The organism is Paragemmobacter kunshanensis (assembly GCF_011059185.1).
Classification (GTDB): Bacteria; Pseudomonadota; Alphaproteobacteria; order Rhodobacterales; family Rhodobacteraceae; genus Paragemmobacter; species Paragemmobacter kunshanensis.
In genome coordinates this window covers 1-54,401 of the sequence record NZ_JAALFE010000014.1, presented here as the reverse complement: position 1 = coordinate 54,401, position 54,401 = coordinate 1, and the positions used below count along the sequence as shown (strand labels likewise).

At 65.0% G+C, this 54,401-nt stretch carries 59 protein-coding genes and 1 tRNA gene (1 of these 60 running past the window's edge); 34 read left to right on the top strand and 26 right to left on the bottom strand.

The genetic code is table 11. The annotated features are described in order from the left end of the window. Positions 1–937, top strand: partial view of a dihydrolipoyl dehydrogenase gene (gene lpdA / locus G5V65_RS14415; RefSeq protein WP_165051367.1) — the 3' portion only. 458 nt of this gene lie to the left of the window's left edge; the window shows 937 of its 1,395 coding nt (coding positions 459–1,395); its start codon lies beyond the left edge, outside the window; it ends in the stop codon at positions 935–937. Between the two features lie 104 nt (positions 938–1,041). Further along, a complete protein-coding gene (locus tag G5V65_RS14410; protein ID WP_165051365.1) occupies positions 1,042–2,205 on the top strand; it encodes an MFS transporter in 1,164 nt (387 codons plus the stop codon). Here the strand turns inward: G5V65_RS14410 and G5V65_RS14405 are convergent. Next, complete coding sequence (locus G5V65_RS14405) at positions 2,190–2,525, bottom strand: rhodanese-like domain-containing protein (RefSeq protein WP_165051362.1); 336 nt, start codon at positions 2,523–2,525, stop codon at positions 2,190–2,192. The genes G5V65_RS14410 and G5V65_RS14405 overlap by 16 nt on opposite strands. Positions 2,526–2,723: 198 nt before the next feature. Between G5V65_RS14405 and uvrA the strand changes: the two genes are divergently transcribed. Beyond that, on the top strand, positions 2,724–5,582 hold the full coding sequence (uvrA, locus tag G5V65_RS14400; protein ID WP_165051513.1) for an excinuclease ABC subunit UvrA: 2,859 nt from the start codon (positions 2,724–2,726) through the stop codon (positions 5,580–5,582). A gap of 71 nt (positions 5,583–5,653) precedes the next feature. Here the strand turns inward: uvrA and G5V65_RS14395 are convergent, their stop codons facing one another. The 3 genes from G5V65_RS14395 to G5V65_RS14385 form a co-directional block, all read right to left on the bottom strand. Further along, positions 5,654–5,860, bottom strand: coding sequence for a YgaP family membrane protein (locus G5V65_RS14395; protein WP_165051360.1), 207 nt, complete (start codon positions 5,858–5,860; stop codon positions 5,654–5,656). Positions 5,861–5,959: 99 nt separating this feature from the next. After that, positions 5,960–6,598 carry a Crp/Fnr family transcriptional regulator gene (locus tag G5V65_RS14390; RefSeq protein ID WP_165051358.1) on the bottom strand — a complete coding sequence of 213 codons (639 nt, stop codon included), beginning with the start codon at positions 6,596–6,598 and terminating at the stop codon, positions 5,960–5,962. A gap of 117 nt (positions 6,599–6,715) precedes the next feature. Beyond that, a complete protein-coding gene (locus tag G5V65_RS14385) occupies positions 6,716–8,215 on the bottom strand; it encodes a CoA-acylating methylmalonate-semialdehyde dehydrogenase (protein ID WP_165051356.1) in 1,500 nt (499 codons plus the stop codon). A gap of 103 nt (positions 8,216–8,318) precedes the next feature. Here G5V65_RS14385 and G5V65_RS14380 point away from each other — a divergent pair, with 103 nt between their 5' ends. The 3 genes from G5V65_RS14380 (at position 8,319) to coaD (ending at position 10,273) form a co-directional block, all read left to right on the top strand. After that, on the top strand, positions 8,319–9,206 hold the full coding sequence (locus G5V65_RS14380) for a LysR substrate-binding domain-containing protein (RefSeq protein ID WP_165051353.1): 888 nt from the start codon (positions 8,319–8,321) through the stop codon (positions 9,204–9,206). A gap of 50 nt (positions 9,207–9,256) precedes the next feature. Further along, positions 9,257–9,691: a CBS domain-containing protein gene (locus G5V65_RS14375; protein WP_165051351.1), complete on the top strand. Its 435-nt coding sequence runs from the start codon at positions 9,257–9,259 to the stop codon at positions 9,689–9,691. Positions 9,692–9,781: 90 nt separating this feature from the next. Then, positions 9,782–10,273 carry a pantetheine-phosphate adenylyltransferase gene (coaD, locus tag G5V65_RS14370; protein ID WP_165051349.1) on the top strand — a complete coding sequence of 164 codons (492 nt, stop codon included), beginning with the start codon at positions 9,782–9,784 and terminating at the stop codon, positions 10,271–10,273. Positions 10,274–10,332: 59 nt separating this feature from the next. Here the strand turns inward: coaD and G5V65_RS14365 are convergent, their stop codons facing one another. The 5 genes from G5V65_RS14365 to gap (G5V65_RS14345) form a co-directional block, all read right to left on the bottom strand. Next, the gene (locus G5V65_RS14365; RefSeq protein ID WP_165051347.1) at positions 10,333–10,494 is read right to left on the bottom strand and encodes a hypothetical protein; all 162 of its coding nucleotides are present in this window, start codon (positions 10,492–10,494) and stop codon (positions 10,333–10,335) included. 125 nt (positions 10,495–10,619) lie between these two features. Next, complete coding sequence (locus G5V65_RS14360) at positions 10,620–13,178, bottom strand: cation:proton antiporter (protein WP_165051345.1); 2,559 nt, start codon at positions 13,176–13,178, stop codon at positions 10,620–10,622. Positions 13,179–13,271: 93 nt separating this feature from the next. After that, entirely contained in the window at positions 13,272–14,273 is a 1,002-nt protein-coding gene (gene gap, locus G5V65_RS14355) for a type I glyceraldehyde-3-phosphate dehydrogenase (RefSeq protein ID WP_165051342.1), read from the bottom strand. 96 nt (positions 14,274–14,369) lie between these two features. Continuing rightward, positions 14,370–14,513 (bottom strand): hypothetical protein, encoded by a 144-nt coding sequence (locus tag G5V65_RS14350; protein WP_165051340.1) that lies wholly within the window; start codon positions 14,511–14,513, stop codon positions 14,370–14,372. A gap of 10 nt (positions 14,514–14,523) precedes the next feature. Then, complete coding sequence (gene gap / locus G5V65_RS14345) at positions 14,524–15,528, bottom strand: type I glyceraldehyde-3-phosphate dehydrogenase (RefSeq protein WP_165051338.1); 1,005 nt, start codon at positions 15,526–15,528, stop codon at positions 14,524–14,526. 195 nt (positions 15,529–15,723) lie between these two features. On the opposite strand from gap (G5V65_RS14345), the gene G5V65_RS14340 reads away from it, so the two are divergent. Further along, on the top strand, positions 15,724–16,698 hold the full coding sequence (locus tag G5V65_RS14340; protein ID WP_165051336.1) for a DUF808 domain-containing protein: 975 nt from the start codon (positions 15,724–15,726) through the stop codon (positions 16,696–16,698). A gap of 53 nt (positions 16,699–16,751) precedes the next feature. Here G5V65_RS14340 and tkt read toward each other — a convergent pair whose 3' ends face one another. Next, positions 16,752–18,767, bottom strand: a complete 2,016-nt coding sequence (gene tkt, locus G5V65_RS14335) for a transketolase (protein ID WP_165051334.1) — start codon at positions 18,765–18,767, stop codon at positions 16,752–16,754. Between the two features lie 213 nt (positions 18,768–18,980). Here tkt and G5V65_RS14330 point away from each other — a divergent pair, with 213 nt between their 5' ends. The 5 genes from G5V65_RS14330 to G5V65_RS14310 all read left to right on the top strand — a co-directional run bounded on the left by G5V65_RS14330 (position 18,981) and on the right by G5V65_RS14310 (position 20,813). Continuing rightward, entirely contained in the window at positions 18,981–19,529 is a 549-nt protein-coding gene (locus G5V65_RS14330; RefSeq protein WP_165051332.1) for a hypothetical protein, read from the top strand. Then, entirely contained in the window at positions 19,522–19,890 is a 369-nt protein-coding gene (locus G5V65_RS14325) for a cell division protein ZapA (protein ID WP_165051330.1), read from the top strand. Before G5V65_RS14330 ends, G5V65_RS14325 begins: the two co-directional genes overlap by 8 nt. Further along, positions 19,868–20,221: an MliC family protein gene (locus G5V65_RS14320; RefSeq protein WP_165051328.1), complete on the top strand. Its 354-nt coding sequence runs from the start codon at positions 19,868–19,870 to the stop codon at positions 20,219–20,221. Before G5V65_RS14325 ends, G5V65_RS14320 begins: the two co-directional genes overlap by 23 nt. A 65-nt stretch (positions 20,222–20,286) precedes the next feature. Further along, entirely contained in the window at positions 20,287–20,514 is a 228-nt protein-coding gene (locus G5V65_RS14315) for a type II toxin-antitoxin system CcdA family antitoxin (protein ID WP_165051326.1), read from the top strand. Then, positions 20,514–20,813 (top strand): CcdB family protein, encoded by a 300-nt coding sequence (locus G5V65_RS14310; protein WP_165051324.1) that lies wholly within the window; start codon positions 20,514–20,516, stop codon positions 20,811–20,813. The genes G5V65_RS14315 and G5V65_RS14310 overlap by 1 nt, the downstream gene beginning before the upstream one ends. A 53-nt stretch (positions 20,814–20,866) precedes the next feature. On the opposite strand, the gene grxD is transcribed toward G5V65_RS14310, so the two are convergent. From grxD to purL, 5 genes are read right to left on the bottom strand one after another with little or no spacing between them, the layout of a single operon-like run. Next, a complete protein-coding gene (gene grxD / locus G5V65_RS14305; RefSeq protein ID WP_165051323.1) occupies positions 20,867–21,226 on the bottom strand; it encodes a Grx4 family monothiol glutaredoxin in 360 nt (119 codons plus the stop codon). 13 nt (positions 21,227–21,239) lie between these two features. Continuing rightward, on the bottom strand, positions 21,240–21,476 hold the full coding sequence (locus G5V65_RS14300; RefSeq protein ID WP_165051320.1) for a BolA/IbaG family iron-sulfur metabolism protein: 237 nt from the start codon (positions 21,474–21,476) through the stop codon (positions 21,240–21,242). Positions 21,477–21,512: 36 nt separating this feature from the next. Beyond that, positions 21,513–22,019 (bottom strand): GNAT family N-acetyltransferase, encoded by a 507-nt coding sequence (locus G5V65_RS14295; RefSeq protein WP_165051318.1) that lies wholly within the window; start codon positions 22,017–22,019, stop codon positions 21,513–21,515. Continuing rightward, a complete protein-coding gene (locus G5V65_RS14290; RefSeq protein WP_165051316.1) occupies positions 22,016–22,480 on the bottom strand; it encodes a GNAT family N-acetyltransferase in 465 nt (154 codons plus the stop codon). The genes G5V65_RS14295 and G5V65_RS14290 overlap by 4 nt, the downstream gene beginning before the upstream one ends. After that, a complete protein-coding gene (gene purL, locus G5V65_RS14285) occupies positions 22,480–24,633 on the bottom strand; it encodes a phosphoribosylformylglycinamidine synthase subunit PurL (protein WP_165051313.1) in 2,154 nt (717 codons plus the stop codon). Before purL ends, G5V65_RS14290 begins: the two co-directional genes overlap by 1 nt. A 180-nt stretch (positions 24,634–24,813) precedes the next feature. On the opposite strand from purL, the gene G5V65_RS14280 reads away from it, so the two are divergent. The 3 genes from G5V65_RS14280 to G5V65_RS14270 are packed head-to-tail and all read left to right on the top strand — an operon-like array spanning position 24,814 to position 26,821. After that, complete coding sequence (locus tag G5V65_RS14280) at positions 24,814–25,206, top strand: MAPEG family protein (protein WP_165051311.1); 393 nt, start codon at positions 24,814–24,816, stop codon at positions 25,204–25,206. 25 nt (positions 25,207–25,231) lie between these two features. Beyond that, entirely contained in the window at positions 25,232–25,594 is a 363-nt protein-coding gene (locus tag G5V65_RS14275) for a YciI family protein (protein ID WP_165051310.1), read from the top strand. Positions 25,595–25,597: 3 nt separating this feature from the next. After that, on the top strand, positions 25,598–26,821 hold the full coding sequence (locus G5V65_RS14270; RefSeq protein WP_165051308.1) for an RNA polymerase sigma factor: 1,224 nt from the start codon (positions 25,598–25,600) through the stop codon (positions 26,819–26,821). A 283-nt stretch (positions 26,822–27,104) separates the two neighbouring features. On the opposite strand, the gene G5V65_RS14265 is transcribed toward G5V65_RS14270, so the two are convergent. Further along, positions 27,105–27,998, bottom strand: a complete 894-nt coding sequence (locus tag G5V65_RS14265) for a LysR family transcriptional regulator (protein WP_165051305.1) — start codon at positions 27,996–27,998, stop codon at positions 27,105–27,107. A 216-nt stretch (positions 27,999–28,214) separates the two neighbouring features. Here G5V65_RS14265 and murI point away from each other — a divergent pair, with 216 nt between their 5' ends. The 11 genes from murI to G5V65_RS14210 all read left to right on the top strand — a co-directional run bounded on the left by murI (position 28,215) and on the right by G5V65_RS14210 (position 37,090). Beyond that, on the top strand, positions 28,215–29,027 hold the full coding sequence (gene murI / locus G5V65_RS14260) for a glutamate racemase (RefSeq protein WP_165051303.1): 813 nt from the start codon (positions 28,215–28,217) through the stop codon (positions 29,025–29,027). Positions 29,028–29,238: 211 nt separating this feature from the next. Further along, a complete protein-coding gene (gene argC / locus G5V65_RS14255) occupies positions 29,239–30,267 on the top strand; it encodes an N-acetyl-gamma-glutamyl-phosphate reductase (RefSeq protein ID WP_165051301.1) in 1,029 nt (342 codons plus the stop codon). Positions 30,268–30,285: 18 nt separating this feature from the next. Beyond that, positions 30,286–30,738, top strand: a complete 453-nt coding sequence (gene ccmE / locus G5V65_RS14250) for a cytochrome c maturation protein CcmE (RefSeq protein WP_206526810.1) — start codon at positions 30,286–30,288, stop codon at positions 30,736–30,738. A gap of 72 nt (positions 30,739–30,810) precedes the next feature. Further along, a complete protein-coding gene (locus tag G5V65_RS14245) occupies positions 30,811–31,161 on the top strand; it encodes a hypothetical protein (protein ID WP_165051296.1) in 351 nt (116 codons plus the stop codon). After that, the gene (locus tag G5V65_RS14240) at positions 31,158–31,559 is read left to right on the top strand and encodes a 3TM-type holin (RefSeq protein ID WP_165051294.1); all 402 of its coding nucleotides are present in this window, start codon (positions 31,158–31,160) and stop codon (positions 31,557–31,559) included. Before G5V65_RS14245 ends, G5V65_RS14240 begins: the two co-directional genes overlap by 4 nt. 94 nt (positions 31,560–31,653) lie before the next feature. Then, positions 31,654–33,399 carry an arginine--tRNA ligase gene (gene argS / locus G5V65_RS14235; RefSeq protein WP_165051291.1) on the top strand — a complete coding sequence of 582 codons (1,746 nt, stop codon included), beginning with the start codon at positions 31,654–31,656 and terminating at the stop codon, positions 33,397–33,399. Between the two features lie 75 nt (positions 33,400–33,474). Beyond that, entirely contained in the window at positions 33,475–34,425 is a 951-nt protein-coding gene (locus G5V65_RS14230) for an SPOR domain-containing protein (protein ID WP_165051288.1), read from the top strand. Then, positions 34,422–35,438: a glycoside hydrolase family 3 protein gene (locus G5V65_RS14225; RefSeq protein WP_165051286.1), complete on the top strand. Its 1,017-nt coding sequence runs from the start codon at positions 34,422–34,424 to the stop codon at positions 35,436–35,438. The genes G5V65_RS14230 and G5V65_RS14225 overlap by 4 nt, the downstream gene beginning before the upstream one ends. Then, the gene (locus G5V65_RS14220; RefSeq protein WP_165051283.1) at positions 35,431–36,219 is read left to right on the top strand and encodes a segregation and condensation protein A; all 789 of its coding nucleotides are present in this window, start codon (positions 35,431–35,433) and stop codon (positions 36,217–36,219) included. Before G5V65_RS14225 ends, G5V65_RS14220 begins: the two co-directional genes overlap by 8 nt. Further along, positions 36,216–36,863, top strand: a complete 648-nt coding sequence (gene scpB, locus G5V65_RS14215) for an SMC-Scp complex subunit ScpB (RefSeq protein WP_165051282.1) — start codon at positions 36,216–36,218, stop codon at positions 36,861–36,863. Before G5V65_RS14220 ends, scpB begins: the two co-directional genes overlap by 4 nt. A 14-nt stretch (positions 36,864–36,877) precedes the next feature. Further along, positions 36,878–37,090, top strand: a complete 213-nt coding sequence (locus tag G5V65_RS14210) for a hypothetical protein (RefSeq protein ID WP_165051281.1) — start codon at positions 36,878–36,880, stop codon at positions 37,088–37,090. Here G5V65_RS14210 and G5V65_RS14205 read toward each other — a convergent pair whose 3' ends face one another. From G5V65_RS14205 to G5V65_RS14170, 8 genes are all read right to left on the bottom strand, one after another. Further along, the gene (locus G5V65_RS14205; RefSeq protein ID WP_165051280.1) at positions 37,091–38,173 is read right to left on the bottom strand and encodes a 2'-deoxycytidine 5'-triphosphate deaminase; all 1,083 of its coding nucleotides are present in this window, start codon (positions 38,171–38,173) and stop codon (positions 37,091–37,093) included. It lies immediately after the preceding gene. 75 nt (positions 38,174–38,248) lie between these two features. Continuing rightward, positions 38,249–38,326 (bottom strand) — tRNA-Pro (locus G5V65_RS14200). 63 nt (positions 38,327–38,389) lie between these two features. Further along, positions 38,390–39,337, bottom strand: coding sequence for a MerR family transcriptional regulator (locus G5V65_RS14195; RefSeq protein ID WP_165051278.1), 948 nt, complete (start codon positions 39,335–39,337; stop codon positions 38,390–38,392). 15 nt (positions 39,338–39,352) lie between these two features. After that, entirely contained in the window at positions 39,353–39,655 is a 303-nt protein-coding gene (gene ihfA / locus G5V65_RS14190) for an integration host factor subunit alpha (RefSeq protein WP_165051277.1), read from the bottom strand. A 95-nt stretch (positions 39,656–39,750) separates the two neighbouring features. Further along, positions 39,751–40,722 (bottom strand): beta-ketoacyl-ACP synthase III, encoded by a 972-nt coding sequence (locus G5V65_RS14185; RefSeq protein ID WP_165051276.1) that lies wholly within the window; start codon positions 40,720–40,722, stop codon positions 39,751–39,753. After that, positions 40,719–41,852: a phosphate acyltransferase PlsX gene (gene plsX, locus G5V65_RS14180; RefSeq protein ID WP_165051275.1), complete on the bottom strand. Its 1,134-nt coding sequence runs from the start codon at positions 41,850–41,852 to the stop codon at positions 40,719–40,721. Before plsX ends, G5V65_RS14185 begins: the two co-directional genes overlap by 4 nt. A 24-nt stretch (positions 41,853–41,876) precedes the next feature. Continuing rightward, complete coding sequence (gene rpmF / locus G5V65_RS14175; protein WP_165051274.1) at positions 41,877–42,083, bottom strand: 50S ribosomal protein L32; 207 nt, start codon at positions 42,081–42,083, stop codon at positions 41,877–41,879. A 160-nt stretch (positions 42,084–42,243) separates the two neighbouring features. Next, positions 42,244–42,834, bottom strand: coding sequence for a YceD family protein (locus G5V65_RS14170; RefSeq protein WP_165051272.1), 591 nt, complete (start codon positions 42,832–42,834; stop codon positions 42,244–42,246). Between the two features lie 225 nt (positions 42,835–43,059). On the opposite strand from G5V65_RS14170, the gene G5V65_RS14165 reads away from it, so the two are divergent. Then, a complete protein-coding gene (locus tag G5V65_RS14165) occupies positions 43,060–43,542 on the top strand; it encodes an outer membrane protein assembly factor BamE (RefSeq protein ID WP_165051269.1) in 483 nt (160 codons plus the stop codon). A 55-nt stretch (positions 43,543–43,597) separates the two neighbouring features. Here the strand turns inward: G5V65_RS14165 and msrB are convergent, their stop codons facing one another. After that, entirely contained in the window at positions 43,598–43,990 is a 393-nt protein-coding gene (msrB, locus tag G5V65_RS14160) for a peptide-methionine (R)-S-oxide reductase MsrB (RefSeq protein ID WP_165051267.1), read from the bottom strand. 78 nt (positions 43,991–44,068) lie between these two features. Here msrB and G5V65_RS14155 point away from each other — a divergent pair, with 78 nt between their 5' ends. From G5V65_RS14155 to G5V65_RS14145, 3 genes are all read left to right on the top strand, one after another. Continuing rightward, a complete protein-coding gene (locus G5V65_RS14155; protein WP_343162850.1) occupies positions 44,069–44,842 on the top strand; it encodes a GNAT family N-acetyltransferase in 774 nt (257 codons plus the stop codon). Between the two features lie 42 nt (positions 44,843–44,884). Then, positions 44,885–46,693 (top strand): ABC-F family ATP-binding cassette domain-containing protein, encoded by a 1,809-nt coding sequence (locus G5V65_RS14150; RefSeq protein WP_165051263.1) that lies wholly within the window; start codon positions 44,885–44,887, stop codon positions 46,691–46,693. A 222-nt stretch (positions 46,694–46,915) separates the two neighbouring features. Continuing rightward, positions 46,916–47,512, top strand: a complete 597-nt coding sequence (locus G5V65_RS14145) for an outer membrane protein (protein WP_241250575.1) — start codon at positions 46,916–46,918, stop codon at positions 47,510–47,512. Positions 47,513–47,599: 87 nt separating this feature from the next. On the opposite strand, the gene G5V65_RS14140 is transcribed toward G5V65_RS14145, so the two are convergent. Then, positions 47,600–48,979, bottom strand: coding sequence for a pyridoxal phosphate-dependent decarboxylase family protein (locus G5V65_RS14140; RefSeq protein WP_165051261.1), 1,380 nt, complete (start codon positions 48,977–48,979; stop codon positions 47,600–47,602). A 448-nt stretch (positions 48,980–49,427) separates the two neighbouring features. On the opposite strand from G5V65_RS14140, the gene cysS reads away from it, so the two are divergent. From cysS to G5V65_RS14120, 4 genes are all read left to right on the top strand, one after another. Further along, complete coding sequence (gene cysS / locus G5V65_RS14135; RefSeq protein ID WP_165051259.1) at positions 49,428–50,852, top strand: cysteine--tRNA ligase; 1,425 nt, start codon at positions 49,428–49,430, stop codon at positions 50,850–50,852. 94 nt (positions 50,853–50,946) lie between these two features. After that, a complete protein-coding gene (gene cimA / locus G5V65_RS14130; protein ID WP_165051257.1) occupies positions 50,947–52,578 on the top strand; it encodes a citramalate synthase in 1,632 nt (543 codons plus the stop codon). After that, on the top strand, positions 52,530–53,300 hold the full coding sequence (locus tag G5V65_RS14125) for a class I SAM-dependent methyltransferase (protein ID WP_241250574.1): 771 nt from the start codon (positions 52,530–52,532) through the stop codon (positions 53,298–53,300). Before cimA ends, G5V65_RS14125 begins: the two co-directional genes overlap by 49 nt. Next, on the top strand, positions 53,297–54,082 hold the full coding sequence (locus tag G5V65_RS14120) for a squalene/phytoene synthase family protein (protein WP_165051255.1): 786 nt from the start codon (positions 53,297–53,299) through the stop codon (positions 54,080–54,082). Before G5V65_RS14125 ends, G5V65_RS14120 begins: the two co-directional genes overlap by 4 nt. Positions 54,083–54,401: the final 319 nt, after the last annotated feature.

Here is a 54,401-nt window from a genome sequence, read left to right as displayed (position 1 = left end):
GGCGGATGGCGATCTGGTCTGGACCTACAAGCACGCGCTGCAACCCAAGCGGATGCCGAAAAAGCTGCTGGTCATCGGATCGGGCGCCATCGGCATCGAATTCGCGTCCTTCTTCAACACGCTGGGCGCTGATACGACGGTGGTCGAGGTGATGGACCGCATCCTTCCCGTCGAGGACGCCGAAATCTCCGCCTTCGCGAAGAAGCAGTTCGTCAAGCAGGGGATGAAGATCCTTGAAAAGGCGGGGGTGAAGAAGCTGGACCGCAAGCCGGGCGTGGGCGTGACCGCGCATATCGAAATGGGCGGCAAGATCGAAACCCACGACTTCGACACGGTGATCTCTGCCGTGGGGATCGTCGGCAATGTCGAAAACCTCGGGCTGGAGGCGCTGGGGGTCAAGATCGACCGCACCCATGTGGTGACCGACGAATATTGCCGCACGGGCGTCGAAGGGCTTTACGCCATCGGTGACATCGCGGGCGCGCCGTGGCTGGCGCACAAGGCCAGCCATGAAGGGGTGATGGTCGCCGAACTGATCGCGGGCAAGCATCCGCACCCGATCAAGCCGAACTCCATCGCGGGCTGCACCTATTGCCATCCGCAGGTGGCCTCGGTCGGCCTGACGGAGGCCAAGGCGAAAGAGGCGGGTTATGACATCAAGGTCGGCCGCTTCCCCTTTATCGGCAATGGCAAGGCCATCGCGCTGGGTGAATCGGAAGGCATGATCAAGACCGTCTTCGATGCCAAGACCGGCGAACTCCTTGGCGCGCATATGGTAGGCGCCGAGGTGACGGAGCTGATCCAGGGCTATGTCGTCGGCCGCGCGCTGGAGACGACCGAGGAAGACCTGATGAACACCGTCTTCCCGCATCCGACCCTGTCCGAGATGATGCACGAAGCGGTGCTTGACGCCTACGGCCGCGCGCTGCACTTCTGACGCAGCGCCCGGTTCCGGGCCGGGGAGGGGGGCTGTCTGCCCCCCACGGGCCGCCTTGCGGCCCTCCCCCCGAGGATATTTGAGAACAGATGAAGGGGCAGGGGATGCGCGCTGTCGTGACGGTGATCGCCCTCTGGCTTGCAGGGCTTGGATCGGCTGCGCAATTCGGCAAGCTGTCCTTTGCCTTTGATCTGATGGCCGCGCGCTATCCCGAACAGGGGGCCGCGGGCATCGGGTTGATCGTCTCCATCGTCGGCATCGTGGGGCTGATCTTCGGAACGACCTCGGGCCTTCTTGTCGCCCGCATCGGCCCGCGCCGCGCCATCGTGGCGGCACTGGTGCTGGGGGCGGCGGTCTCGGCTCTGCAGACATTGCCGCTGCCTTATGCCCTGCTGATCCTGACCCGTGTCTTCGAAGGGGTCTCGCATCTGGCCATCGTCGTCGTCGGCCCGACCATGATCGCGGGCATCGCCCCGCCCCGCCATCAGGGCCTGGCCATGACCCTGTGGAGCAGTTTCTTCGGTGTCACCTATGCGCTTCTTGCCCTGATCGCCCCGCCGCTGCTGCAGGGCGGCAGTATTGCGGCGCTGTTTCTTGGCCATGCGGGCTGGATGGCGGTGCTGGCAGTGGTGCTGGTGGCGCTGCTGCCCCCTGATCCCGTCGCGCCGGCCTTGCCCTCAATCGGCGGATTGATCCGGCAGCATGGCATCATCTATGCCTCGCCCCGCATTGCCGCGCCGGCGATGGGCTTTGTCTTCTACACCGCGATCTACGTCGCCTTGCTGACGCTGCTGCCGCCGCTCCTGCCCGAAGACCAGAGGGCATTGGCCGCCGCCGGGATGCCGCTTGTCTCCATCGCCGTCTCGCTGACGCTGGGTGTCTGGGGGCTGCGCCATGTCAGCGCGGTGCAGATGGTGCAGGCGGGCTATGCCGTCGGGCTGCTTGCCACGCTGCTGCTCTGGTTGGCCTGGGGCCAGGGCATGGGGGCGCTTCTGGCGGCCTTTGCCCTTGCCGGGGCCATGGGCATCGTCCAGGGGGCCAGCTTCGCCTCGATCCCGCAACTGAACGACACCGCCGAAGACCGCGCCCGCGCCTCGGGGGCGGTGGCGCAACTGGGCAATGTCGGCACCACGACAGGCACGCCCGTCCTTGCGCTGATGATCGGCGCGATGGGGCCTGTGGGTTTGATCGTCTTTGTCCTGCCGCTCTGCGCTGCCGGGATTGCGCTGCACGCCCTGCAGGCGCGCCGCCGTCAGGCGTGGCGCTGAACCGGGCCGCCGCAGCCGCACCAATCGCCGAAGCCGCCGATATTCACGGCCTCATGCCCGAACTGCGTCAGCAGGGCCACCGCCCGACCCGCCCGCGCGCCCGCCGCGCAGAACACCGCGACCGGCTTTCCGGCGAGGCGCTTGTCATAGTCCGGTGCCCGCGGATCGGCTTTCAGCGGCAAGAGACCGAGCGGGATATGCACCGCCCCCTTCGCCGTGCCCGATTGGGACAGCTCGCCCGACTCGCGCACATCCAGAAGCACGATCTGGCCCTTTGCAGCCATGTCGATGGCCTGCGGAATGGAAGTGATGGGGGTCATGGCTGCGCCTTCTGACAGGATTCTCTGCCGGAATAGATATGCAAAAAAACGAATATGTAAAGAGGGAAACGCGCAGGCCTGATCGGGCGGGGCAGTGCGACGGGCAAACTGCTGGTGTTCACCTAATGTTCACATTTTTGGATTGGAGACTCGCGCGACATGGCCTATCTGTCGTCCATTCCTCTGGGGGATCGGGGCATGGCCGAACAGAAGTTCATCGAGGTGCGCGGCGCGCGCGAACACAATCTGAAAGGCGTGGATGTCGATATCCCGCGCGATCAGCTTGTGGTGATCACCGGGCTTTCGGGCTCTGGCAAGTCCTCGCTGGCTTTCGACACGATCTATGCCGAAGGGCAGCGCCGTTATGTCGAGTCGCTCTCGGCCTATGCGCGGCAGTTCCTCGACATGATGGGCAAGCCGGATGTCGATCATATCTCGGGCCTGTCCCCCGCCATCTCCATCGAACAGAAGACCACGTCGAAGAACCCCCGTTCCACCGTCGGCACGGTGACCGAGATCTACGATTACCTCCGCCTGCTTTTCGCCCGCGTCGGCACCCCCTACAGCCCCGCCACGGGCCTGCCCATCACCGCGATGCAGGTGCAGGACATGGTGGATGCCGTCATGGCCATGCCGGAAGGGACGCGCGCCTATCTGCTGGCCCCGATCGTCCGCGACCGGAAGGGGGAGTACAAGAAGGAATTCCTCGACCTGCGCAAGCAGGGTTTTCAGCGCGTCAAGGTGGATGGGCAGTTCTACGAACTGGAAGAACCCCCGACGCTCGACAAGAAATTCCGCCACGATATCGACGTGGTCGTCGACCGGATCGTCGTGCGCGAGGGGCTGGAGACGCGCCTTGCCGACAGCTTCCGCACTGCACTCGACCTTGCCGATGGCATTGCCATCCTCGAAACCGCGCCGGCCGAGGGCGAGCCGGAACGCATCACCTATTCGGAAAACTTCGCCTGCCCCGTGTCGGGCTTCACCATTCCCGAAATCGAACCGCGCCTCTTCTCCTTCAACGCGCCCTTCGGCGCCTGCCCGGCCTGTGATGGGCTGGGGGTGGAGTTGTTCTTCGATGAACGCCTCGTCGTGCCCGATCAGGGCCTGACGCTCATGCAGGGGGCGCTGGCCCCCTGGGCCAAATCGAAAAGCCCCTACTTCACGCAAACGATCCAGGCCCTTGCAAAGCATTACGAATTCGATGCCAAGAAAAAGTGGAAAGACCTGCCTGCCCATGTGCATCAGGTATTCCTTCACGGATCGGGGGATGAAGAGATCCGCTTCCGCTATGATGAAGGCGGCCGGATCTATGAGGTCAGCCGTGTCTTCGAAGGCGTCATCCCCAACATGGAACGCCGCTATCGCGAAACTGACAGCGCATGGGTGCGCGAGGAATTCGAACGCTACCAGAACAACCGCAACTGCGGCACCTGCCACGGATACCGCCTGCGGCCCGAGGCGCTGGCGGTCAAGATCGCGGGCCTGCATGTGGGCGAGGTTGTCCGCATGTCGATCAAGGAGGCCTTCGCCTGGATCGGCACGGTTCCCGACAGCCTGTCGAACCAGAAGAACGAAATCGCCCGTGCGATCCTGAAGGAAATCCGCGAACGCCTTGGATTCCTTGTAAATGTCGGCCTCGACTACCTGACGCTTTCGCGAAATGCCGGCACGCTGTCGGGCGGGGAATCTCAGCGCATCCGTCTGGCGTCTCAGATCGGGTCGGGACTGACGGGCGTCCTTTACGTGCTGGACGAACCCTCCATCGGCCTGCATCAGCGCGACAATGATCGCCTGCTGACGACGCTGAAGAACCTGCGCGATCAGGGCAATACCGTCCTCGTCGTGGAACATGACGAAGACGCGATCCGCGAGGCGGATTACGTCTTCGACATCGGCCCCGGCGCGGGCGTCCATGGCGGGCGCGTCGTCAGCCACGGCACGCCCGAACAGGTTGCCGCCGATCCGGTCAGCCTGACGGGGCAATACCTTTCGGGCCAGCGCGAAATCGCCGTGCCGAAGACCCGCCGCAAGGGCAGCGGCAAGAAACTGACGGTCGTCGGCGCGACGGGTAACAACCTGAAAGACGTCACCGTCGACTTCCCGCTTGGCAAATTCGTCTGCGTGACCGGCGTGTCGGGCGGGGGGAAATCCACGCTCACCATCGAAACGCTGTTCAAGACCGCTGCCATGCGCCTGAACGGCGCGCGGGAAACACCTGCACCCTGCGAGACGATCAAGGGCTTCGAACATCTCGACAAGGTCATCGACATCGACCAGCGCCCCATCGGGCGCACCCCGCGGTCCAACCCCGCCACCTATACCGGCGCCTTCACCCCGATCCGCGACTGGTTCGCGGGCCTGCCCGAGGCGAAGGCGCGCGGCTATCAACCCGGCCGCTTCTCCTTCAACGTGAAGGGCGGGCGGTGCGAGGCCTGCCAGGGCGACGGCGTCATCAAGATCGAGATGCACTTCCTGCCCGATGTCTATGTCACCTGCGAAACCTGCAAGGGTCATCGCTACAATCGCGAGACACTGGAAATCAAATTCAAGAACAAAAGCATAGCTGACGTTCTTGATATGACCTGTGAAGATGCGCAGGGCTTCTTTGCCGCCGTTCCGGCGATCCGCGAGAAGATGGACGCGCTCTGCCAGGTCGGCCTCGGCTATATCAAGGTCGGCCAGCAGGCCACCACCCTGTCAGGGGGCGAGGCGCAGCGCGTCAAACTCTCCAAGGAACTGTCGCGCCGGGCGACGGGGCGCACGCTCTATATCCTTGATGAACCGACAACCGGCTTGCATTTCGAGGATGTGCGCAAGCTTCTTGAAGTGCTGCATGAACTTGTCGAACAGGGAAACACGGTTGTCGTGATCGAACACAACCTTGATGTCATCAAGACCGCCGACTGGATCATCGACATCGGCCCCGAAGGTGGCGATGGCGGCGGGCAGATCGTTGCCGAAGGCACGCCCGAGGATGTGGCAAAGGTGGAACGCAGCCATACCGGGCGCTACCTGAAGGACATGCTGAAACCGCGTCGCGTGGCGGCGGAATGAAAGACGCCGCCCTGCCGGGCGGCGTTCAATTTTCTTCGAAGAAAATTGCAAATTCCTTCAAAGGAATTTGGTCAGACCTTCTTCATCGGGCAGGTCGACAGCCCGAGGATGGAATACAGCGGGCAAGACGACATCAGCCCCGTCGCCAGCGGCACGATGCCGATCAGATAGGCCCAGCGATAGGCGCCTTCGGTGTTCAGGAAGAACCCTGCGAGCAGCGCCAATCCGACAACGATCCGAAGCACACGGTCAATGCCACCGACATTCTTCTTCAACATGATGGTTCCCTTTCCTGTCTCTTGATCCCGGTTTCTCCGGTTCGTGGACCAAATATAGCGAATCATGCATGTCTTGTCTGTGATAAGGTCACGCGGCCCCTAGTGGCCGCGCGCCCGGCGCAGTGCGGCTTCGTCGCGCAGATGCACTTCGCCGCGTTCGGTGGCCACCCAGCCCGCCTTGGCAAAGCTGTCGAGCTTGCGCGACACCACCTCGCGCGCCGATCCGATCCGGGCGGCAATCTCGGACTGCGTGGCGCGCACGACGCCCCCTTCGGCCAGGTCCAGCAACGCCCCGGCCAGCCGCGCCTCCACCCGGCCGAAGGCGACTGATTCCAGAAGCCGTGTCAGATCCGCCATGCGCTGCCCGAAAGACCGCAGGACAAAGCCGCGAAAGGCCGGATCGCGATCCATCAGGCGCAGGAAAAGCGGCTTGGGGATCGTCACCACCTCGGCCTCGCTGACGGTGGCCGCCGTGCCGCTATAGGGCTCATCTCCCAGCAGGCCCAGCGTCGTCTGGATGCAGCTTTGCCCCTGTTCCACCGCGTAAAGCAGGATCTCGCGCCCCGATGGCCCCGTCAGATAGACCTCTACCCGCCCGGCCAGCACCAGAGGAAAGCCCTGCGCGCGATCCCCGGGGGCAAACAGATCCAATCCCTTCGGCAGGGATCGCCTCTGCAGCGCCGCCAGTTCCCCGCGCGTTTCCGGCATGATCGCGCCCAGTCCGGCCATCCAGTCCATCTTCCACCCCTTACCCGCTTTTCCGGCAGTCAACCGCGCCCGGCAGGCGCGATCAAGGGGCCAATGAAAACGGGCCGCGCGATGCGCGGCCCGGCTCCGTTTCGCCCGACGACAGGCTCAATCCATCGGCTTGAAGTTCAGGCTCGCGCCTTCCTTGATCCCCGACGGCCAGCGCGAGGTGATGGTCTTCGTCCGCGTGTAGAAGCGGAAGGCGTCCGGCCCGTGCTGGTTCAGGTCGCCGAAGGCCGATTTCTTCCAGCCGCCAAAGGTGTGATAGGCCAGCGGCACCGGGATCGGCACGTTGATCCCGATCATCCCCACATTGACCCGCGCCGCAAAATCGCGCGCCGTGTCGCCGTCGCGGGTGAAGATCGCGGTCCCGTTGCCATATTCATGGTCCATCGCGTAACCCAGCGCCTCTTCATAGGTCTTGGCGCGGACGGTCGACAGCACCGGCCCGAAGATCTCTTTCCGGTAGATGTCCATATCCGTCGTCACATGGTCAAACAGATGCGGGCCGACAAAGAAGCCGTCCTCGTATCCCTGCAGCTTGAAGTTGCGGCCATCGACCACCAGCTTCGCGCCCTGGGCCACGCCCGAGTCCACCAGCCGCAGGATGTTCGCCTGCGCCGCCGCCGTGACGACGGGGCCGTAATCCACATCATTGCCAGCGGTATAGGGGCCGACCTTCAGCTTCTCGATCCGGGGGATCAGCTTCTCGATCAACCGATCCGCCGTTTCATCCCCCACCGGCACCGCGACCGAGATCGCCATGCACCGCTCGCCCGCTGCGCCATAGCCTGCGCCCACCAGCGCATCGGCCGCCTGATCCATGTCGGCATCCGGCATGATGATCATGTGGTTCTTCGCGCCGCCAAAGCACTGCACGCGCTTGCCGTTCGAACAGCCGCGCCCATAGATGTATTCCGCGATCGGGGTGGATCCCACAAAGCCGATGCCGGAAATGATCGGGTTGTCCAGGATCGCGTCGACCGATTCCTTGTCGCCGTTGATCACCTGCAGCACGCCATCGGGCAGGCCCGCCTCCTGCATCAGTTCCGCCAGCATCAGGGGAACCGAGGGATCCCGCTCCGACGGCTTCAGGATGAAGGCATTCCCGCAGGCCAGGGCGGGGCCCATCTTCCACATCGGGATCATCGCCGGAAAGTTGAAGGGCGTGATCCCCGCCGCCACGCCGATGGGCTGGCGCATCGAATACATGTCGATCCCCGGACCCGCGCTGTCGGTGAATTCCCCCTTCAGCATATGCGGCGCACCGATGCAGAATTCGATCACTTCCAGACCGCGCTGGATATCGCCCTTGGCATCCGGGATCGTCTTGCCATGTTCCGAAGACAGCGCCTCGGCCAGCTTGTCCATGTCGCGGTTCAGCAGGCGGACGAATTCCATCATCACCCGTGCGCGGCGCTGCGGGTTGGTCGCGCCCCATTTCACCTGCGCCTTGGCGGCATCTGCCGTGGCGGCATCCAGTTCCGCCTTGGTCGCCAGCGCCACGCGCGCCTGCACCTCGCCCGTGGCCGGGTTGAAGACGTCGGCAAAGCGGCCCGACGTGCCCTTCACATGCTTGCCGTTGATCCAGTGACCGATCTCTTTCATGGGATCCTCCCTCAATGCGTTGCCATCACAATAGCCTTGCGGAAATGCTGGAAACAGGGGAAATGATTCAAACAGGCTTTGCAAAAATGCAGGACACCCGCGCGTGGACTGGGACGACCTTCGCATCTTCCTTGCCGTCGCCCGCAGCGAAAGCCTGTCGGGCGCGGGCAAGCGGCTGAAGATCGACGCCGCCACCGTGGGCCGCCGCATCGCACGTCTGGAAGATGCGATGGGCGCGCGGCTCTTTGCCAAATCGCCCCAGGGCTATGCCCTGACCGAGGAAGGCAATCGCCTGCTGCCCCATGCCGAACGCGCCGAATCCGCGCTGGACGGCGCGCGCGAGGCGCTTTCCGGCCCCGAGGGCCTGACCGGCCAGATCCGCATCGGTGCCCCCGATGGCTGCGCCAACTACCTGCTGCCGCAGGTGCTGGCCCGGATCTGCGATGCCAATCCGGGGCTTGAGGTGCAGATCGTGGCCCTGCCGCGTGTCTTCAACCTGTCCAAGCGCGAGGCCGATCTGGCCATCGCCGTCAGCCGCCCCACGGCGGGCCGCCTGACGGTGCAGAAGCTGACGGATTACCACCTCCACCTTGCGGCGCATCCCGATTACCTGTCCCGCGCCGCACCCATCGACAGCCCGGCCGACCTCGTTCATCACCGCCTGATCGGCTATATCCCCGACATGATCCATGACAAGGAACTGGACTACCTCGCCGAACTCGGCGCGCGCTCTGTCGCGCTGGCCTCCAATTCCGTCTCGGTCCAGCTGCATTGGCTGCGGGCCGGGGCTGGGGTGGGCGTGGTGCATGATTTCGCCCTGCCCACCGCGCCCGAACTGGTAAAGCTGATCCCGGGCCAGGTGGCCCTGACGCGCAGCTTCTGGCTGATCCGCCATGCCGATGACGGGCGCGTGGAACGGCTCAACCGTTTTGCCGATCTTCTGGCGCAGGGCCTGCGGGCCGAAGTGGCGCGCCTCGAATCCCTGACTTGACAGAATTTCCCCACGGGCCGACGCTTGGCCATCGGAAAGGGAGGTCCGCGATGCTTGTCCAGCAAATCCTAAAATCCAAATCGGATGATGGTGTGGTGACGGTAACCCCGGGAACGACCATTGCCGCCGCGGCCGAGATCCTGTCCTCGCGCCGGATCGGGGCGGTCATCGTCTCTCCCGATGGCAAGCGGGTTTCGGGCATCGTGTCGGAACGCGACGTGGTGCGGGAACTGGGCCGTCGCGGGCCGAATTGCATGGCCGACACCGTCGACAGCATCATGACCGCCAACATCGTCGGCTGCCGGCGCGACGAACAGGCGACCGAGGTTCTGCAGAAGATGACTGATGGCCGCTTCCGCCACATGCCCGTGATGGAGGGCACGCAGATGGTGGGGCTGATCTCCATCGGGGATGTGGTCAAGGCCCGTCTCACCGAACTCGCCATGGAGAAGGACGCGCTGGAAGGGATGATCAAGGGCTTCTGATCCGGCCCCGATTGCGTCGTTTTTGGGTCTTGCACTCATCCGCGCAATAATGTTGCGTGCATCCACGCCACCAGAGGGGGAAGCGGACCCATGCGCATCGGCCTTTATCCGGGCACCTTCGACCCGATCACGCTGGGGCATGTCGACATCATCCAGCGTGCCATGGCGCTTGTGGATCGGCTGGTCATCGGCGTGGCGATCAACCGCGACAAGGGCCCGCTCTTCACCCTGGAAGAGCGGGTGGCGATGGTCGAGGCGGAATGCGCCGCCATCACCGCCCGCACCGGGGGCGAGATCGTGGTGCATCCCTTCGAGAACCTGTTGATCGACTGCGCCCGCGACGTGGGCGCCACCGTCATCGTGCGCGGCCTGCGCGCGGTCGCGGATTTCGAATATGAATTCCAGATGGTCGGGATGAACCGCGCGCTCGATTCCTCGATCGAGACGGTCTTTCTCATGGCGGATGCCCGGCGTCAGGCCATTGCCTCGAAACTCGTCAAGGAAATCGCGCGGCTGGGTGGCGATGTCTCCAGCTTCGTCACCCCGCCGGTGCAGAAGGCCCTCGCGCGCCGCCTGGGCTGAAGAAACGCAAAAGGGGCCCGCAAAGGCCCCTGCGTTCCGTTCGCGGCCTGTCTCGTGGCTTACTTGCCGTAGATCGCGGCCCAGGCGATGCGATCGGCATCTTCCGGGAAGATCCCCAGATCAAGCGCCACATCGCGCGGCATGCGCGCGATCTCGTCGCGGGTCCGCCGATACAGGGCATGATTGGCGGCAGCGGTCTTCAGCGTTTCGAACAGTTTCATCTTGTCGTCCTTTCGGTCCTGCCAAGGGCTTTTCGGTTGTCCCTTCGACATGCCTGCAAGATGGGCGTGTTTGTTGGCGCTAACAACCGCCGGAAGAAGGATGCCGCCATGCACCTGATGCATGGCTAATCCGTCTGGCGCAAGCCTTCGCGCAGCCGCTCCATCAGGTGCCGTGCGGCCTTCGGGCCGGATGGCGCGGGTAGATCCACGATCACCCCGCGCTTTTCGGCACTGGCCTTCACCGCCGCCGCCAGATCCGGCACCTGCGCCATCAGCGCCACGAATTCCTGTTCCTGCAGCGTCAGCAGCATCGTATGGCTCAGCGCGCGCACCGTGGCCCGCCTTGGCCGCTTTTGCAGCACGGACAGATGACCGAACATCTCGCCCTGTCCCAACAGATGCCGCGTCCCCGCGATTTCCGCCTCGACCGCGCCCCGCGCCACGAACCAGACACGGTCGGGCAGGGCCTCCTTGCGCACCAGCACATCCCCGGGCGAGGCATAGACCGCCTTCATCCGCCGGGAAAGCTGCTTCAGCGATGCCTCGTCCAGCGCGGCGAACAGCACAAAGCCCCGCAGGATATCCACCCGCTGCACCGCCAGATCCAGCTTTGGCCGTGTCGCAAGCTTCGCCCGCTCTTCCGCGATGCGTTGCTGCAGCGACAGGCGCAGTTCCGGCCCGATCAGCCCATCCTGCGTCAGCTGGTCATATTCCACCTCCTCCTGCCGCAGTGCGAGGCGCCGGATCAGCCGCCGCTCCACTTCCTCGGCATAGCCGGGAAACTGGATGCGCAGCCCCTCCATCTCGCGGCCCGCCTCTTCCATCCGCCAGCGCAGAAGATCGGCCAGAAGGGCCGCCACCCGCTTGCCATGGATGCGCAGGATGCGCTTTTCGGTGAAGGTGATCAGAAAGCGCAGCATCTGCTGATGCGCCACCAGAAACTCGAACCGGTCCGCGATCAGGCTTTGCAACCCGGCGGTCAGCCGGAACCGGCTATGCGCCCATTCCGCCAGCCCCAGCATCCGGCCCCGCCGCAGCGCCCGCCGCGCCTGCCCGCGATAGCCGCCGCGCCCTGCTGTCCGCGTCGCCTCGATCAGCCGGTCCGCATCGGTCAGCATCCGCTCTGCCGTCCGGTCCGAGATGAAGCCGTCGCGAAAGGCGTCCAGCACCAGATCCCGCTCATGCCCCGCCATGGCGACAAGGCCCAGCGTCACGCGGTCCTTGTCCAGGATGTCCTGCGCCTCGTCGGCCTTGTCCACCGCGCGGTTCAGCCTTTCGCCAAAGCGCTTCGCCTCATCCCGGATGATTGCGGGCGTCAGGTCAAAGCTGCGCACGGTTTCGGCCACCGTCTCGCGCACATCCTGCAAGGCCACCGCGACCACCTGATCCGACAGCGCGCGATCCAGCGGCGACAACCGGTCCAGCCCCAGCCAGCCGATCAGCAGACGCAGCGTCGTCCCCTGCACCAAGAGCGTGAACAGCACGAAACCCGTCGCCACGATGCCCACCTGCCGCTTGATGTCGAAGGGAATTGCCGGGTTTTCCGTCACCGCAAGGGCCAGCGCCAGCGTCACCGCCCCGCGCAGGCCGCCCCAGAGGATGGCGATGCGATAGGGCCCCTCCACCCGGGGCGACAGCCGCGCCCAGGTCAGCAGCGGCAGCAGGCCCCACAGGATCATCGCCCGCGCGGCAAAGGCCGCCACCACCACCACCGCGACCAGCAGGAAATCCTGCGCCCCGGCCTGTTCCAGGGCGCTTGGTACCAGAAGTGCCGCCAGCACGAAGATCAATCCGCCTGCCCAATAGGACATCAGGTTCCAGGCCTCGCGCAGGAAAGACAGCGCAGGCGGCGCAAGGCGGCCGGGGGCCAGGAAATTCACTGTCATCCCCGCCACCACCGCCGCCACCACGCCCGATGCCGCAAGCATCTGATCCACGATCAGGAAGGTGGCAAAGGGCAGGGCAAAACTCACCGAAAGCTGGGCCAGCGGCCAGGGATTCATTGCCGCCATCGCCCACATTGCCGCCCGCGCCAGCACCCAGCCCACCGCAGCCCCCGCGCCGATCACCCAGGGCAGTTGCATCAGCACGCTCAGCGGTTCCGGCTGCGTCTCGCGCAGCACAAGCGCCGACAGGAAGACCGAAAACAGCGCAATCGCCGCCGCGTCGTTCAGCAGGCTTTCCCCCTCGACGATCCGCGCCAGGCGCTGCGGGGCAGGGGTGGCGCGAAAGATCCCCACCACCGCCGACGGATCGGTCGTCGAAACGATCGCCCCCAGCAGCAGGCAGGCCAGCAAGGGCAATTCCGCAAAGGGCATAAGGGCCGCCGCGATCACCAGCGTTGCCGCAAAGACCGCGATCACCGCCAGCGACAGGACCGGCACCCAGTCATCCATCAGCCGCCGCAGGTTCAGCGTCAGCGAAACCTGGAACAGAAGGATCGGCAGCAACACATAGATGAACACGTCCGAGGATATGGGAAGGCTCAGGATCGCCAGCGCCACGGGGTTCAGCGCATCGGTCACATCCGTTCGCCAGAACCACGCCGCGCCGGCCCCGATGGCCATGCCAAGGCCCACAAGGATCACCGGCACAGGCAGCCGCAGCCGCGCGGCAAGCGGCTCCGCCAGGGCGATGGCCAGGAACAGCCCGCTCAGAATCGCAATGACAGCAATCAGATCCATGAAAACCTAGATAACCATAAGCAGCGGAAACAAAAGCAAAGGCCGGTCACATGATATGACCGGCCTGCAACAAAGACGCGTGACGGGCTGAAATCAGATCAGCTTGCCCATCGCCACGGCCGTATCGGCCATCCGGTTCGAGAAACCCCATTCATTGTCATACCAGGACAGGATCGAAACGAAGGTGCCATCCATCACCTTGGTCTGATCCATGTGGAAGACCGACGAATGCGGATCGTGGTTGAAATCGGACGAGACATTCTTGAACTCGGTATAGCCGAGGATGCCCTTCATCGGCCCATCCGCCGCCGCCTTGATCGCCGCGTTGATCTCTTCCACGCTGGTCGCGCGCTTGGCGATGAACTTCAGATCCACGACCGAGACATTCGGCGTCGGAACCCGGATCGCGAACCCGTCCAGCTTGCCCTTCAGCTCCGGCAGCACTAGACCCACGGCCTTGGCGGCCCCCGTGCTTGTGGGGATCATCGACAGGGCGGCGGCGCGGGCGCGATACAGGTCCTTGTGCATCGTATCCAGCGTCGGCTGGTCGCCGGTATAGGAATGGATGGTCGTCATCATCCCCTTCTCGATACCCACCACCTCGTTCAGGACCTTCGCCACCGGCGACAGGCAGTTCGTGGTGCAAGAGGCGTTCGACACGACCACGTCATCCTTGGTGAGCGTGTGGTGGTTCACGCCATAGACGATGGTCTTGTCCGCCCCGTCGCCGGGGGCAGAGATCAGCACGCGCTTCGACCCGTTTTCCAGATGGGCCAGGCACTTCTCCTTGCTGGTGAAGATGCCCGTGCATTCCATCACGATATCCACATGGCCCCAGGGCAGGTCCGCCGGATTGCGGATCGCCGTCACCTTCATCGGCCCGCGACCCACGTCGATCCAATCCTCGCCCGTCGTCACCGTTGCCGGGAAACGGCCATGCACCGAATCGAAGCGCAACAGATGCGCGTTCGTCTCCACCGGACCCAGATCGTTGATCGCCACGACCTCGATATCGGTGCGGCCCGACTCGATGATCCCGCGCAGCACGTTACGCCCGATCCTGCCGAACCCGTTGATGGCGACTTTGACGGTCATGGCAATTCCTCCAATAGGGGTAAGGCGGCGAATCCGCCGCTCCGATAGCGCTAACATCCGCAGAACGGGTGAAAACACAACCCGACTCTCGCCGTGTCAGCGCCAGAATGCCAAGAATTCGATGAAGACGAAGAACTTTCTCATCAGAAAGAGCAGGGCCTCGCCGCCATTGGCGGCAAGATCCAGCACGACAAGTCCGATCAGGACGATCCCAAGCGCAAGCGCGATCCGGTCTGTCACGACCCCTCCTTCAGTGGAGGAGCCGCCCCATCACCCCGGCCACATCGGCCATCCGGCAGGAGAAGCCCCACTCGTTGTCATACCAGGCCAGCACGCGCACCGTGCGGCCGCCGACCACCTTGGTCTGGTCCGGGGCGAAGATAGACGAATGCGGCGTATGGTTGAAGTCGATCGACACCTTCGGTTCCGGGTCAAAGGCCAGCACCATGCCCATGTAACCCGCTGCCGCCTCGCGCACGATCTCGTTCACGTCCTGAACCGTCACCGACTTGCCCGCGACGAAGGTCAGGTCCACCGCGCTGACATTCGGCGTCGGCACCCGGATCGCCGTTCCGTCCAGCTTGCCCGCAAGCTCCGGCAGCACCTCGCCCAGCGCTTTGGCGGCACCCGTGCTGGTGGGGATCATCGCCATGGCGGCGGCGCGGGCGCGATACAGGTCCTTGTGCCGCCGGTCCAGCGTGGGCTGGTCGCCGGTGTAGGAATGGATCGTCGTCATTATGCCTGATTCAATCCCGATCGCGTCATTCAGGACCTTGGCCAGCGGTGCAAGGCAGTTCGTCGTGCAGGACCCGTTCGACACCACCAGATGCTCTGCCGTCAGGCTGCGATGGTTCACGCCGTAAACCACCGTCTTGTCCGCCCGCTTGGCCGGGGCCGACACCAGCACCCGCTTCGCCCCGCGTCCCAGATGCACCGCCGCCTTGTCACGGTCGTTGAACTTGCCCGTGCATTCCAGCACGACATCCACGCCTTCCCAATCCAGCTCTTCGGGATTGTAGGTCGACATCACCCGCATCGGCCCGCGCCCCAGATCCAGCGTATTGCCCTGCACCTTTACCGTGCCGGGGAACCGCCCATGAACCGAGTCGTATTTCAGCAGATGCGCATTCGTCTCGATGGGGCCCGTCGCATTGATCGCCACCACCTGCACGTCATTGCGGGCGCTTTCCGCGATATGGGCCAGCGTGCAGCGCCCGATGCGCCCGAAACCGTTGATGCCGATGGTGATGGTCATGCCTGCCGCTCCATGCCGTTGCATACCGTAGGATGCCTTGCGATTAACGAAGGGGGGCAGAGTCGAAAAGTCCAAAAGCGACACAAAATCAATATGTTAACGCAAACATCTGCGGTTTGCGCTAACATCTTCGGGGCTTTGCCAAATGGCCGCAGCCACGCTAGGAAGATCGAGCAAGGATGAAGGAAGATCTGCATGAGTGGTTTGCTTGCCCTTCTCGACGACGTGGCCGCCATCGCCAAGGTTGCCGCGGCTTCGGTCGATGACATCGCCGCTGCCGCCGCCAAGGCCGGGACAAAGGCCGCGGGCGTTGTGATCGACGATGCCGCCGTGACGCCGAAATACGTGCATGGCTTCTCGGCCGACAGGGAATTGCCCATCATCTGGCGCATCGCCCTCGGCTCCATGAAGAACAAGCTGATCATCCTTCTGCCCGCGCTTCTGGCGCTGGATCATTTCCTTCCCGCCGCCATCACGCCGCTTCTCATGCTGGGCGGGGCCTATCTCTGCTTCGAAGGGGCGGAAAAGGTCGTCCATGCGCTGGCGCCCCATGCCGATGACAAGGTCGAGGCCGATTTCGACACCGCCGATCCCGCCCATCTGGAGGAAGAGAAGGTCGCCGGTGCCATCAAGACCGATTTCATCCTCTCGGCCGAGATCATGACCATCGCGCTATCCACCATCGAAAGCCCAAGCTTCTGGCTGCAGGCGGTGACGCTTGCCGTGGTGGGCGCGCTGATCACCGTCGCCGTTTACGGTGCCGTGGCGCTGATCGTGAAGATGGATGATGTGGGCCTGCACATGGCCGCCACAGGCCGCAGCGGGGCAGGGCGCGCCCTTGGGCGCGGGCTGGTGCGGGGGATGCCGAAGCTGATGTCGGCGCTGTCGCTCATCGGCACGGCCGCCATGCTCTGGGTTGGTGGCAACATCGTCACCCATGGGCTTGAGGTGACGCATCTCTGGACCTGGCCCTATGAAACCATCCACCACCTCGCCGACGCCACCGCCGCTGCCATCGGCACGGCACAGGGTTTCGTCGCATGGGCAGTCACCGCCTTCTTCGATGGCATCTTCGGCCTGATCCTTGGCGTGGCGCTGATCCCGGTGGCGACCCGCATCATCGGCCCCGCCATCGCCGCCGTCACCGGAAAGAAGAAGGCCGCGCACTAGGCGCGGCCCAAATTTCTTCGAAGAAATTTGCAAAAATCTTCGAAGATTTTTGTTCAGAGCAGGGACTTCGCCACCGCCACGGCATTTTCCGCCGTGATGCCGAATTCCTTGTAAAGCCGCTCCATCGGGGCGGAGGCGCCAAAGGACGACATCCCCACGAAGCCGGCCTTCGCCTCCTTGCCGCGCTCGCCCAGCAGCCAGCGGTCCCAGCCCTGACGCACGCCCGCCTCGATCGCGACGCGCACCGGGCCACCCGGCAACACGCGCTTGCGATAGGCCTCGTCCTGCTGCGCGAAAAGCTCCATCGACGGCATGGACACGACGCGCGTGCCGATCCCCTCTGCCTCCAGCGCATCCCGCGCCTTCAGCGCGATCTCCACTTCCGACCCGGTCGCGATCAGGATCACCTGCCGCTTGCCGGTGGCTTCGGCCAGAACATAGGCGCCCTTGGCGACAAGGTTCTGGTTCACATGCGCCTTGCGCACGGCAGGCAGGTTCTGACGGCTCAGCGCCAGCACGGTGGGGGTGGATTTCTGCGTCAGGGCCACCTCCCATGCCTCTGCCGTTTCCACCATGTCGGCGGGGCGGATCACCAGCGTGTTCGGTGTCGCGCGGCTGATCGCCAGATGCTCGACCGGCTGGTGCGTCGGCCCATCTTCGCCCAGACCGATGGAGTCATGCGTCATCACATAGACCACCGGCAGCCCCATCAGCGCCGAAAGGCGCATCGACGGGCGCGCATAATCGGTGAAGCACATGAAGGTGCCGCCATAGGGCCGCACGCCGCCATGCAGCGCCATCCCGTTCATCGCCGCCGCCATCCCATGCTCGCGGATGCCGTAATAGACGTAGCGCCCCTTGCGATCCTCAGGCGTGAACACGCCCAGATCGGCCGTCTTGGTGTTGTTCGATCCCGTAAGGTCCGCCGACCCCCCGATGGTTTCCGTCATCACCGGATTGACCGCCGCCAGCACCTTTTCCGACGCCGCGCGAGTCGCCAGTTTCGGCAGGCTCTCCACCGCCGCCTTCTTCACCCCACGGATCACCGAGGCCAGCTTGGCCGGCGCCTCGCCTGCGAAGATCCGCGTGAACTCCGCCTGCTTTGCCGCCGACAGCGCCGCAAACCGCGCCTGCCATTCGGCATGGGCCGCAGCCCCGCGTTTGCCCTTGGCTTCCCATGCGGATTTCACATCCGCCGGGATTTCAAAGGCCGGATAGTCCCAGCCATAAGCCGCCTTCGCCGCCGCCATCTGCGCCGCATCCGTCAGCGCGCCGTGGCCCTTCGACGTATCCTGCGCCGCATGGCCCAGCGCGATATGCGTCTTGCAGGCGATCATCGTGGGCTTGTCCGACGCCTTCGCCGCCACCAGCGCGCGGTCGATATCCTCAGGGTCATGCCCGTCGCAAGACAGCACGTTCCAGCCAGAGGCTGCAAAGCGCGCCTTCTGGTCCGTCACATCGGCGATCGAGACCTTGCCGTCGATGGTGATGCCATTGTCATCCCACAGCACGATCAGGCGGCTCAGCTGCTGCTTGCCCGCCAGAGCAATCGCCTCCTGGCTCACACCTTCCATCAGGCAGCCGTCGCCCGCGATCACATAGGTATGGTGATCGACGATCTTCGCCCCCCAGCGCGCGCGCAGGTTTTCCTCGGCCATCGCGAAACCCACGGCATTGGCGATGCCTTGCCCCAGCGGCCCCGTGGTCGTCTCCACCCCGGCCACATGCCCGAATTCCGGGTGCCCCGCCGTAATCGCGCCCCACTGGCGGAAGTTCTTCACCTGTTCCAGCGTCATGTCGGCATAGCCGGTCAGGTAAAGCAGCGAATAGATCAGCATCGACCCATGCCCCGCCGACAGGATGAACCGGTCGCGGTTGGCCCAGCGCGGTGCTGCGGGGTCGAAGTTCAGGTGCTTCTCGAACAGGACAGTGGCCACATCGGCCATCCCCATCGGCATGCCGGAATGGCCCGAATTTGCGGCAGCCACCGCATCAAGCGTCAGGGTGCGGATCGCGCAGGCGCGCTTCCAGTGATCCGGGTGGCGGGCGCGGAGCGTCTCAATGTCCAAGGCCGTGGTCCTGTCTGATGAAGGGTGATTGCGGCCCCGCCTTAAGCAGTCCTCGGGGCAAGATCAAGCTGCCCGCGCAAGCCCTTGGGTGCAAAAGGATGAGTCGCGCCATATTCTTGCGCTACACTCCATGTCAGGGCAGGGTAGGACGATTCGCAGGCGGCCCGACGCCTGTGCAGGAAGATGGGCAAACCACGGATGAAGGGGACAACCATGCAGGATCTGGCCGATCTCGAACGCCGCATCGCGGCCGCCTTGCAAAGGATCGGCGACGGGATCGAGTCCCTGGCCATTGCCCCCCCGCAATCCGCGCCCAATACGGCCGCCCCTGATCGCGATGACGACCGGATCCACCAGATCGAGGCGGAACTCGCCGCCGTTCGGCGGGCCAATGCCGCCCTGCGCGACCGCGTCGCCGAACTGGAGGCGGCGGCAACCGCCGCCCCCGCCGAAACGCCCGCCGCGCCCCCCTCCGAAGAGACGGCCGCGCTGCAGGCCCGCATCGACAAGATGACCGCGCAACTTGATGTGCAGGGGCTTGAGATGCACCGCATGCGCAAGACCGTGGTGCAATTGCGCGAAAACCTGCGCGGCCTGCGCCGGGCCCAGGCGGCCAACCTAGCCGATCCCGAACAGATCAACCGCGCCATGATGGCCGAGCTTGAAGCCGTCCGCGTCACCCGGCTTTCGGAAGTGGCCGAAATGGATGAAATCCTCTCCGAACTCACCCCGCTGATCAAGGAAGAGCGCGCCGATGCCTGAACTCTCCATCACCATCGGGGGCCGCAGCTTCCCCGTCGCCTGCCAGGAAGGGGAAGAGCATTTCCTGCGCTCCGCCGCCGCCATGCTGGATGCCGAGGCGCAGCCCCTCATCGCGCAACTCGGCCGCCTGCCCGAGGCGCGGATGCTTCTGATGGCGGGCCTCATGCTCGCCGACAAGACCGCCGCCGTCGAGGATGAGATCCGCGCCCTCAAGGCCCGGATCGCCGAGCTGGAATCCCGCCCCGAAACCCGGGTCGAGGTGCCGGTGATCCCGCCGCAGGTGACCGAAACCCTTGCCGAGATCGCGGCCCAGGCCGAAGCGCTGGCCCAGCGCCTCGATGACGCGCAGTCCGGTCGCTGAGATGCAGCGCGCCGCCGCTCTCTCCCTGGCCCTGCTTGCCGGCCCGGCCCTTGCCGAAACCAGCGTGCAGAACATGACCTATCTCTGCGACCGCGATGTTCAGGTGCCGGTGGTCTATGTCACCGCCGATGACACCGCGCTTGTGGTCCTGCAGGTCGAAGGCAGCCAGATCCTGCTTTACAACGAAGCCGCCGCCTCTGGCGCGCGCTATGCGTGGCCGTCCGACGGGTCGGGCTATGTCTGGTGGTCAAAGGGGGCCGAGGCCACGCTCTTGTGGAAGGATGGCGAGGCAGGGACCGAAACCCCCATCCTCTCCTGCGCCCAGGGTTAGGCCGCATACCGCTTTCGATACGGTATGTCTTGCGGTATGCTGGCACCAGCAACCGGAGCCCCGCCATGACCGCCACACGCCGCGCCACCTCCATGACCCTCGACGCCGCCCTCCTGGACGAGGCGCGCGCCCTGGGCATCAACCTTTCCCGCGCGGCCGAGGAAGGCATCCTCGCGCAGGTCCGCGCCGAACGCGCCCGCCGCTGGAAGGAAGACAACGCCGCCGACATCGCGGCCTATAACCGCTGGATAGAGGAAAATGGTGTTCCCCTCGCGCGATACAGGAAATTCTGATGGCCGATCAGTTCGATCTGTATCGCATGACAACAGGGGATTACGTCATCGTCCTGCAGTCGGGGCTTCTGGATGCTCTCAACACCCGTGCCGTCTGCCTAGCCATCCCCGAGGGCGCTGCGGTTCCAGCCCTTGCCGCCCTGTCTCCGATCCTCACCGCGGGCGATATCCGCCTGCGCCTTGCTCCGCATGTCCTTGCGACATTGACGTTGGCGGAACTTGGCACGCATGTCGCGAACCTGACGCATGAGCGTGACCGGATAATCCGAGCTTTCGACCTCATTCTGACTGGGGCCTGATACGGAAAAGGCCCGCCAATCGGCGGGCCTTTCCTTGCGCGCAGAATGCCCTCTCAGGCATTCGCCTCGCGGATCTTGTTGGCGGCGTCCTTGTCGAAGGTCACGCCCTTCGCCTCGAACAGCGCGTCCAGCTCGCCCGACAGCGTCATCTCGGTCACGATATCGCAGCCGCCCACGAATTCGCCCTTCACGTAAAGCTGCGGGATGGTCGGCCAGTCGCTGAAATCCTTGATCCCCTGCCGGATTTCCGCATCCGCCAGCACGTTCACATCGGCGAAATTCACGCCCATGTAGTTCAGCACCCCCGCCACGCGGGAGGAGAACCCGCATTGCGGCATCATCTTGGTGCCCTTCATGAACAGCACCACGTCATTCTTCTCGATCGTCTCGCGGATCGTCGCCTCAGCGCTCATCTTCCCGTTCCCTTCAATCCGGCGCCTTCGTCGTCAGCGCCAGCGCATGGAGTTCCCCATGCGCGCCATCCATCTTGCCCTTCAGCGCGGCATAGACCGCCCGCTGCTGCTGCACCCTGTTAAGCCCCCGGAAACTCGCGTCGATCACTTCCGCCGCGAAATGCTGGCCGTCATCGCCCTCGACCGTGATCTTGGCCTCGGGAAAGCTTTCCCGGATCAGGTTCTCGATATCGCGCGCGGTGATCGGCATGTCGGCTCCCCGGTATTCCATGACAAAGATGTATGCCTATGGGGCAGGGGCCGCAAGTGGGGGCAAGGCCTCCCATTCGCTGCGCAGGATACCATAGAGCATCACATCCACGTTCCGCCCCAGCGACGGTCGGAACCAGTGATCCACCAGCCGCCCCTCCAGCCGGTAACCCGCGCGCTCATACACTTTCTGCGCCCGCAGGTTCTCGCCGCTCGCATCCAGCCAGACCTTCCGCGCGCCCAACACCGCGAACCCGTAATCCGTCAGCTCCCGCACGAAACCAAGGCCCCGTCCGCCGCCCACTTCCGCCAGCCCCAGCCGCCTGAGTTCCACCCGCCCCGACGGATCGCCGATCTCGGCCCACAGCGCAAAGCCCGCCGAACGCCCACCTTCCTCCCAGATCAGCAACCGATGCGCCGCGTCCGTGGCATAGAAGGCCAGCCGCCCCTCATCCTCGTCCGTGATGAAGGGCGCATAATCCGGCCGCTGCGCCAAGGCGCGGATGAAGGCGAAATCGGCGGGCAGGGCAGGGCGCAGGCTCATCCGCGCGCCCGCCATTCATGGGCCAGCATGGAAAAGGCCAGGCAATCGACCCAGACCCCCGGCTCCCGCTCCCAGCATTCCCGCATCACGCCCTCCCGCACGAAACCTGCCTTGCCAAAGGCCGCAATCGCCGCCGCGTTGTCGAAGGCCGCATCGCAGAACAGCCGATGCGCACCAAGCTTGCCGAAAACCTCGTCCAGCACCGCCCGGATCAGCCGCTTCCCAATACCCCGGCGCGGCTGCACAACGCCTAGGTTCCACAGCCCGATCACCCCCGGATATTCCCAGTCGATCACCGCAAAGCCATCGATGCCGCCCTCGTCCCAGATCAGGACGCCCCGCGCCTCGCCTTCGGCAATCTCGCGCAGCCAGGCCTCCGGCTGCTGCAACAGCGCCATAGGATTGGCCGCGATCAACGACGCGACCGCAGGGATTTCCCCATCGGTCGCCCGCCGCAGCATCAGGCAACGGCCTTGGCAAAGGCCGAACGATAGAGCGCCGACAGCTCGGCCAGCGAAGCCACCTCGCCGCCCAGCGACACGGCATCCCCGCCGAACCGCCCGACCACGGCCACGTGAACCCCCGCCGCCTTGCCCGCCGCGATCAGCGCATCGGCCTTGTCCGTCGCCACGATATACCGCGCCTGATCCTCGCCGAACAGGAACCCGGCCTCGCCATTCTCGACCGTCACGCCGACCCGCGCGCCCTCGGCCATCTCGAAGGCCGCCAGCGCAAGGCCGCCATCGCCAAGGTCGGTGCAGGCCCGGATCAGCGCGCGATTGGCGCGCACGAATTCCCCATGCCGCTTCTCTGCCGCCAGATCGACCGCCGGGGCATCGCCCGCCTCGATCCCGAACCCTTCGGCCAGAACCGCCGATTGCCCCAGATGCGACCCCGCCACCCCGATCAGGACCAGCGCATCCCCCGCCATCGGCTTGCCGTTGATCACCTCGTCCAGCGACGTCAGGATGCCCACCGCCCCGATGGTCGGCGTGGGCAGGATGCCCTTGCCATCCGTTTCGTTGTAAAGCGACACGTTCCCCGACACGATGGGCATGTCCAGCGCCGCCACCGCCGCCCCGATCCCTTTGATCGCGCCGACGAATTGCCCCATGATCTCGGGCTTTTCGGGGTTGCCGAAGTTCAGGTTGTCGGTCGTGGCCAGCGGCTTCGCGCCAACGGCGGTCAGGTTGCGGTAAGCCTCTGCCACCGCCTGCTTGCCACCCTCCACCGGGTTCGCCTTCACATAGCGCGGCGTCACGTCCGAGGTGAAGGCCAGCGCCTTGCCCGTCCCATGCACCCGCACCACGCCGGCAGGCAGGCCCGGCGTCACCACCGTATCCGCGCCCACCTGACTGTCATACTGCTCCCAGACCCAGGCCTTGTGGGCATAGGTCGGGCTGCCGATCAGCGCCCGCAAGCCAGCCAGCGGCGCAATCGCCGGAACATCGCCCAAAGGTGCCGCCTTCGGCGTCTCCACCCAGGGCCGGTCATATTCCGGCGCAGAGGAGGAGAGTTTCGACAGCGGCAGGTCCGCCTTGATCTCATTGCCATGCAGGATCAGGAAGCGATCCTCGGGGATCGTCTCGCCCACGATGGCGAAATCCAGATCCCATTTTTCAAAGATCGCCCGCGCCTCGGCCTCCATCGACGGCTTCAGCACCATCAGCATCCGTTCCTGGGATTCCGACAGCATCATCTCATAGGCTGTCATGCCGGTCTCGCGCTGCGGCACGTCATCCAGCTGCAACTTGATGCCAAGCCCGCCCTTGTCGCCCATCTCCACCGCCGAACAGGTCAGGCCCGCAGCCCCCATGTCCTGAATGGAAATGACAGCGCCGGATGCCATAAGCTCCAGACAGGCCTCCAGCAGCCGCTTCTCGGTGAAGGGGTCGCCCACCTGCACGGTGGGGCGCTTCTCCTCGATCGTGTCGTCGAATTCGGCGGATGCCATGGTTGCCCCGCCCACGCCATCGCGCCCCGTCTTGGCGCCGAGATAGACCACGGGCATCCCCACGCCGCTGGCAGCGGAATAGAAGATCTTGTCCGCATCCGCCAAGCCTGCGGCAAAGGCATTCACCAGACAGTTGCCGTTATAGGCGCGGTGAAACCGCACCTCGCCCCCCACCGTCGGCACGCCAAAGGCATTGCCATAGGCCCCGATCCCCTCGACCACGCCCTTCACCAGATGGGCAGTCTTGGGATGCGACGGCTCGCCAAAGGAAAGCGCATTCATCGCCGCAATAGGCCGCGCGCCCATGGTGAAGACGTCGCGCAGGATGCCGCCCACCCCCGTCGCCGCGCCCTGATGGGGTTCGATATAGGACGGGTGGTTGTGGCTCTCCATCTTGAAGATCACCGCCTGCCCGTCGCCGATATCCACCACCCCCGCATTCTCGCCGGGACCACAGATCACCTGCGGCCCGGTCGTGGGCAGCGTCCGAAGCCATTTCTTCGACGATTTATAGGAACAATGCTCGTTCCACATCGCGCTGAAGATGCCGAGTTCGGTGAAGGTCGGCTCGCGCCCGATGATCTCCAGTATCCGCTGATACTCATCCGGCTTCAGCCCATGGCTGGCGATCAGGTCGGGGGTCAGGGCGGGCTCGGACACAGGCTTTCTCCCATCAACGCGGCTCGCTGCCTCATAGGCCAAGGCAGGGCGATCCGAAAGACCCGTCGCCACGCCACCGAATTTTTTCCGCCCATCGCCAGATTTTTTTGCGCGCTTTGTCGAAATCGGCAAACTGGCCGCGTCCTTGGGTCACGATCAACAACAAACAGGGAACCTGACATGGCCTTGCCGACCACGACTCTCTACGCGCTTCCGCTCATCCTGATCTTCCTGATCCTTTTCTTTCGCGTTTCGGCGCGGCGGTCCGATCTGAAAGTCTCCATCGGCGATGCCGGGGATGCGATCCTTCACGAACGCATTCGTCAGCATGGCAACTTCATCGAATGGGCGCCCCTTGGCCTGATCCTGATGGCGCTGGCCGAAGCCGCCGCCGCCAATTCCATCGCGCTGCACTGCGCCGGTGGTCTGATGGTGCTGGGGCGCATCCTGCACCCGTTCGGGCTCAAGGCGGGCAACGCCGCCCATCCCCTGCGGATGGCGGGCAATTCGATGAACCTGCTTTCCGTGGCGATCCTCTTCGTTCTTCTCGCTCTCTCCCGCTTCAACGGCTAACCCCTCACATCCAAGGACAAACATCATGCAATACATGCTTCTGATCTACGGCGCCCCCGAAGCCGAACCCGCCTATGGCACCCCTGAAATCGCCACGATGATGGCGGGCTACGGCGCTCTGTCCGAAAGGATGAAGGCCGATGGCACCCTGCGCGGCGGGGAAGGCCTGCAAGGCGTGGAAACCGCCACCTCGCTCCGCATCCGCAATGGCAAGGTGGAAACCATGGATGGCCCCTTTGCCACGACCAAAGAACATCTCGGCGGCTACTATATCGTCGACGTCCCCGATCTGGACGCCGCGCTGAAATACGCCGCGATGGTGCCTTCGGCCCTTTACGGCACGGTCGAGGTGCGCCCGCTGATGGATTACAACCCGGCCGGCAACTGACCCATGACCGCCTCCGACGCCATCGCCGTCACCCGCGCGCTTGACGCGGTGCTGCGGCAGGATCGGGGGCGGCTCCTTGCCGCGCTGATCGCCCGCCTGCGGGATTTCCAACTGGCCGAGGATGCGCTGCAAGAGGCGGCGGTCTCGGCCCTGTCGCATTGGGCGCGCGTGGGTCTGCCATCCTCACCCCAGGGCTGGCTGCTGCGCGTGGCCCTGCGCAAGGCGATCGACCGCATCCGCGCCGGGCAACGCGACGGTCGCAAAGCCGCCGACCTCGCCCGCCTCGCGGTCGATGAGGCGGACGAAACCCCGCCCGAAGATATCCCCGACGAACGCCTCCGCCTGATCTTCACCTGCTGCCACCCGGCGCTGGATCCCAAATCCCGCGTGGCCCTCACGCTCCGCACCATCGCGGGCCTGACGACCCCCGAAATCGCCCGCGCCTTCCTGGATGCCGAACCGACGATGGGCCAGCGTCTGTCGCGCGCCAAGGCCAAGATCGCCGCCGCCCGCATCCCCTTTGCCGTTCCGGGGCCTGAGGATTGGCCCGACCGCCTGCAATCTGTTCTGGCTGTCCTCTACCTCATCTACAATGCAGGCTATACGACCGGCCCCCTTGCAGATCGCGACCTCTGCGCCGAAGCCCTCTTCCTCGCCCGCCTCCTCACCCAACTCCGCCCGGCAGAGGCCGAAATCGAAGGCTGCCTCGCGCTCCTCCTCCTCACCCAGTCCCGCGCTGGGGCCCGCATCGGCCCCGATGGTGCGACCCTTCCGCTGCTGGAACAGGACCGCGACCTGTGGGACAAAGCTGCCATCGCCGAAGGCCTTGCCCTGATCGACACCGCAATGGCCCGCCGCGCCCCCGGCCCCTATCAGATCAAGGCCGCCATCGCCGCCTGTCACATCGCGGTACCGTGCCCGGACTGGCCGCAGATTGCGGCCCTTTATACAAGGCTTCTGGACTTTGAACCCACCCCCGTGATCCGCCTGAACCGCGCCGTGGCACTGGCCGAGGCGGGACATCTGGCGCAGGCCCTGACCGTTCTTTCCGATCTGGCCGAGGCGCTTGAGGACTACCAACCCTTCCACGCCGCGCAGGCGGACCTTCTCGCGCGGGCAGGGCAGGGGCAAGCCGCCCGCGCCGCCTATGACCGCGCCATCGCGCTGGCCGCTTCTCCGTCCGATGCCGCCTTCCTGATCAAGCGGCGCGACAATCGGCCCATCTGACAGGCAGTTTCCGAAAACCCGCGAAAAACCAAAAAAAAGGCCGAGCAGAAGCTCGGCCCAAGTCCAACAGGGAGGTATGAGGCAATGAGAGAAGAACTCGACCATCGCCTCGCCGCTCGATTTAGGGTGGCGAATGATTCCGCGCAAGTGCGGGAATGCCGCAGTTGCAGCATTGCCGCTATGCGCGCTGTGCATGGCTGCGCGCCGCCCTGTGAAAACGTTTCCCCTCAGGCAGCCCGCAGCCCCGGCAGGGCCGCCGCCCGGCGGGGCGATCCGCCCCGCCTCAGGCCTGTTCGCGCTTGCGATACTTGAAGATCTCTTCGCTGACGAACTCGCGGAAGGCCGCCACCCGCTTCGAATGCCGCAATTCCTCGGGATAGGCCAGAAACACCGGCACCTCGCCGCTTTCCGTCTCGGGCAGGACGCGCACCAGATGGGGAAAATCCTCGGTGATGTAATCGGGCAGAACACCGATGCCGATGTGGTTCAGCACCCCCTGCAACACGCCGAAATAGTTGTTCACCGTCAGCGTGGACGGGATGTCGTTGCTCATCAGTTGCTGCACCAGGCTTGCCCCCGCCGCCACCTGCGCCGTGCCCGGATGCTGGCAGATCAACCGGTGCGAATGGAAATCCGCCATCGTCAGCGGTGTGCCATGTTCGGCCAGATATTCGGGCGTCGCATAAAGCCGCATCCTGATCTGCATCAGCCGCTTGCGGATCAGGTCGGCCTGACTCGGCTCCTTCATCCGGATGGCGACATCGGCCTCGCGCATGGGCAGGTCCAGAACCTTTTCCTCAAGCATCAGATCGATCTTCAGCCCCGGATACTTGTGGTAAAGCGCCGTCAGCCGTGGCGCCAGCCACAGCGTCCCGAAACCCACCGTGGTGGTCACGCGCAATTCGCCAAAGACCTCGTCCTCGCTGTCGCGGATGCGCGCTGCTGTCGCATCCAGACGCTTGACCATCTGGGTCGTCGCATCGAACAGCAATTCGCCCTGTTCCGTCAGGATCAGGCCACGGGCATGGCGGTGGAACAGCGTCACGCTCAGGCTTTCCTCAAGCGCGCGGATCTGGCGGCTGACGGCGGACTGGCTCAGATGCAGCACATCCCCCGCATGCGTCAGGCTGCCCTTGTCGGCCACCGCATGGAAAATCCGCAGCTTGTCCCAATCCATCGTCCATACTCACCCTTGAAATCCGCGCCACGCTAGCACGGAAGACCCCACATAAGAAGTATGGCTGCCATGTAAAGACTGCATGGCTCCGATTTTGTCGCAGCCGCCGCTTGGCCTTTTCCATGGCCCGCTTCCCGCCTATGCTGCCCCCAGGCGGGGCAAACCCGCGAAGGCGGTCCTGCCTTGGGTCCGCCACAGGCAGGAAAGGGCGGCACGATGGCAGTTGGCATCTTCGATTCAGGCCTTGGCGGGCTGACGGTTCTGGATGCGGTCAGCCGCCGCCTGCCCGATATCCCCTTCGTCTATCTGGGCGACAATGCCCATGCCCCCTATGGCGTGCGCGACCATGACGACATCTTCCGCCTGACCTGCGCCGCCACCGAACGGCTCTGGGCCGAGGGCTGCGATCTCGTCATCCTCGCCTGCAACACCGCCTCCGCCGCCGCGCTGAAGCGGATGCAGGAAACCTGGGTGCCGTCCGACAAGCGCGTCCTCGGCGTCTTCGTCCCCCTGATCGAGGCGCTGACCGAACGGCAATGGGGCGACAACTCCCCCCCGCGCGAGGTGGCGGTGAAACACGTGGCCCTCTTCGCCACACCTGCCACCGTCGCCTCCCGCGCCTTCCAGCGCGAACTGGCCTTCCGCGCCATCGGCGTGGATGTCGAGGCGCAGCCCTGCGGCGGCGTGGTCGATGCTATCGAACAGGGCGACGAAATCCTGGCCGAGGCGCTGGTGCGCAGCCATGTCGAGGCGCTCAAGCGCCGCATGCCCGCGCCCGAGGCCGCCATCCTCGGCTGCACCCATTATCCCCTGATGGAGAAAGTCTTCCAGGAGGCGCTGGGGCAGGGGGTCAAGGTCTATTCCCAGGCCAATCTGGTGGCCGAGTCGCTGGCGGATTACCTGAACCGGCGGCCGGAATTCCTTGGGTCGGGACGCGAGTCGAAATTCCTCACGACCGGCGATCCCAAGGCGGTATCGAACAAGGCAACACAATTCCTGCGCCGCAAGATCGAATTCCAGTCCGCCTGAGTAGGGCGGGGTTCACCCCGCCCGCCCCCCGCCATCCCGCGCGGCCGCCGTCTCCTTGCCCGCCTGCCGATCCGGAGCGGGTGCCTCTCGGTATGCACAGCCGTCTGCACTGCCTGTCTGCACCGGGCGTTGCACGGCCCAAAGGGCAAAAACCGCTTGCCCTTCGCCCCCGCCTGCCGCATCACTCCCGCATCTGAAACAGGGGGTCGCCATGACCGCAAAAGTCGCCATTCTGGGTGCATCCGGCTATACGGGGGCCGAACTCGTCCGCCTGCTGGCCACGCATCAGGGCATTGAAATCGCGGCACTTTCTGCCGATCGCAAGGCCGGCATGGCGATGGCCGACGTCTTTCCCTTCCTGCGCCACCTCGATTTGCCAAAGCTGCAGAAGATCGACGAGATCGACTTTTCCGGCATCGACCTGTGCTTCTGCGCGCTGCCCCATGCCACGACCCAGCAGGTTGTGGCGGCACTTCCCCGCACCCTCAAGATCGTGGATCTTTCCGCCGATTTCCGCCTGCGCGATCCGGCCGAATACGAACGCTGGTATGGCCAGCCCCACACCGCCATCGACCTGCAGAAAGAGGCGGTCTATGGCCTGACGGAATTCTACCGCGACGAGATCCGCGCCGCCCGTCTCGTGGCCGGAACGGGCTGCAATGCGGCCACCGGGCAATACGCCCTTCGTCCCCTGATTTCAAAGGGTTGCATTGATCTGGATGACATCCTGATCGACCTGAAGGCAGGTGTCAGCGGGGCAGGGCGCAGCTTGAAGGAAAACCTCCTGCATGCCGAATTGTCGGGCGGCACGCACAGCTATTCCGCCGGGGGCAAGCACCGCCATCTGGGCGAATTCGATCAGGAATTCAGCGCCCTCGCCGGCCGTCCCGTCCGTGTCCGCTTCACGCCGCATCTTCTGCCAATGAACCGCGGTATCCTGGCCACCGTCTATGTCCGCGGCAATCCGGCCGAGGTTCACGAAACCCTTGCAACCGCCTATCGGGACGAGGTTTTCCTCAAGGTGCTACCCTTTGGCGCACTCCCCTCGACACGCGACATTGCAGGGTCCAACTTCTGTCATATCGGCGTCATCGGCGACCGGGTTCCCGGGCATGCCACCGTGATCGCCGTGCTGGACAACCTGACCAAGGGCTCTTCCGGACAGGCGATCCAGAACGCGAACCTGATGCTGGGCCTGCCCGAGACCGAAGGGCTGATGCTCGCCCCCGTCTTCCCGTAAGGAGGGATCATGGCCGGTCTGAAAGGCTTGAAGAAACAACGCCGTATCCAGATCATCGCGCTGGCGGCGGTGGCGCTGCTGGTTTCCACGGCACTGATCGGCTACGCCATGCGGGACGGGATCAACTTCTTCCGCTCGCCCACCCAGGTGGTGGAAACCCCGCCCGCCGAGGGCGAGGTGTTCCGCATCGGCGGCCTGGTCGAGGAAGGCTCCATCGTCCGCGGCCAGGGCGAGACCGTCACCTTCCGCGTGACGGACATGAACCAGACGGTCCCTGTCGCCTATACCGGTGTGCTGCCTGATCTCTTTTCCGAAGGGCAGGGGATGGTCGGCACAGGGCAGATGGTGGATGGCACCTTCCAGGCCACGGAAATCCTTGCGAAACATGATGAAACCTACATGCCCAAGGAAGTGGTCGACGCGCTGAAGGAACAGGGCGTCTATGTCGATCCGGCCGAGTCCGGAAGTTGAGCGCGCGCGCCTGACGGGCTTCGTTAACCCTGTCGGCGCAGTCTTTCCCTGCCAGCCAAGGAAGGGAAATGCATGTTCTCCGTGGAAACCATCGCTGCCAACGCCGCCGGTGACGCCGCGCCAGAGGCGGCGCGTCACCTGATCGACAGGTTCTTCTTCGCGCCCGGTCTGTCGGCCTTGCCCCAGGCCCTGCAAGGCCCGGTCTTTCTGGCCTATATCGAACATGGCCGCCTTTCCATCCATGCGCTGCAAAGGGCCATTGCGGCGCAGGGGGGGCGCTGTGCGGAGGATGGGGTGATCGGGCCGCTGACGCTCCGCGCGGCCCGGAATTGCCTGATGGGCGATCCCGCGCCTTTCCTTGACCGTCTGCAGATGGAACTTTCGGCAATCGGTGCCGATGCCGAAAGGCAGGCGGGCGCATGAAACAGGGTCTGGCAAACGGCCTTCGCAAGGCGGACGCCCTCTTCGGATTGCGCCGCCGTCTGACGCTGATCCTGCCGGGCTCCGCCTCCGGCGCAACCGGCATGGGCGGCTTCGACCGCTTCGTCGATGCAGCCAACCGATTGCCCCGTCCGATTCTGGCCTTTGGGGTGATCGCTGTCTTCCTCTTCGCGATGGTAGATCCCGCTTCCTTCTCCCGGCGGATGGCGGCGTTGCGGAGCATGCCCGATGAAATGTGGTGGATCCTCGGCGCGCTGCTGGCCGGGCATTACGGCGCCAGAGAGGTGCATCACCTGCGTCACGGCACCGCAAAGGCCCGGCCTGACCTGCAGCCCACCCCGGATGGCCCCCATCCCCGGGCTTCGGACAGCCCGCCCTGATAGCCTGCCCAGTCCGGCTGTCCTGTCGGGCTGTCCTTGACCTGTCATGCCCGCTCTGGCATTGCCGAAGGCAAGCAGACAGGAATGTGATCAAATGAACCTCTTCTCGGAAATCCGGGAGCTTGTCGTCGCGGCGCTGAATGATCTGGCCGCCCAGGGCATCCTTCCCGCCGGTCTCGATCTTGCCGCCGTTGCGGTGGAACCGCCGCGCGACGCCGCCCATGGCGACATGGCGACCAATGCCGCCATGGTTCTGGCGAAACCTGCGAACCTGCAGCCCCGCATCATCGCCGAGGCGCTGGCAAAGGCCCTGATGCAGGATCCCCGGATCGCCGGGGCCGATGTGGCGGGGCCTGGTTTCCTCAACCTGCGGCTTGATCCGGCGGCCTGGCATGGCCTGGTGCGCGCCGCGCTGGTGGCGGGGTCGGATTTCGGCCGGTCCACCCTCGGGCAGGGGCGGCGCGTGAATGTCGAATTCGTCTCGGCCAATCCCACCGGCCCCATGCATGTGGGCCATACGCGCGGCGCGGTCTTTGGCGATGCGCTGGCGCGCCTCTTGTCCTTTGCGGGATGGGACGTGACGCGGGAATATTACATCAATGACGGTGGCGCGCAGGTCGATGTGCTGGCCCGCTCCGCCTATGAACGCTACCGCGAGGCGCATGGTCTGGAACCCGCGATCTCCGAAGGGCTTTATCCCGGCGACTACCTCATCCCGGTGGGCGAGGCGCTGAAGGCGAAATACGGCGCGTCGCTGCTGGACCAGCCGGAATCGGTATGGCTCAAGGATGTGCGCGACTTCGCCACAGAAATGATGATGGCGGAAATCCGTAACGATCTCAAGGTTTTGGGGGTCGAAATGGATGTCTATTCCTCGGAAAAGGCGCTCTATGGCACGGGCGAGATCGAAGCCGCCATCGCCACCCTGCGCGACATGGACCTGATCTATGAAGGCGTCCTGGAACCGCCCAAGGGCAAGGAGCCGGACGATTGGGAACCCCGCGTCCAGACGCTCTTCCGCTCGACCGCGCATGGCGATGACGTGGATCGCCCGGTGCAGAAATCGGATGGGTCGTGGACCTATTTCGCCCCCGACATCGCCTATCATTACAACAAGGTCCGTCGCGGTTTCGATGCCCTGATCGACATCTTCGGCGCCGATCATGGCGGCTATGTCAAACGCATGAAGGCGGCGGTTTCGGCCCTGTCCGGGGGGCGCGTGCCGCTCGACATCAAGCTGATCCAGCTGGTCAAGCTCTACAAGAACGGCGAGCCCTTCAAGATGTCCAAGCGGGCAGGGACATTCGTCACCCTGCGCGACGTGGTGGAACAGGCGGGGGCCGATGTGACCCGCTTCGTCATGTTGACCCGCAAGAACGACGCGGCGCTGGATTTCGATTTCGACAAGGTGCTGGAACAGTCCAAGGACAACCCGGTCTTCTATGTCCAATATGCCAATGCCCGGATCCATTCGGTGCTGCGCAAGGCGCGGGATGCGGGGCTTGATGTGTCTGACAAGGCCTTGATCGCGGCCGATCTTTCCATCCTGAACCACGAAGCGGAAATCGGCATGGCCCGCAAGATCGCCGAATGGCCGCGTCTGGTGGATATCGCCGCCCGCAACAACGAACCGCATCGCGTGGCCTTCTACCTTTACGAACTGGCCTCCGATTTCCACGGCCTGTGGAATCGCGGGAACGAGGATGCATCCCTGCGCTTCATCCAGGACGGCGATCCTGCCACGTCTCAGGCGAAAATCGCCCTTGCGCGCAGCGTTTCCGTTGTCATTTGCGCGGGTCTTGGTATCTTGGGCGTCACTCCGGTCGAGGAAATGCGCTGATCCAAGGCGCCCCGTCCGGTCGAGCAGGCAAGGAAAGCGGATGCGGCAAGTATCGCATCCCGCATGAGGCATGGCATGGCGGATGTGGATTTCGACGATTACGACAGTGATCTTTCCGGTGGCTGGGCGGAAGGCAACGGGATTGCCACACGCGCCACGCGGATGATGCATCTTGCCGGGGCGGCCTGTTCGGTCTGCCTTGTGCTTGGTCTGGGCTACTGGGGCTACAAGCTGGCGGTCCGCGATGTGACGGGGGTTCCCGTCGTGCGGGCCATGGCCGGGCCGATGCGGATCGCGCCGGAGAATCCCGGTGGGGAAGTCGCCGATCATCAGGGCTTGGCGGTAAATGCCGTGGCGGCCATCGGCACGGCTGCCCCGCCGCCCGACCGTCTGGTCCTTGCCCCCCGCGCGGTAGAACTGGACCCCGAGGATGTGGCCGGTCTTGCAGGTGCCCCGGCGTCTGATGCCACGACGCAAGAGATGACGCCGACGCTGGCAACCGCCGTGGTCGCACCAACGGAACCGGCCGTTGCGGCCGACCCGACCCTCGGGCCGGATCCCGATGCGGTTGCCCAGGCCCTGGCCGAGGCTCTGGCCGTTCCGCTGGATGATCTTGCTGCGACCGAGGTCGCGGCCGAGGCTGCATCGTCACCCGTTCGCCCGCGCCCGCGCCCGATGGGCGAGGCCGCCGATGCAAGAAGCCTTGCGCCGCTTGCGGCAAGCACCGGCACGGCTGGCACCGCCGTGGCAGAGATCGACCCGGCGACAATCCCGGCGGGAACGAACCTCGTGCAGCTTGGGGCCTTTGACACCGCCGATCAGGCGCGCGCCGAATGGGCGCGACTGGCCGGTCTTTTCGGCCCGCAACTGCAGGACAAGGCGCTTGTCGTTCAGGCGGCGGAAAGCGGCGGTCGCACCTTCTATCGGCTTCGCGCCCATGGCTTTTCGGATGATGCCGCCGCGCGTGGCTTCTGTGTCGATCTGCTGGCGCAGCAGGCCTCCTGCATTCCGGTCGAACAGAGATGAGCGAAACCGGAACCGGCGCCACGATCTTCGGCTGCGCGGGGCCTGACCTTTCCGAAGCAGAGCGCGCCTTCTTTCGTGATGCCGATCCCTTCGGCTTCATCCTGTTTGCGCGCAATGTCGAAAGCCCGGATCAGGTGCGGCGTCTGACCGACGCGCTGCGACAGTCCGTCGGGCGCGATGCCCCGATCTTCGTGGATCAGGAAGGCGGGCGGGTGCAGCGCCTGCGCGCGCCCCATTGGCGCGAATGGTTGCCCCCGCTGGATCAGATCCGTCAGACCGGCCCGCGCGCCGCAGAAGGCATGGCGATCCGCAGCCGGATCATCGCCTGGGAATTGCGTGCCGTCGGCATCGACGGGAACTGCGCCCCCTGCGCCGATCTGGCGGGCGATGCCACGCATCCCTTCCTGCGCAACCGCTGTTACGGCGAAACCGCCGAACAGGTGGCGATCATGGCCCGCCACGTGGCCGAAGCGCATCTTCAGGGTGGGGTGCTGCCGGTGATCAAGCACATGCCGGGCCATGGAAGATCCGCCGCGGACACGCATCACGATCTGCCAAGGGTCGATGTTCCGGCGCAGATCCTGACGGATACGGATTTCGCCCCCTTCCGCGCGCTGAACGATCTGCCGCTGGCCATGACGGCCCATATCGTCTTTTCTGCCCATGATCCCGATAGGCCCGCAACGCAATCGCCCGCGATGATAAGGGTGATCCGGGATCAGATCGGTTTCGCGGGCCTGCTGATGACGGATGACCTGAACATGCAGGCCCTGTCCGGAACCCTGGGCGAGCGTGCGGCAAGGGCGCTGGCGGCAGGCTGCGACATTGCCCTGCATTGCAAGGGCGACCTGTCGGAGATGCAGGCCGTTGCCACGGCGGCCGGGCAGATGGGACCGGACAGTCTGCGCAGGGCCTCCGCCGCCCTGACCTGGCGCAGAGACCCGGATGACGTTGACATCCCCGCGCTAGAGGCCAAGCTTGCCCAGATGCTGCAGGTGGGGGCGGATGGCTGAAGAAGACTGGATGGATGAGACGCGGCTTACCCCGGCAGAACGTCTGTCGGCCGAAGCTCTCATCGTCGATGTCGATGGCTATGAGGGCCCGCTGGACCTGCTTCTGATGCTGTCGCGCACGCAGAAGGTGGATCTCCGGCGGATCTCGATCCTGCAGCTTGCCAATCAGTATCTGGGCTTCGTGGAACGTGCCCGCGCATTGCGGATCGAACTTGCGGCAGACTACCTTGTGATGGCGGCCTGGCTGGCCTTTCTGAAGTCGCGCCTCCTGCTGCCGCCGGAACCGGGTGAGGACGGCCCTTCTGCCGAAGAACTCGCCGCGCATCTGGCCTTTCAGCTTGAACGTCTGCAGGCGATGCGGGAATCCGCGGCGCGCTTGATGGCGCGTGATCAACTGGGCCGCGATTTCTTTGCCCGCGGGGTGCCGGAAGATATCACCCGGCTGCGCACCGTCACCTATTCCGCAACGCTGATCGACCTGATGCGCGCCTATGCCCGCATCCGGACGAAGGACGAATTCCGCCCCTTCGTCATGGATCGTGACCATGTCTTCACCATGGAACAGGCGCTGGATCGCCTGCGCGGCCTGATCGGCTATGTCGGCGATTGGGCCGATCTGCTGTCCTTCCTGCCCGAAGGCTGGGAGGTGAACCCCATGCGGCGGCGGTCCTCGACAGCCGCGCATTTCGCCGCCGTGCTGGAACTGGCCAAACGTGGACAGATCGAGCTTCGCCAGGGCGAAACCTTTGCCCCGATCCAGTTGCGACGGAAAGAGCCATGACAGAGAACGCCGAGCCGATCGAGCGCAGTCTGTTCGAAGCGCCGCCTATGGCCGAACAGGAACGGATGGTGGAGGCCGTTCTCTTCGCCTCGTCCGAGCCGGTCTCGCTGGCAGAGCTGGTCGCGCGCCTGCCGCATGGCTGCGACCCGGCCGAGGCCCTTGTGCATCTGCGCAAACGCTATGAGGGCAGGGGCGTGCATCTTGTCCGCGTGGGCGATGCCTATGCCTTCCGGACGGCCGCCGATCTGGGCCATCTGATGCGCAAGGAAACCGTGGAGCAGCGCAAGCTGTCGCGCGCGGCGATCGAAACGCTGGCGATCATCGCCTATCACCAGCCCGTCACCCGGGCAGAGATCGAAGAGATCCGGGGCGTTGCAGTCTCGCGCGGGACGGTTGACCAGCTTCTTGAAATGGAATGGATCCGGCTTGGCCGCCGCCGGATGACACCCGGTCGCCCGGTGACCTTTGTCGTCACGGAACAGTTCCTTGATCATTTCGGGCTGGAATCCGCCCGCGATCTGCCGGGGCTCAAGGAACTGCGCGCTGCGGGGCTTCTGGACAGCCGGCCCTTGCCTGGCAGCATGCAGAGACCAGATGATGAGGACGAGGCCGCAACCGGCCAAAGTGAACTGTTCGAGGATTGAGTGGGGATGTGCGGATGGATGTGACGAAGCTTGTCCAGAAATACGGGGGGCGTCTGCTGCGGCAGGCGCTTGGTGGCCTTCTGAAGGAAGGCATCAACCGGATGGGAACACAGGGCGGAAAGGGGACCGGCTCGCCGGAGCAGGACCGTCAGCGCAGCCAGCAGACCCGTGCCGCGCAGAACCGCATGCGCGATGTGATAAAGGTCGCCCGCCGCTTCTGGCGCTGATCAGGCGGCGTGAAACTGCTTGGCCAGTTTCAGGCCCTGGCCCTGATAGTTTGATCGGATCGCCTGGCCATACAGCGTGTCGGGGCGTTCTGCCATGCGTTCATAGACAAGCCGCCCGACGATCTGCCCATGCTCCAGAACAAAGGGTGCCTCGTGGCAGCGCACTTCCAGAACACCGCGTGATCCCGCACCGCCCGCTTCCGCGTGGCCGAAGCCGGGATCGAAGAACCCCGCATAGTGAACCCGGAACTCGCCCACCATGGCCAGATAGGGGGCCATTTCGGCGGCATAATCGGGCGGGATCGTCACGGCTTCACGGCTGACGAGGATGTAGAACGCCCCGGGATCAAGGATGATCCGACCCTCTGTCGTGCGGATCTCCTCCCAGAAATCGGCAACGGCGTAGTGGTTGATCAGATCCAGATCGACGACGCCGGCATGGGGTTTGGCGCGATAGCCCACCAGATCCCCCATTTTCGGCCGCAGATCGACAGAGAAGCCAAGACCTTCTGATATCACCGCCTCGCCCGATACCAGCGGATCGGCCTTGTGCAGTTTCAGAAGGGCGGCATCGTCCAGAACGGTCTGCCCGCAGCGAAACCGCACCTGGTTCAACCGCATGCCGGGCCGCACAAGGACCGAAAAGCTCTTGGGGCAGACCTCGGCATAGAGCGGGCCGCGATATCCTTCCGGGATCCGGTCGAATTCCGACCCGCCATCCGCGATTGTCCGCGTCAGAAGATCAAGGCGGCCGGTTGAACTTTTTGCATTCGCCACGGCTGTCAGGTCGGCGGGCAGTGACAGGGTTTCCATCAGGGGAATCACATAGACGCAGCCCTTCTCCAGCACGGCCCCTGCCGTCAGGTCGAAGCGATGCATCTCGAACTCCGACAGGCGTTCCGCCACGGTCCGGCCCTTTCCGGCAAGGAAGGATGCCCTCACGCGATAGGCGACTGTCCCAAGCCGAAGGTCCATGCTGGCAGGCTGGATCTGCGCGTCGAGGATGGGAACATCGGATGCGATCGCGCCATCGCGTATCAGGCCCCTGATTGCCTGCGAAGGAAGCACGCCCTTGGCCTTCATTCCGCCTATCCCCCGATCAGAAGCCAGAAACGGAACCGCCCGCGCTGCCACTGGGCAGGCGGGCGGTTTCGGTGTTGGTCGGGCCGGTGAGATTCGAACTCACGACCTTCCGCCCCCCAGACGGACGCGCTAACCAGGCTGCGCCACGGCCCGACAGGCGGGATACATACCGATATTCCGGGCAGGGGCAAGCACGAAAGCGCATTTCGCGGATGATCACCGTGCCCTGCGTCGCGCGGCTTCTGCCACGCGATTCCGCAGATCGGCAAGCCGGTCACGCAACCTGATCAGATCGGGTTGAATTGCCGCCACCTGCACCTCGCTACGCTGCCGCAAGAGCGCTGCAACCGTAGGTTCCACCGCAATCGCAGGCTCTGCCGATGGGGGGCCTTCCGTCGATTCGCTGTCCACATCCCCGTTGGGTGCGGGCAATCCGGCTGCATCGCCTTCTGCCATCTCCGGGTCATCGGAACTGGCTTCGGCATCCGCAGAGGGGATCGGCTCTTCGTCCCGCAGGGCTGCATCGCCATCGTCGTCAGTCGAACCCGGGCCATCGGGATGGGCGTCTTCCGAACGGCCCATTTCTGCGCCGATCTCCGCCGCAGACGCCGCAGCCTCTGCAGAAGCGGGATAAGGGCCTTCATCCTGCGCATCCGTGGGCCACAGGGCGGCCTCGGTTGTGGCATCCGCAAGATCGCCGGGATCCTGGGGCCAGGGCCGCCCCTCTGCGGGGGGGATCTGCTCGGCCCGGCCGAGGGCCACTTCAAGCGAGATGATCTGCGCGCTGTGGGTCTCGTCGGTGCCTTGCTCGCCGTCGTCATCGGCAATGTCGCTGCGGAACAGCGCCGCCGCAGCCGCCGGATCCAGCATGCCTTCGACGGCATCGCCGCCAAACCCTTCGGCAAGGCCCGCAACGTGGCGAATGCCATGTTCCCTAAGGATTTTCTGCACGCCACGGATTGTCATCCCTTCGTCGTGCAACAGCTTCTTGATCCCGGCCAGAAGCGCCACGTCGCCGGGCCGGTAATAGCGACGTCCGCCCGCGCGCTTTACCGGGCGGATCTGCGGGAAACGGCTCTCCCAGAACCGCAGCACATGCGCGGGGGTTTCAAGGAAATCGGCAACCTCACTGATGGTGCGGAACGCCTCTGGGGATTTCTCCATCGGCGGGTCAGCTCCTTACTTTCTGGATCCGGCGGCCACGCGATCCTTCATCAGATGGGAGGGCCGGAATGTCAGAACGCGGCGGGGGCTGATCGGCACTTCATCGCCGGTCTTCGGATTGCGTCCGACACGGGCGGACTTGTCACGCACCGAAAACGTCCCGAATGAGGAGATCTTGACCGTCTCGCCGCTGGCCAGCGCGTCCGAGATGTGCTGCAACACGCTTTCGACAAGCAGGGCGCTTTCGTTTCTGGAAAGCCCGACCTCGCGGAACACGGCTTCCGACAGATCCATGCGGGTTAGTGTCGTCTCACTCATCCTGTCCCCCCCGGGCATTTCGGGACAGAGTGAGCGCTTTGGATTTCCGAGTCAATATCAACAGCTTGTCGGGCTGGTTTAAGACAGGCGCCGTGTCACCAGCGCAGAACGACCGAACCCCAGGCAAGGCCCCCGCCGATGGCTTCCGTCACCAGCAGGTCGCCCTGCTTGATCTGCCCACGCGCCTTTCCGACCGACAGTGCAAGCGGGATCGAGGCGGCGGACGTGTTTCCGTGATCCTGCACCGTCACGATCACATGGTCCATCGGCACCTGCATCCGCTTGGCCGTGGCCTCGATGATGCGGATATTGGCCTGATGGGGCACGATCCAATCGACATCCCCGCCGGACAGCCCCACCTTGGCCAGCGCCGCATGGGCGGTTTCGGCCAGCTTTTCCACGGCGTGGCGGAAGACTTCCTTTCCCTGCATCCGAAGATGCCCGGTCGTCCCGGTGGAAACGCCACCATCGACATAGAGAATGTCGCGATGCCGGCCATCGGAATTGAGATCGGTCGACAGGATGCCGCGATCCTCGGTCGTGCCATTGCCCTCGGCCGCTTCGAGGATCAGCGCACCCGCCCCGTCACCGAACAGGACGCAGGTCGACCGATCCGACCAGTCCATCAGGCGCGAAAAGGTTTCTGCCCCGATCACCAGGACTCGGCGCGCCTGGCCCGACAGGATCAGCGCATTCGCATTCGCCATGGCAAAGACGAAACCGGCGCAGACGGCCTGCACGTCGTAGGCGAAGCCGCGCGTCATGCCAAGCCCGGCCTGAACCATGGTCGCGGCAGAAGGAAAGGTAAGGTCTGCCGTGGATGTGGCAAGAATGATCGCATCCAGATCGTCCGGCGTCAGCCCGGCGTCCTGCAAGGCGGCCTGCGCGGCGCGGATCGCCATATCCGACGTTGTCTGCCCCTCAGCCGCGAAATGCCGACGTTCGATCCCCGATCGGGTGCGGATCCATTCGTCAGACGTCTCGACCAGTGCTTCCAGATCGGCATTGGAGACAAGCCTTTCGGGCAGATAGTGCCCGACGCCCGCCACGACGGCTCGTATCGTCATTCTGTTGTCCCGCCTCCCGACCCCGATGCCGCATCGGACGGGGCTTTGTCTGTGGCGTCATCCTGCCCCGCACGGGCAGCAGACGCAACCCGGGCGGCAAGACGATCCTGAAAGTCGGCGGCGGCGAGTTGGCGTGCAAGGCCGATGGCTGCGGCAACGCCGGTTGCATCGGCAGATCCGTGGGATTTCACCACCGTGCCGTTCAGCCCGAGAAAGACCCCGCCATTCGCCCGGCGCGGATCCATCCGGCGCTGCAGGCGGCGCAGGGTGCCAAGTGCGAAGAGGGCGGCAAGCCGCGAAAAGATCGAGGCATTGAATTCCTCGCGCAGGAAATCCGAGATCAGCTTGGCCGTGCCTTCCCCTGTCTTCAGGGCCACATTGCCGGTGAAACCGTCAGTCACGATGACATCGACCCGGTCAGAGGGGATGTCGCTGCCTTCGACGAAGCCGATGAAATCGAAGCTTCCGGATTCGGCGGCAGCGCCCAGAAGCTCGTGCGCTTCCTTCAGTTCCGCCCGGCCCTTGTGTTCTTCGGTGCCCACATTCAGCAGGCCCACCCGCGGGCGCGTCAGGCCAAGGCCATTGCGGGCATAGGATGCCCCCATCATGGCGAATTGCAGAAGATCGCCCGCCTCGGCCTTCACATCCGCGCCCATGTCGAGCATGACATTGAAGCCGACGGCATTGCGCGATGGCCAGAGGCTGGCGATGGCCGGTCGGTTGATGCCGGGCAGTCTGCGCAGGCGGATCATCGAAATGGCCATCAAGGCGCCGGTATTGCCGCAGGAGACGGCAACCTTCGCCTCGCCCTGCTTGACGCTTTCGATGCAGGACCACATCGAGGTGCCGTCGCCGTTGCGCATGACCTGGCTCGGCTTGTCCTGCATGGACACGATCCTGTCGGCGTGGCGAAGGGTCACGCGGCCGGCAAGTCCCGTTTCCTTCGCCAGCAGGCGGGAGAGTTCGGCTTCCTTGCCATGAAGGATGAAGTCGACATCGGCATGGGCCGCCACAGACAAGGCAAGACCGGCAACAACTGCTGCCGGCCCCCGGTCGCCACCCATGGCGTCAACGGAAATGACGATGCGCCGCCCGCTTTCGGTTGCCGGAGTGTGAAGTCCGTTGACCATCGGGCTGGGCGTGCGGGATGCGGCTTACGCCGCGTCCTCGTCCAGATCGACTTCCTTGGCGGTCGCCACGACTTCACGCGCGTCGTAATGGCCGCAGGCGCCACAGACGTGGTGCGGGCGCTTCAGTTCGCCACAGTTGGAGCATTCCTGCGGATTGCCGGCAACCAGCGCATCATGCGCACGGCGCATGTTGCGGCGCGAACGGGTGACTCGGTTCTGAGGGACAGCCATGTCTCAACCTCGGATAGTGGGGGCATGCCCCGGATTTTGCTTTGCGATCAGCGGTTTGCCCGCTTTCTGCGCGAGCCGATAACAGCCATCGGACGAGGCGCGGAAAATACCCGGATTCGGCTTGGGCGCAAGCCCCTTTCTTGCGTTGCGAAAAAGGCTGTCATTTGCCGCCATCTTCGCCTTCGCCGTCCGATGAAAGCCGGTCCCTGAGGGCCGCGAGACCGGCAAAGGGCCGAAGGTCGGCATCCTTCAGCGGTTCCGCCCCGGGGGCGGCAAAGACGGCCTCGCCAAGTTCGGCTCCGGGCGCCCTTGGATAAAGTGGCAGTGCAAGTTCCAGGGATTCGACCATGACGGCGCCGAGGTCGATCTCTTCGGGCATCGGTTCCTGGGTGTCGTCCTCGGGCATTTCGACTTCGACTCCCTCGGGTTCCTGCCAATCCGACAGGTAGCTTCGCCGCACGGTTTCCGAGATTTCGCCGGGAACGGGGGCCAAGGTGATGGAGCAGGGCTGCACGAAGCTTGCGACCAGATCGGCTTCAAGCTGGAAATCATGTCGACCGACGGGCCGGATCTCGCCCCGAAAGCCAAGGGCGGAGAGGCCCAGCAGGCCAAGGCTGTCTGCGATCTGCTGTCGAAGCGCGGCATCGGGGCGCAGATCAAAGCGCGTGGGCTTGCGTGCGGGCAGAGTGGCCGTGCGCAGCGGCGCAGGGAAGGCTGCGTCCGCCTTGGGTCTGTCGGTCTTCTGTGTCATCTGCCTCACTCCGCCGTCGGCGTTTCCGGGCGTCTTGCCGAGAATAGACTGTCCAGCGGCAGGGGCCTGTGCCGTTCCATTCTTGAACAGCAGGCCAACCTTCTGTAAGCCGAAGACAAAGCGCCGCGTGCCGTCATATGCTTTGCAATACGTCCTTGGGCGAAGCAAGACAAGGCAAGGCGGTTGTCCGGCTGATACGGATGGCAGAGGCAGGTAGGGAACGGAATGGGGCTTTTCGATAAAACTTCGGCCTCTGCGGCGATCGGCAGGGGCCTCCGCTTCGGTCTTGTCGGCGCGATGCTGTTCCTTGCGGCCTGCGCGACGGTCTATCGCAATCATGGCTATGTCCCCACGGATGATGATCTGGCGCTGGTGGAAGTCGGTGTCGATACCCGCGAAACCGTGACGGAAAAGATCGGACGGCCAACCGCTTCGGGCCTGCTGAACGATGTCGGCTGGTTCTATGTGCAAAGCCGCTGGGCCTATCGCGGGGCGTTCGAGCCGAAGGAGATCGACCGGCAGGTGGTTTCGATTACCTTCACAGAAGCCGGGCGGGTCGAGAATGTCGAGCGCTTCGGGCTGGAACGCGGAAAGGTCGTGCCCCTGTCACGGCGCGTGACCGAGACGAATGTGAAGGGCCTCAGCCTGATCCAGCAGCTTTTGGGAAGCTTTGGCCGGATCGCGCCCGGTGTCATCACGGGCGACTGATCCGGGGAAACCCACGGAAAGGGCAAGGGGGCGCGTCCGGAGGACGCGCCCTTTCTCATTCCTCGGGGTCGAAACTCAACGAAACGCCGTTGATGCAATAGCGCAACCCGGTCGGGGCGGGGCCATCGGGAAAGACATGGCCGAGATGCGCGTCGCACCGGTTGCAATGCACCTCTGTCCGGCGCATCCACAGCGTTCGATCTTCCTGTTCGCCGACCATTTCTGGGTCGATGGGCTGCCAGAACGAGGGCCAGCCTGTGCCGCTGTCGAATTTCGTGCGGGCATCGAAGAGGGGCGCACCGCAACAGATGCAGCGGAAGGTGCCGGGCTTCTTGGGGAAGTCGTCATGCGTGAAGGCGCGTTCGGTGGCATGCTTGCGGGTGACGCGATAGGCCAGATCGGACAGTTCCGCCCGCCATTCCGCATCCGACTTGACCACCTTGTCCATGGGGCATCCTTTCTTGTAGCGACTGTCCCCGGGGGCTTGCACCCGCCCACGGGCCTGGCCCATATCTAGGGCTCTGTCGTGCCAACGCCAAGCGGGGAGGGAGCCTGTTCCGTGCTGCCGTTCTGCAAGGGCCGATTTCGGGCCCGTCTCGCCGAGACGTCCGGGGATCTGCGCGCCGTGCAGCGCCTGCGCTACCTCGCATTTCGCCAGCCCGGCGCGGGCAGGGGCGCGCGGGATGGTCTTGATCGGGACGCGTTCGACGCACATTGCCGACATCTGATGATCGAGACCGAGGGCGGGGATCTGGTCGCCACCTGCCGCTTTCTGTCGCTTGGGACGGGGAATGACCTGTCTTCCTGCTATTCCGCGCAGTTCTACGATCTGCAGCCACTGCGCGGCCTCCGCGGCCCGAAGCTGGAGATCGGGCGGTTCTGCCTTGCCGAAGGGCAGGGCGATCCGGATGTGCTGCGCATCGCATGGGCAGGGCTGACCCGGATGGTGGAGGCGCTGGGTGCCGTTGCCCTGTTCGGCTGTTCATCCTTTCCGGGAACGGATCCGGCGACCCATCGTGATGCCCTGGCCCTTCTGGGCGCGCGGCACAGGCCACCGGAGGGCCTTGGTCCGGGGCAAAGGGGCGGCGAGGTGGTGGCCCTGCCTGCAGGGCCGTTCGATGAACGCCAGGCGCTGCAGCAGATGCCGGGCCTCTTGCGCAGCTATCTGGCGATGGGGGGATGGGTCAGCGATCATGCGGTCATCGACCGCGACCTCGGCACTCTGCATGTTCTGACCGTGGTCGATATCGCCGCCATCCCGCCCGCCCGGGCGCGGCTCTTGCGGGCGGATGCCGTCTGAGGGGCGTTGACGGCGCCTGCCTGCCCGCATACCTGATCGGCCATGGCACGCGCACCCCTTCTGCAGCTTTCGTCGATTTCGCTGACCTTCGGTGGAAACCCCGTCTTTGACGGGCTGGATCTTGTCGTGCAGCCGGGTGACCGGGTGGCGCTGGTCGGGCGCAATGGCTCGGGGAAATCGACCCTGATGAAGGTGATGGCCGGGCTGGTGGATCCCGATCAGGGCAGCCGGGTGATACCGCCCGGGGTCACCGTGGGCTATATGGAGCAGGATCCCGATCTTTCGGCCTTTGCCACGCTGGGGGATTATGCCGCAAGCGCCTTGCCGGAAACGGATGTCTATCGCGTGGCCATGGTGGCAGAGGGCTTGAAGTTCCGCCCCGAAACCCCGGTGGCCACGGCCTCGGGCGGGGAGCGGCGGCGGGCAGCGCTGGCCAAGCTTTTGGCCGAGGCGCCGGAACTGATGCTGCTGGACGAACCGACGAACCATCTGGATATCCAGGCGATCGAATGGCTGGAGGCGGAGCTTTCCGCCACGCGGGCGGCCTTTGTGGTGATCAGCCATGACCGGAGTTTCCTGCGGGCACTGACGCGGGCAACCCTGTGGATTGACAGGGGAGAGGTGCGGCGGCGCGAATCCGGGTTCGACGGGTTCGAGGAATGGCGCGAGACGGTCTGGGCGGAAGAGGACGAGGCCCGCCACAAGCTGGAACGCAAGATCAAGGCCGAGGCGAAATGGGCCGTCGAGGGCATCAGCGCCAGACGCAAGCGCAACATGGGGCGCGTGCGCGCCCTTGCCGCCCTGCGGGAGGAGCGGTCCTCGATGATCCGCCGCCAGGGCACGGCGGCGATGGAGTTCGAGACCGGCCCGACCAGCGGCAGGAAGGTGATCGAGGCGCGGGGGCTGGAAAAGGCCTTTGGGGATCAGGTCATCCTGCGCGGCCTTGACCTGCGCATCCTGCGCGGGGATCGGGTGGCCTTTGTGGGGCCGAACGGCGTGGGCAAGACGACGCTGCTGAAGATGCTGGTGGGCGAGGTGGCCCCGGATCGGGGCAGCGTCACGCTGGGCACCAATCTGGAGGTTGCGGTCTTTGATCAGACGCGGGCCCAACTGGATGCCGAGGCCAGCCTCTGGGACAATCTGGTGGGAGATCCGCAGATGCGCGTCTCGGGTGCTGCGGACCAGGTCATGGTGCGGGGAACGCCACGGCATGTGGTGGCCTATCTGAAGGATTTCCTCTTCGACGAGGCGCAGGCAAGGGCGCCGGTCAGGAGCCTTTCGGGGGGAGAGAAGGCGCGGCTTCTGCTGGCGAAACTGATGGCAAAGCCGTCGAACCTGTTGATCCTGGACGAGCCGACCAATGATCTGGACGTCGAGACGCTGGATCTGTTGCAGGACATTCTGGGCGATTATGACGGCACGGTGCTGCTCGTCAGCCATGACAGGGATTTCATCGACCGGGTGGCGACGGCGACCGTGGCGCTGGAAGGCGGCGGGCGGGCCACCGTCTATCCCGGAGGATGGTCGGATTATGCCGCGCAGCGGCCGGCGGCGGCGGCGCAGCCCGGCCCTGCCGCGAAGCCTGTGCCTGCGCGGGTGGAGCAGCGGCCCGTTTCACCCCCAAAGGCGGATGGGTTGAGCTTTACCGAACGCAAGCGGCTGGAGGCGCTGCCTGCGATCATCGACCGGCTGGAGACCGAGATTGCGCGCCTGGGCGAGCTGCTTTCGGATGCCGATCTCTTTACCCGCGAGCCGATCAAGTTCCGCAAGGCGACCGAGGCGATGGCCGAGCGGCAACTGGCCCTTTCGGCGGCCGAGGAAGAGTGGCTGGCGCTGGAGGAACGGGCCTGAAACGGTTCCCTCCTGCCGGAAATTATCACGCAATCTTGAGGGGATAGGCCGGAACTGGCCGATCCGTGCCATGGGCGTGGTCGGGTTTCTGCCGGTTTCGATCACGTCCGCTCATCTGTCCGTCATGTGGCCTTGCCGGAGGGGCGCCGGGGGCGCATGTCGGGGGGGCGAGATGGCCGACGCCGCTGCGGACGGCCACGGAACAGGCACAGGAGACAGAAAATGATGATCAGGAACAGCCTGGCGGCGATGGCCGCCGTGACGGCATTCGGGGCAGTGCCCGCGCTTGCGGGTGGCCCGGTTCCCGTGATGGAAGAGCCGATGGTGGCCCCGGCGCCGGTGCCGGTGGCGGCACCTTCGGCGGATTGGAGCGGTCTTTATGCCGGTGCCCAGCTTGGCTATGGCGATGTCGGGTCTTCGACCGGCGCGCTGGATGGCAGTGGCATGACCGGCGGGCTTTTCGCCGGTTACCGCGCCGATTTCGGCCAGTTCGTGGCCGGGGTCGAAGGCAACTATGACAAGGCCGACATCGACCTTGGCGGGGGCGCGGCGACGCTGGACAGCATCACCCGGCTGAAGCTGATCGGCGGCTATGACATGGGGCCTGCGCTGGTCTATGGCACGGTGGCGGCGGTGCGGGCGGACAGCTCGCTCGGGGCCGACAATGGCTGGGGTGCGGGCATCGGGGTGGACTATGCCCTGACCGACCGCATGACGCTCGGCGCGGAGTTGATGGAGCATCGCTTTGACAACTTCGTCGGCAGCGGCACCGATCTGGACGCGACCACCGTCAATGCGCGGCTTGGCTTCCGGTTCTGACGTGAAAACAGAGGGTTGCGATCCGTTAACGGATCGTTAACCGCGATTGGCAGAGGGCGGTCCGGCAATGGGCTGCCCTTTCGCCTTCTACATCAGTTCGGCCACGACCTGCGGGATCATGGCCACATCGTCCTGCGTGCAGTCGAACTGGCCGACCTGCACCCGGATGACATAGCGCCCGGCATGGCGGGTCTGGGTAAGGTAGATGCGGCCATCGTCGTTGATGCGGTGCAGCAATCCTTCCGTTTCGGCATCCGATCCAAGCGCGAAGGTGAAGAGCGAGAGCGAGGGTTCGGTGGTGATCGTCACGCCAGGAAGCCGCGCCAGCGCATCGCGGGCCTCGCGCGCCCAGACCACATGGTTGCGGATCCGGTCGCGCAGGCCGGACAGACCATAGGCGCGAAGGGTGAACCAAAGTTTAAGCGCGCGGAAGCGGCGGCCAAGGGGCACGGTCCATTCGTTGAAATTCGTGATCTCGTCCCGTCCGGCGGTTTCCAGATAGGTGGGGCGCAGGCCCAGCGTGCGGATCTGCGGGGCGGGATCGGCGAGGAACTGGACGGCGCAATCGAATTGCGCGCCAAGCCATTTGTGCGGGTTGAAGACGATGCTGTCGGCGCCGTCGACGCCCGTCCACAGGTCGCGGAATTCCGGGCAGATCATTGCGCTGCCGGCCCAGGCGGCATCGACATGGACAGGCAGGTTCGCGCCCTTGGCGATGGCGATGCAATCGGCGATCCGGTCGAAGGCCCCGACCGAGGTGCCGCCCGCGCAGAGGATCACACCGGCGGGCTGAAAGCCTGCGGCACGGTCGGCGGCGATGGCCCCGGCCAGTGCGCCGGGTTTCATGGACAGGTGGGCATCTGTATGAATCTTCACCAGATTTTCCTGGCCGATCCCGGCGATGCGGGCGGCCTTGTCGACGCTGGAATGGGTTTCTGCGCTGGCATAGAGGCGCAGGCGCGGCTGGCTGGCGAGGCCTTTTTCAAGGCCGCGCCAACCCAGCGCGCGTTCCCGCATGGTCAGCACGGCAGAAAGGGTGGCGGTGGTGGCGCTGTCATGGATGGTGCCGGTGAAGCCGTCGGGCAGGCCGAGGGCCTGCGTGAGCCAGCGCATCATGACCTGTTCAAGCTCGGTCACGGCGGGGGAGGTCTGCCAGAGCATGCCTTGCGCGGCGATGGCATTGGCCAGTTGTTCGGCCAGCATGGAGGCGGGGGAGGCGTTGGCGGGGAAATAGGCGAAGAAGCGGGGATGCTGCCAATGCGTGAGGCCGGGGGGGATGATGCGTTCGAAATCGGCGAAGATCGCCTCGGCCGCTTCGGGGTTTTCGGGTGGGTTTTCAGGAAGTTGGGCGGCGATGCTGCCGGGGGTGAGGGGGGCGCGGACGGGGCGGTCGCGCAAGGTGGAATGGTAGTCATGCGCCCAGTCGGCGGCGCGTTTCGACCAGTGGCGCAGATCATCGTGATCCATGAATTCCCCCCTCTTCCCGAAGCTGACTTGATCAGGCGGCGCGTCTGGCTGCAAGGGGCGGTTGCTGCGTTGATTCAGGGGGTTAGGGCAATCCGGCGATGCAGCGGCCGGTGCAGGCGCGCAGTGCAGACGGGCGTATGCACGCGGCGCACGGCGGGCGACGGAAATCTTAACGTTAACCACAGGCCGCGAATCGCGGCTTCTGCCCCCGAAACTTGGGCTTGGCAGGCCCCCGGAATGGTTGTAGCGATGGGCCATGAGCATGAAGGGCATCATCGGCTGCTGCTGCATTACCCGCTGACCATTGGTCGCGCGGGCCTTCTTCTTGTTCCCACGAACAGACGAAGTTGACAGACCCGCGCCGGGAACGGCATGGCGGGCCTTGCGCTGCCTCTTCGGGGCCAGATCTTGGGGCCGGATTTTGGGGCCAGATATTGGGGAAGGCGACATGGTGACGATCCGGCTGCACAATTCCAGGACGCGGGTGAAGGAGGAGTTTGTCCCCATCGACCCGGGGAATGTGCGCGTCTATGTCTGCGGGCCGACGGTCTATGACCGGGCGCATCTGGGCAATGCGCGGCCTGTCGTCGTCTTCGACACGCTGTTCCGCCTGCTGCGCCATGTCTATGGCGCGGGGCATGTGACCTATGTGCGCAACTTCACCGATGTGGATGACAAGATCAACGCGACGGCCTTGGCGCGGAAGGAGGCGGGGGCGGCGGGGAGCCTTGAGGACCTGATCGCCGAGCGGACGGAAGAGACGATCCGCTGGTATCACGACGACATGGATGCCCTGGGCGCGCTGCGGCCCACGCATGAGCCGCGGGCCACGGCCTATGTGGGGCAGATGATCGCGATGATCGGGGCGCTGATCGAGGGGGGGCATGCCTATGCCAAGGAGGGGCATGTGCTGTTCCGGGTGCGGTCCTTTGCGGAATACGGGCGGCTTTCGGGGCGGTCGGTCGATGACATGATCGCGGGCGCGCGGGTCGAGGTGGCGCCCTTCAAGGAAGACCCGATGGATTTCGTACTGTGGAAGCCGTCGGATGACAGCCTGCCGGGATGGGAGAGCCCGTGGGGCCGGGGGCGGCCGGGGTGGCATATCGAATGCTCGGCCATGTCCTTGGCGCTCTTGGGGGCGAGTTTCGACATCCATGGCGGCGGGATCGACCTGCAATTCCCGCATCACGAGAACGAGGTGGCGCAAAGCTGCTGCGCCCATCCGGAGGCGGAATTCGCGCGGGTCTGGATGCATAACGAGATGTTGCAGGTCGAGGGGAAGAAGATGTCCAAGTCTTTGGGCAATTTCTTCACCGTGCGGGATCTGCTGGAGAAGGGCGTGCCGGGGGAAGTGATCCGCTTCGTCTTTCTGGGCACGCATTACGGGCGGCCGATGGATTGGACGGCGGAGAAAGCGGCAGGCGCGTCGTCCAAGCTTGACGACTTTGTCAGGCTTGTTGCTCAATTTGGGAATCTCGAAAAGGCTAAAGACCTGCAGCCGGACGACGTGATCGTTGCTGCACTAGCGGATGATCTGAACACTCATGCGGCCCTTGTTGCGTTGGAGAATTTGGCCAACACGGCGCGTTACGATGACCTTGCGCGGAACCTGGACTTCCTTGGCATATTGAGCTTCGCGCAACTTGAACAGCGTATCGAAGTAAGGGACTCGGCAATGCAGCTTTTGAAGCCTTATGCGGCCAATTTGGCCGCGATGCGGGAGGCTGCGATGGCTACGAAGGATTTCGCGCCGGTCGATGCGATGAAGGCGGGATTGCTCGCGGCGGGGGTGGAGGTGCGGATGTCGAAGGCGGGGGTGGAGCTGTTGCCCGGACCGGGATTCGATGCCGCGAAGCTGGAGGGGTTGGTGTGAACGATTTTTCTGCGAAAAATCGGGGGGGCGCTGCCCCCGCCCGCCTGCGGCGGACTCCCCCGGGGTATTTGGGCCAAGATGAAGGGGGGCGGTCGTGACGGAGCGGCTTTATCTGTTCGACACCACCCTGCGGGATGGGCAGCAGACCCAGGGGGTGCAGTTTTCCACCGCGGAGAAGCGGCAGATCGCGGCGGCGCTGGATGCGCTGGGGGTGGATTACATCGAGGGCGGCTGGCCGGGGGCGAACCCGACGGATAGCGAGTTCTTTGCGGGCCGCGCGCCGACGCGGGCGGTGATGACCGCCTTCGGCATGACCAAGCGGGTCGGGCGGTCGGCGGAGAATGACGATGTGCTGGCGGCCGTGCTGGATGCGGGGACGCCGGCGGTCTGTCTGGTGGGCAAGACGCATGTCTTTCATGTGAAGACGGCGCTGGGATGCACGTTGGAGGAGAATGTGGAGGCGATCCGCGCCTCTGTTGCGCATTGCGTGGCCAAGGGGCGCGAGGCGCTGTTCGATGCGGAGCATTTCTTTGATGGCTATTGGGCCGATCCTTCCTATGCGCTGGCCTGCCTGAAGGCGGCGCTGGGGGCGGGGGCGCGCTGGGTGGTGCTGTGCGATACGAATGGCGGCACGCTGCCTGCCGAGGTGGGCCGTGTGGTGGGCGAGGTGATCGCGGCGGGGGTGCCGGGGGACCGGTTGGGCATCCATTGCCATGACGATACCGGGAATGCCGTGGCCAATTCGCTGGCCGCCGTGGATGCGGGGTGCCGGCAGATCCAGGGCACGCTGAACGGGTTGGGCGAGCGGTGCGGGAATGCGAACCTGACGACGATCATCCCGACGCTTCTGTTGAAGGAGCCTTATGCGGGGCGCTTCGAGACGGGGGTGGGGCGCGAGGCCCTGGCGGGGATGGTGAAGCTGAGCCGTCAGTTGGACGATATCCTGAACCGGGTGCCGCTGCGGAGCGCGCCTTATGTGGGGGCGAGCGCCTTTGCGCATAAGGCGGGGTTGCATGCGAGCGCGATCCTGAAGGACCCGTCGACCTATGAGCATGTCGACCCTGCCGTGGTGGGGAATGAGCGTGTGATCCCGATGAGCAATCAGGCGGGGCAATCGAACCTGCGGGCGAGGCTCAAGGCGGCGGGGATCGAGGTCGATCCAAAGGATGCGCGGCTGGGGCGGATACTTGAGGTGGTGAAGGCGCGCGAGGATCAGGGCTATGCCTATGACGGGGCGCAGGCGAGCTTTGAGCTGGTGGCGCGGGCGGAACTGGGGCTTTTGCCCGAATTCTTTGAAGTGAAGCGCTATCGCGTGACGGTGGAGCGGCGGAAGAACAAGTACAACCAGATGGTCAGCCTTTCGGAGGCGGTCGTCGTGGTGAAGATCGGCGAGCGGAAGATGCTGTCCGTTTCCGAGTCGATGGATGAGACGGGGACGGATCGGGGGCCGGTCAATGCGCTGGCCAAGGCCTTGGGCAAGGATCTGGGGCCGTATCAGGCGGTGATCGACGACATGAAGCTGGTGGATTTCAAGGTGCGCATCACGCAAGGCGGGACCGAGGCGGTGACGCGGGTGATCATCGACAGCGAGGATAGCCGGGGGCGGCGCTGGTCCACCGTGGGGGTGAGCGCGAACCTTGTGGATGCGAGTTTCGAGGCGCTGCTGGATGCGATCACATGGAAGCTGATCCGCGATGTGGGGCGGCCCGCGGGCGCGGCATCGTGATGGATTGGGACAGCTTCCTTGCCGTCCACAGCGACCTGCCGCGCGAGGGGCCGGGGGAGGCCGCGGATGTGGGATGGGCGCTGGCGCTGGCCTGCCTGCCGGAGGGGGCGGCGATCTGCGATGCGGGGGCAGGGGCCGGGGGCGATGTGGCGGCGCTGCTGACGGTGCCGGGGGCGCGGGTGCTGGCCATCGACACGCATCCCGGTTTCGTGGCGCAGATGCGGGCGCGGTTTGCAGGCGAGGCGCGGGTGACGGTGGAGGAGGCCGACATGGCGGCGCTTGGGGCGCATCCGGCGGGGCATTTCGATCTGATCTGGTGTGCGGGGGCGCTGTACTTCCTTGGGCTGGAGGAAGGGTTGGCGCGGATGGGTGCGGCCCTGAAGCCCGGCGGGGTGCTGGCCTTTTCGGAGCCCTGCCATTTCGTGGATGCGCCTTCGGAGGCGGCGGTTGGGTTCTGGGAGGGGTATCCGGTTCGGACGGCGTCTGGGATCGCGGCGGCGGTGGCTGCTGCGGGATATGCGAGCCTTGGCGCGCGGCCCTTGGGCGATGCGGCCTGGGAGGCCTATTACGCACCGATGGAGGCGCGGATCGCGGCCTTGCGGCCGGGCGCGGATGGGCGGCTTGCGGCGATGCTGGATCTTTGTGGCGATGAGGCGGCGCAGTGGCGGCGGGTGCGGGCGGAGACGGGCTATCTGCTGACGGTGGCGCGGTGGAAGGGATGAGCCCCGAGGCCGTGGGGGCCTGTGCCGCGTTGGTGGAGCGGGGGGATGCGGACCGCTTTGCCGCCGTGATGGCCGCACCGCTGGCCGTGCGGGGGCGGCTTTTCGTGCTTTATGCCTTCAACCTTGAGGTGGCGCGGGCGCCCTGGGTGACGCAGGAGCCGATGATCGCGGAGATGCGGCTGCAATGGTGGCGCGATGTGCTGGCCGAGGCCGCCGAGGGACGGGCGCCCCGCGGGCATGAGGTGGCGGGGCCGCTGCATGCGCTGATCCGTGGAACGGAGTTGCCGGTGGCGGTGCTGGACCGGCTGGTGGAGGCGCGGCGGCGGGATATCTGGCGGGAGCCCTTTGCCGATGAGGCCGAGCTTGGGGCCTATCTGGAGGACACGGCCGGGGGGCTGCTCTGGGCGGCGGGGCGCTGCCTGGGGGCGGTTGAGGCGGATGAGGCGGCGCTGCGGGATCTGGGATGGGCGGCCGGACTGGCAAGCTATCTGCAGGCGGTGCCCGAGCTTCTGGCGCGGGGGCGGCAGCCCCTTGTGCGGGCGGATGCCGCCGGGATTGCCGCCATGGCAGAGGCGGGGCTGGACCGGCTGGCGCAGGCGCGGGCGCGACTGGGGACGATCGCGGCGCGGGCGCAGGGGGCGACGCTGGCCGGCTGGCAGGCGGGGGGCCTTTTGCGGCTGGCCCGGGCGGAGCCGGAGCGGGTGCTGCGGGGGGAGTTGCGGCTGTCGGAATTCCGCAGGCGCGGGGGCCTGCTTCTGGCGGGATGGCGCGGCAGGCTTTGAGGCCCCTTTGGCAGGCAGGTGGCGGAAGCGGCGGAAGCCTGCCGATTATTCCGATAATCCGGGATGATTGCCCTACAAATTCCCGAATTGCGTCCGTTTGAGAACACGGAAGGCTGTCACGGTCGATGCGTGGGATGGATTCTATCCCCCCCTTGGTCGTGTGGCCCTGAGCGGTTCTGGGAAAACTCATGAGTATTGTATCACCGATCTTTCCTGACGACATAGGGACTGACACCTCGCTGCGGGGATTTGCCCATGGGACGCGGATCATGACGCCGCGCGGGTGGCGATTGGTCGAGGAACTGGTGGCGGGCGATGC

What these genes read in the sequence shown, in the direction of transcription:
- G5V65_RS14410 (WP_165051365.1), top strand. Translation starts at nt 1,042, where the DNA reads ATGCGCGCTGTCGTGACGGTGATCGCCCTCTGGCTTGCAGGGCTTGGA.
- G5V65_RS14405 (WP_165051362.1), bottom strand. Translation starts at nt 2,525, where the DNA reads ATGACCCCCATCACTTCCATTCCGCAGGCCATCGACATGGCTGCAAAG.
- uvrA (WP_165051513.1), top strand. Translation starts at nt 2,724, where the DNA reads ATGGCCGAACAGAAGTTCATCGAGGTGCGCGGCGCGCGCGAACACAAT.
- G5V65_RS14395 (WP_165051360.1), bottom strand. Translation starts at nt 5,860, where the DNA reads ATGTTGAAGAAGAATGTCGGTGGCATTGACCGTGTGCTTCGGATCGTT.
- G5V65_RS14390 (WP_165051358.1), bottom strand. Translation starts at nt 6,598, where the DNA reads ATGGACTGGATGGCCGGACTGGGCGCGATCATGCCGGAAACGCGCGGG.
- G5V65_RS14385 (WP_165051356.1), bottom strand. Translation starts at nt 8,215, where the DNA reads ATGAAAGAGATCGGTCACTGGATCAACGGCAAGCATGTGAAGGGCACG.
- G5V65_RS14375 (WP_165051351.1), top strand. Translation starts at nt 9,257, where the DNA reads ATGCTTGTCCAGCAAATCCTAAAATCCAAATCGGATGATGGTGTGGTG.
- coaD (WP_165051349.1), top strand. Translation starts at nt 9,782, where the DNA reads ATGCGCATCGGCCTTTATCCGGGCACCTTCGACCCGATCACGCTGGGG.
- G5V65_RS14365 (WP_165051347.1), bottom strand. Translation starts at nt 10,494, where the DNA reads ATGAAACTGTTCGAAACGCTGAAGACCGCTGCCGCCAATCATGCCCTG.
- G5V65_RS14360 (WP_165051345.1), bottom strand. Translation starts at nt 13,178, where the DNA reads ATGGATCTGATTGCTGTCATTGCGATTCTGAGCGGGCTGTTCCTGGCC.
- gap (WP_165051342.1), bottom strand. Translation starts at nt 14,273, where the DNA reads ATGACCGTCAAAGTCGCCATCAACGGGTTCGGCAGGATCGGGCGTAAC.
- gap (WP_165051338.1), bottom strand. Translation starts at nt 15,528, where the DNA reads ATGACCATCACCATCGGCATCAACGGTTTCGGGCGCATCGGGCGCTGC.
- G5V65_RS14340 (WP_165051336.1), top strand. Translation starts at nt 15,724, where the DNA reads ATGAGTGGTTTGCTTGCCCTTCTCGACGACGTGGCCGCCATCGCCAAG.
- G5V65_RS14330 (WP_165051332.1), top strand. Translation starts at nt 18,981, where the DNA reads ATGCAGGATCTGGCCGATCTCGAACGCCGCATCGCGGCCGCCTTGCAA.
- G5V65_RS14325 (WP_165051330.1), top strand. Translation starts at nt 19,522, where the DNA reads ATGCCTGAACTCTCCATCACCATCGGGGGCCGCAGCTTCCCCGTCGCC.
- G5V65_RS14320 (WP_165051328.1), top strand. Translation starts at nt 19,868, where the DNA reads ATGACGCGCAGTCCGGTCGCTGAGATGCAGCGCGCCGCCGCTCTCTCC.
- G5V65_RS14315 (WP_165051326.1), top strand. Translation starts at nt 20,287, where the DNA reads ATGACCGCCACACGCCGCGCCACCTCCATGACCCTCGACGCCGCCCTC.
- G5V65_RS14310 (WP_165051324.1), top strand. Translation starts at nt 20,514, where the DNA reads ATGGCCGATCAGTTCGATCTGTATCGCATGACAACAGGGGATTACGTC.
- grxD (WP_165051323.1), bottom strand. Translation starts at nt 21,226, where the DNA reads ATGAGCGCTGAGGCGACGATCCGCGAGACGATCGAGAAGAATGACGTG.
- G5V65_RS14300 (WP_165051320.1), bottom strand. Translation starts at nt 21,476, where the DNA reads ATGCCGATCACCGCGCGCGATATCGAGAACCTGATCCGGGAAAGCTTT.
- G5V65_RS14295 (WP_165051318.1), bottom strand. Translation starts at nt 22,019, where the DNA reads ATGAGCCTGCGCCCTGCCCTGCCCGCCGATTTCGCCTTCATCCGCGCC.
- G5V65_RS14290 (WP_165051316.1), bottom strand. Translation starts at nt 22,480, where the DNA reads ATGCTGCGGCGGGCGACCGATGGGGAAATCCCTGCGGTCGCGTCGTTG.
- G5V65_RS14280 (WP_165051311.1), top strand. Translation starts at nt 24,814, where the DNA reads ATGGCCTTGCCGACCACGACTCTCTACGCGCTTCCGCTCATCCTGATC.
- G5V65_RS14275 (WP_165051310.1), top strand. Translation starts at nt 25,232, where the DNA reads ATGCAATACATGCTTCTGATCTACGGCGCCCCCGAAGCCGAACCCGCC.
- G5V65_RS14270 (WP_165051308.1), top strand. Translation starts at nt 25,598, where the DNA reads ATGACCGCCTCCGACGCCATCGCCGTCACCCGCGCGCTTGACGCGGTG.
- G5V65_RS14265 (WP_165051305.1), bottom strand. Translation starts at nt 27,998, where the DNA reads ATGGATTGGGACAAGCTGCGGATTTTCCATGCGGTGGCCGACAAGGGC.
- murI (WP_165051303.1), top strand. Translation starts at nt 28,215, where the DNA reads ATGGCAGTTGGCATCTTCGATTCAGGCCTTGGCGGGCTGACGGTTCTG.
- argC (WP_165051301.1), top strand. Translation starts at nt 29,239, where the DNA reads ATGACCGCAAAAGTCGCCATTCTGGGTGCATCCGGCTATACGGGGGCC.
- G5V65_RS14245 (WP_165051296.1), top strand. Translation starts at nt 30,811, where the DNA reads ATGTTCTCCGTGGAAACCATCGCTGCCAACGCCGCCGGTGACGCCGCG.
- G5V65_RS14240 (WP_165051294.1), top strand. Translation starts at nt 31,158, where the DNA reads ATGAAACAGGGTCTGGCAAACGGCCTTCGCAAGGCGGACGCCCTCTTC.
- argS (WP_165051291.1), top strand. Translation starts at nt 31,654, where the DNA reads ATGAACCTCTTCTCGGAAATCCGGGAGCTTGTCGTCGCGGCGCTGAAT.
- G5V65_RS14230 (WP_165051288.1), top strand. Translation starts at nt 33,475, where the DNA reads ATGGCGGATGTGGATTTCGACGATTACGACAGTGATCTTTCCGGTGGC.
- G5V65_RS14225 (WP_165051286.1), top strand. Translation starts at nt 34,422, where the DNA reads ATGAGCGAAACCGGAACCGGCGCCACGATCTTCGGCTGCGCGGGGCCT.
- G5V65_RS14220 (WP_165051283.1), top strand. Translation starts at nt 35,431, where the DNA reads ATGGCTGAAGAAGACTGGATGGATGAGACGCGGCTTACCCCGGCAGAA.
- scpB (WP_165051282.1), top strand. Translation starts at nt 36,216, where the DNA reads ATGACAGAGAACGCCGAGCCGATCGAGCGCAGTCTGTTCGAAGCGCCG.
- G5V65_RS14210 (WP_165051281.1), top strand. Translation starts at nt 36,878, where the DNA reads ATGGATGTGACGAAGCTTGTCCAGAAATACGGGGGGCGTCTGCTGCGG.
- G5V65_RS14205 (WP_165051280.1), bottom strand. Translation starts at nt 38,173, where the DNA reads ATGAAGGCCAAGGGCGTGCTTCCTTCGCAGGCAATCAGGGGCCTGATA.
- G5V65_RS14195 (WP_165051278.1), bottom strand. Translation starts at nt 39,337, where the DNA reads ATGGAGAAATCCCCAGAGGCGTTCCGCACCATCAGTGAGGTTGCCGAT.
- ihfA (WP_165051277.1), bottom strand. Translation starts at nt 39,655, where the DNA reads ATGAGTGAGACGACACTAACCCGCATGGATCTGTCGGAAGCCGTGTTC.
- G5V65_RS14185 (WP_165051276.1), bottom strand. Translation starts at nt 40,722, where the DNA reads ATGACGATACGAGCCGTCGTGGCGGGCGTCGGGCACTATCTGCCCGAA.
- plsX (WP_165051275.1), bottom strand. Translation starts at nt 41,852, where the DNA reads ATGGTCAACGGACTTCACACTCCGGCAACCGAAAGCGGGCGGCGCATC.
- rpmF (WP_165051274.1), bottom strand. Translation starts at nt 42,083, where the DNA reads ATGGCTGTCCCTCAGAACCGAGTCACCCGTTCGCGCCGCAACATGCGC.
- G5V65_RS14170 (WP_165051272.1), bottom strand. Translation starts at nt 42,834, where the DNA reads ATGACACAGAAGACCGACAGACCCAAGGCGGACGCAGCCTTCCCTGCG.
- G5V65_RS14165 (WP_165051269.1), top strand. Translation starts at nt 43,060, where the DNA reads ATGGGGCTTTTCGATAAAACTTCGGCCTCTGCGGCGATCGGCAGGGGC.
- msrB (WP_165051267.1), bottom strand. Translation starts at nt 43,990, where the DNA reads ATGGACAAGGTGGTCAAGTCGGATGCGGAATGGCGGGCGGAACTGTCC.
- G5V65_RS14150 (WP_165051263.1), top strand. Translation starts at nt 44,885, where the DNA reads ATGGCACGCGCACCCCTTCTGCAGCTTTCGTCGATTTCGCTGACCTTC.
- G5V65_RS14145 (WP_241250575.1), top strand. Translation starts at nt 46,916, where the DNA reads ATGATGATCAGGAACAGCCTGGCGGCGATGGCCGCCGTGACGGCATTC.
- G5V65_RS14140 (WP_165051261.1), bottom strand. Translation starts at nt 48,979, where the DNA reads ATGGATCACGATGATCTGCGCCACTGGTCGAAACGCGCCGCCGACTGG.
- cysS (WP_165051259.1), top strand. Translation starts at nt 49,428, where the DNA reads ATGGTGACGATCCGGCTGCACAATTCCAGGACGCGGGTGAAGGAGGAG.
- G5V65_RS14125 (WP_241250574.1), top strand. Translation starts at nt 52,530, where the DNA reads ATGGAAGCTGATCCGCGATGTGGGGCGGCCCGCGGGCGCGGCATCGTG.
- G5V65_RS14120 (WP_165051255.1), top strand. Translation starts at nt 53,297, where the DNA reads ATGAGCCCCGAGGCCGTGGGGGCCTGTGCCGCGTTGGTGGAGCGGGGG.